The organism is Streptomyces sp. NPDC005820, assembly GCF_040630255.1.
Taxonomy (GTDB): Bacteria; Actinomycetota; Actinomycetes; order Streptomycetales; family Streptomycetaceae; genus Streptomyces.
Genome location: NZ_JBEXXE010000014.1, coordinates 90948 through 148418 on the forward strand (window position 1 = coordinate 90948; position 57471 = coordinate 148418).

Annotated in this window: 48 protein-coding genes, 2 pseudogenes and 1 riboswitch (2 of these 51 running past the window's edge); of the genes and pseudogenes, 20 read left to right on the plus strand and 30 right to left on the minus strand. The window is 72.4% G+C overall.

Translation table 11 applies throughout. The features are described 5' to 3' along the window. Positions 1 to 463, plus strand: a pseudogene (locus ABZ464_RS18915) (transposase); it begins 697 nt to the left of the window's first position. Here ABZ464_RS18915 and gabT read toward each other — a convergent pair. After that, complete coding sequence (gene gabT, locus ABZ464_RS18920) at positions 364 to 1698, minus strand: 4-aminobutyrate--2-oxoglutarate transaminase (RefSeq protein WP_359278186.1); 1335 nt, start codon at positions 1696 to 1698, stop codon at positions 364 to 366. The pseudogene ABZ464_RS18915 and the gene gabT overlap by 100 nt on opposite strands. 267 nt (positions 1699 to 1965) lie before the next feature. Here gabT and ABZ464_RS18925 point away from each other — a divergent pair, with 267 nt between their 5' ends. Both ABZ464_RS18925 and ABZ464_RS18930 read left to right on the plus strand, forming a co-directional pair. Beyond that, positions 1966 to 4305 (plus strand): ATP/GTP-binding protein, encoded by a 2340-nt coding sequence (locus tag ABZ464_RS18925; RefSeq protein WP_359278189.1) that lies wholly within the window; start codon positions 1966 to 1968, stop codon positions 4303 to 4305. Positions 4306 to 4417: 112 nt separating this feature from the next. Continuing rightward, positions 4418 to 6025 (plus strand): PucR family transcriptional regulator, encoded by a 1608-nt coding sequence (locus tag ABZ464_RS18930; protein ID WP_359278190.1) that lies wholly within the window; start codon positions 4418 to 4420, stop codon positions 6023 to 6025. 119 nt (positions 6026 to 6144) lie between these two features. Here ABZ464_RS18930 and ABZ464_RS18935 read toward each other — a convergent pair whose 3' ends face one another. The 7 genes from ABZ464_RS18935 to ABZ464_RS18965 form a co-directional block, all read right to left on the minus strand. Then, entirely contained in the window at positions 6145 to 6585 is a 441-nt protein-coding gene (locus ABZ464_RS18935; protein WP_359278193.1) for a hypothetical protein, read from the minus strand. 123 nt (positions 6586 to 6708) lie between these two features. Next, entirely contained in the window at positions 6709 to 8127 is a 1419-nt protein-coding gene (locus ABZ464_RS18940; protein WP_359278196.1) for an FAD-dependent oxidoreductase, read from the minus strand. Between the two features lie 14 nt (positions 8128 to 8141). Next, positions 8142 to 8942: an ABC transporter permease gene (locus tag ABZ464_RS18945; RefSeq protein WP_359278199.1), complete on the minus strand. Its 801-nt coding sequence runs from the start codon at positions 8940 to 8942 to the stop codon at positions 8142 to 8144. Continuing rightward, positions 8943 to 9872 carry an ABC transporter permease gene (locus ABZ464_RS18950; RefSeq protein WP_359278202.1) on the minus strand — a complete coding sequence of 310 codons (930 nt, stop codon included), beginning with the start codon at positions 9870 to 9872 and terminating at the stop codon, positions 8943 to 8945. A gap of 1 nt (position 9873) precedes the next feature. Further along, complete coding sequence (locus ABZ464_RS18955) at positions 9874 to 11028, minus strand: ABC transporter ATP-binding protein (protein ID WP_359278205.1); 1155 nt, start codon at positions 11026 to 11028, stop codon at positions 9874 to 9876. Continuing rightward, positions 11025 to 12260 (minus strand): spermidine/putrescine ABC transporter substrate-binding protein, encoded by a 1236-nt coding sequence (locus tag ABZ464_RS18960; protein ID WP_359278208.1) that lies wholly within the window; start codon positions 12258 to 12260, stop codon positions 11025 to 11027. Before ABZ464_RS18960 ends, ABZ464_RS18955 begins: the two co-directional genes overlap by 4 nt. A gap of 52 nt (positions 12261 to 12312) precedes the next feature. Next, positions 12313 to 13854 (minus strand): gamma-aminobutyraldehyde dehydrogenase, encoded by a 1542-nt coding sequence (locus tag ABZ464_RS18965; protein WP_359278211.1) that lies wholly within the window; start codon positions 13852 to 13854, stop codon positions 12313 to 12315. Positions 13855 to 14065: 211 nt separating this feature from the next. On the opposite strand from ABZ464_RS18965, the gene ABZ464_RS18970 reads away from it, so the two are divergent. Continuing rightward, complete coding sequence (locus ABZ464_RS18970) at positions 14066 to 14623, plus strand: NADAR family protein (protein WP_359278214.1); 558 nt, start codon at positions 14066 to 14068, stop codon at positions 14621 to 14623. Positions 14624 to 14888: 265 nt separating this feature from the next. Here the strand turns inward: ABZ464_RS18970 and ABZ464_RS18975 are convergent, their stop codons facing one another. After that, positions 14889 to 15809 (minus strand): hypothetical protein, encoded by a 921-nt coding sequence (locus ABZ464_RS18975; protein WP_359278217.1) that lies wholly within the window; start codon positions 15807 to 15809, stop codon positions 14889 to 14891. A gap of 355 nt (positions 15810 to 16164) precedes the next feature. Between ABZ464_RS18975 and ABZ464_RS18980 the strand changes: the two genes are divergently transcribed. Together ABZ464_RS18980 and ABZ464_RS18985 are read left to right on the plus strand one after the other, a co-directional pair. Then, on the plus strand, positions 16165 to 17340 hold the full coding sequence (locus tag ABZ464_RS18980; protein WP_359278519.1) for an adenosine deaminase: 1176 nt from the start codon (positions 16165 to 16167) through the stop codon (positions 17338 to 17340). 18 nt (positions 17341 to 17358) lie between these two features. After that, a complete protein-coding gene (locus tag ABZ464_RS18985; protein ID WP_359278220.1) occupies positions 17359 to 18090 on the plus strand; it encodes a glycerophosphodiester phosphodiesterase in 732 nt (243 codons plus the stop codon). Here the strand turns inward: ABZ464_RS18985 and ABZ464_RS18990 are convergent. Beyond that, entirely contained in the window at positions 18072 to 19778 is a 1707-nt protein-coding gene (locus ABZ464_RS18990; protein ID WP_359278223.1) for a sigma-70 family RNA polymerase sigma factor, read from the minus strand. The genes ABZ464_RS18985 and ABZ464_RS18990 overlap by 19 nt on opposite strands. A 295-nt stretch (positions 19779 to 20073) precedes the next feature. Between ABZ464_RS18990 and ABZ464_RS18995 the strand changes: the two genes are divergently transcribed. Then, positions 20074 to 21222 (plus strand): serine hydrolase domain-containing protein, encoded by a 1149-nt coding sequence (locus tag ABZ464_RS18995; RefSeq protein WP_359278226.1) that lies wholly within the window; start codon positions 20074 to 20076, stop codon positions 21220 to 21222. A 102-nt stretch (positions 21223 to 21324) separates the two neighbouring features. Continuing rightward, the gene (locus ABZ464_RS19000) at positions 21325 to 22200 is read left to right on the plus strand and encodes a hypothetical protein (protein ID WP_359278229.1); all 876 of its coding nucleotides are present in this window, start codon (positions 21325 to 21327) and stop codon (positions 22198 to 22200) included. 3 nt (positions 22201 to 22203) lie between these two features. On the opposite strand, the gene ABZ464_RS19005 is transcribed toward ABZ464_RS19000, so the two are convergent. The 8 genes from ABZ464_RS19005 to ABZ464_RS19040 form a co-directional block, all read right to left on the minus strand. Next, on the minus strand, positions 22204 to 28002 hold the full coding sequence (locus tag ABZ464_RS19005; protein ID WP_359278232.1) for a TIR domain-containing protein: 5799 nt from the start codon (positions 28000 to 28002) through the stop codon (positions 22204 to 22206). 35 nt (positions 28003 to 28037) lie between these two features. Beyond that, positions 28038 to 28703, minus strand: a complete 666-nt coding sequence (locus ABZ464_RS19010; RefSeq protein WP_359278234.1) for a hypothetical protein — start codon at positions 28701 to 28703, stop codon at positions 28038 to 28040. Next, a complete protein-coding gene (locus tag ABZ464_RS19015; RefSeq protein ID WP_359278237.1) occupies positions 28681 to 29685 on the minus strand; it encodes a hypothetical protein in 1005 nt (334 codons plus the stop codon). Before ABZ464_RS19015 ends, ABZ464_RS19010 begins: the two co-directional genes overlap by 23 nt. Positions 29686 to 29807: 122 nt before the next feature. Continuing rightward, entirely contained in the window at positions 29808 to 30524 is a 717-nt protein-coding gene (locus ABZ464_RS19020; RefSeq protein ID WP_359278239.1) for a hypothetical protein, read from the minus strand. Between the two features lie 74 nt (positions 30525 to 30598). Continuing rightward, positions 30599 to 31129, minus strand: coding sequence for a hypothetical protein (locus ABZ464_RS19025; protein WP_359278241.1), 531 nt, complete (start codon positions 31127 to 31129; stop codon positions 30599 to 30601). Continuing rightward, on the minus strand, positions 31113 to 31619 hold the full coding sequence (locus tag ABZ464_RS19030) for an RNA polymerase sigma factor (RefSeq protein WP_359278244.1): 507 nt from the start codon (positions 31617 to 31619) through the stop codon (positions 31113 to 31115). The genes ABZ464_RS19025 and ABZ464_RS19030 overlap by 17 nt, the downstream gene beginning before the upstream one ends. Beyond that, a complete protein-coding gene (locus tag ABZ464_RS19035; RefSeq protein WP_359278247.1) occupies positions 31616 to 32260 on the minus strand; it encodes a class F sortase in 645 nt (214 codons plus the stop codon). Before ABZ464_RS19035 ends, ABZ464_RS19030 begins: the two co-directional genes overlap by 4 nt. Next, positions 32257 to 32619: a sortase-dependent protein gene (locus tag ABZ464_RS19040; protein WP_359278250.1), complete on the minus strand. Its 363-nt coding sequence runs from the start codon at positions 32617 to 32619 to the stop codon at positions 32257 to 32259. Before ABZ464_RS19040 ends, ABZ464_RS19035 begins: the two co-directional genes overlap by 4 nt. 136 nt (positions 32620 to 32755) lie before the next feature. Here ABZ464_RS19040 and ABZ464_RS19045 point away from each other — a divergent pair, with 136 nt between their 5' ends. Together ABZ464_RS19045 and ABZ464_RS19050 are read left to right on the plus strand one after the other, a co-directional pair. Next, entirely contained in the window at positions 32756 to 33829 is a 1074-nt protein-coding gene (locus ABZ464_RS19045) for a substrate-binding domain-containing protein (protein WP_359278253.1), read from the plus strand. A gap of 107 nt (positions 33830 to 33936) precedes the next feature. After that, entirely contained in the window at positions 33937 to 34602 is a 666-nt protein-coding gene (locus tag ABZ464_RS19050) for a YceI family protein (RefSeq protein ID WP_359278256.1), read from the plus strand. A 16-nt stretch (positions 34603 to 34618) separates the two neighbouring features. On the opposite strand, the gene ABZ464_RS19055 is transcribed toward ABZ464_RS19050, so the two are convergent. Continuing rightward, positions 34619 to 35419 (minus strand): IclR family transcriptional regulator C-terminal domain-containing protein, encoded by an 801-nt coding sequence (locus ABZ464_RS19055; RefSeq protein WP_359278259.1) that lies wholly within the window; start codon positions 35417 to 35419, stop codon positions 34619 to 34621. Between the two features lie 170 nt (positions 35420 to 35589). Between ABZ464_RS19055 and ABZ464_RS19060 the strand changes: the two genes are divergently transcribed. Genes ABZ464_RS19060 through ABZ464_RS19070 form a run of 3 tightly spaced genes read left to right on the plus strand, consistent with a single transcriptional unit; the run spans position 35590 to position 39462 of the window. Then, positions 35590 to 36669: a homoserine dehydrogenase gene (locus ABZ464_RS19060; protein ID WP_359278262.1), complete on the plus strand. Its 1080-nt coding sequence runs from the start codon at positions 35590 to 35592 to the stop codon at positions 36667 to 36669. After that, on the plus strand, positions 36662 to 38086 hold the full coding sequence (locus tag ABZ464_RS19065) for an aldehyde dehydrogenase family protein (protein WP_359278265.1): 1425 nt from the start codon (positions 36662 to 36664) through the stop codon (positions 38084 to 38086). The genes ABZ464_RS19060 and ABZ464_RS19065 overlap by 8 nt, the downstream gene beginning before the upstream one ends. After that, positions 38083 to 39462, plus strand: a complete 1380-nt coding sequence (locus ABZ464_RS19070; protein WP_359278268.1) for an aspartate ammonia-lyase — start codon at positions 38083 to 38085, stop codon at positions 39460 to 39462. Before ABZ464_RS19065 ends, ABZ464_RS19070 begins: the two co-directional genes overlap by 4 nt. Here the strand turns inward: ABZ464_RS19070 and ABZ464_RS19075 are convergent. From ABZ464_RS19075 to ABZ464_RS19095, 5 genes are all read right to left on the minus strand, one after another. Next, positions 39443 to 39883: an Lrp/AsnC family transcriptional regulator gene (locus tag ABZ464_RS19075; protein WP_359278271.1), complete on the minus strand. Its 441-nt coding sequence runs from the start codon at positions 39881 to 39883 to the stop codon at positions 39443 to 39445. The two genes, ABZ464_RS19070 and ABZ464_RS19075, sit on opposite strands and share 20 nt — an antisense overlap. 93 nt (positions 39884 to 39976) lie before the next feature. Next, positions 39977 to 40741, minus strand: a complete 765-nt coding sequence (locus ABZ464_RS19080; RefSeq protein ID WP_359278274.1) for a cyclase family protein — start codon at positions 40739 to 40741, stop codon at positions 39977 to 39979. Further along, positions 40738 to 41427, minus strand: a complete 690-nt coding sequence (locus ABZ464_RS19085; protein ID WP_359278277.1) for an HAD hydrolase-like protein — start codon at positions 41425 to 41427, stop codon at positions 40738 to 40740. Before ABZ464_RS19085 ends, ABZ464_RS19080 begins: the two co-directional genes overlap by 4 nt. Beyond that, positions 41424 to 42872 (minus strand): amino acid permease, encoded by a 1449-nt coding sequence (locus ABZ464_RS19090; RefSeq protein ID WP_359278280.1) that lies wholly within the window; start codon positions 42870 to 42872, stop codon positions 41424 to 41426. The genes ABZ464_RS19085 and ABZ464_RS19090 overlap by 4 nt, the downstream gene beginning before the upstream one ends. Before the next feature lie 321 nt (positions 42873 to 43193). Next, a complete protein-coding gene (locus tag ABZ464_RS19095) occupies positions 43194 to 43676 on the minus strand; it encodes a hypothetical protein (RefSeq protein WP_359278283.1) in 483 nt (160 codons plus the stop codon). Positions 43677 to 43802: 126 nt separating this feature from the next. Here ABZ464_RS19095 and ABZ464_RS19100 point away from each other — a divergent pair, with 126 nt between their 5' ends. Continuing rightward, positions 43803 to 44567, plus strand: a complete 765-nt coding sequence (locus tag ABZ464_RS19100; RefSeq protein WP_359278286.1) for an IclR family transcriptional regulator — start codon at positions 43803 to 43805, stop codon at positions 44565 to 44567. Between the two features lie 18 nt (positions 44568 to 44585). Here ABZ464_RS19100 and ABZ464_RS19105 read toward each other — a convergent pair whose 3' ends face one another. Further along, positions 44586 to 45794: a spermidine/putrescine ABC transporter substrate-binding protein gene (locus ABZ464_RS19105; protein WP_359278289.1), complete on the minus strand. Its 1209-nt coding sequence runs from the start codon at positions 45792 to 45794 to the stop codon at positions 44586 to 44588. Further along, entirely contained in the window at positions 45795 to 47234 is a 1440-nt protein-coding gene (locus ABZ464_RS19110; RefSeq protein ID WP_359278293.1) for a gamma-aminobutyraldehyde dehydrogenase, read from the minus strand. 165 nt (positions 47235 to 47399) lie between these two features. On the opposite strand from ABZ464_RS19110, the gene ABZ464_RS19115 reads away from it, so the two are divergent. The 6 genes and pseudogenes from ABZ464_RS19115 to ABZ464_RS19140 all read left to right on the plus strand — a co-directional run bounded on the left by ABZ464_RS19115 (position 47400) and on the right by ABZ464_RS19140 (position 53286). Next, positions 47400 to 47924, plus strand: coding sequence for an Lrp/AsnC family transcriptional regulator (locus ABZ464_RS19115; RefSeq protein WP_359278296.1), 525 nt, complete (start codon positions 47400 to 47402; stop codon positions 47922 to 47924). Next, the gene (locus ABZ464_RS19120) at positions 47909 to 49291 is read left to right on the plus strand and encodes an aspartate aminotransferase family protein (protein WP_359278299.1); all 1383 of its coding nucleotides are present in this window, start codon (positions 47909 to 47911) and stop codon (positions 49289 to 49291) included. Before ABZ464_RS19115 ends, ABZ464_RS19120 begins: the two co-directional genes overlap by 16 nt. A gap of 200 nt (positions 49292 to 49491) precedes the next feature. After that, positions 49492 to 50187 (plus strand): annotated as a pseudogene (locus ABZ464_RS19125) (ATP-binding cassette domain-containing protein); the annotation flags it as partial. Positions 50188 to 50480: 293 nt separating this feature from the next. Then, positions 50481 to 51788 carry a hypothetical protein gene (locus tag ABZ464_RS19130; RefSeq protein ID WP_359278302.1) on the plus strand — a complete coding sequence of 436 codons (1308 nt, stop codon included), beginning with the start codon at positions 50481 to 50483 and terminating at the stop codon, positions 51786 to 51788. A 110-nt stretch (positions 51789 to 51898) separates the two neighbouring features. Next, positions 51899 to 52318, plus strand: coding sequence for a VOC family protein (locus ABZ464_RS19135; RefSeq protein ID WP_359278305.1), 420 nt, complete (start codon positions 51899 to 51901; stop codon positions 52316 to 52318). 251 nt (positions 52319 to 52569) lie between these two features. After that, complete coding sequence (locus ABZ464_RS19140; RefSeq protein WP_359278308.1) at positions 52570 to 53286, plus strand: LAETG motif-containing sortase-dependent surface protein; 717 nt, start codon at positions 52570 to 52572, stop codon at positions 53284 to 53286. Positions 53287 to 53335: 49 nt separating this feature from the next. Here ABZ464_RS19140 and ABZ464_RS19145 read toward each other — a convergent pair whose 3' ends face one another. From ABZ464_RS19145 to rlmN, 4 genes are all read right to left on the minus strand, one after another. Then, positions 53336 to 54355: an ABC transporter ATP-binding protein gene (locus tag ABZ464_RS19145; protein ID WP_359278311.1), complete on the minus strand. Its 1020-nt coding sequence runs from the start codon at positions 54353 to 54355 to the stop codon at positions 53336 to 53338. After that, complete coding sequence (locus tag ABZ464_RS19150) at positions 54355 to 56028, minus strand: iron ABC transporter permease (RefSeq protein WP_359278314.1); 1674 nt, start codon at positions 56026 to 56028, stop codon at positions 54355 to 54357. Before ABZ464_RS19150 ends, ABZ464_RS19145 begins: the two co-directional genes overlap by 1 nt. Next, a complete protein-coding gene (locus ABZ464_RS19155) occupies positions 56004 to 57086 on the minus strand; it encodes a thiamine ABC transporter substrate-binding protein (protein WP_359278316.1) in 1083 nt (360 codons plus the stop codon). The genes ABZ464_RS19150 and ABZ464_RS19155 overlap by 25 nt, the downstream gene beginning before the upstream one ends. Positions 57087 to 57157: 71 nt before the next feature. Beyond that, a riboswitch (TPP riboswitch) is annotated at positions 57158 to 57265 on the minus strand. A gap of 22 nt (positions 57266 to 57287) precedes the next feature. Further along, on the minus strand, positions 57288 to 57471 hold the end of the coding sequence (rlmN, locus tag ABZ464_RS19160) for a 23S rRNA (adenine(2503)-C(2))-methyltransferase RlmN (protein WP_359278319.1). Its footprint extends 923 nt past the window's final position; 184 of the gene's 1107 nt are visible here — the last part of the coding sequence; its start codon lies off the right edge, out of view; its stop codon occupies positions 57288 to 57290.

The following is a 57471-nucleotide window of genomic DNA, read 5'->3' on the forward strand; positions in this document are numbered from 1 at the left end:
CGACGCCATCGCTGTCGAGGACTTCCGTCCGAAGTTCCTGGCCAGGACCACCATGGCCCGTAAGGCCGCGGACGCCGCCATCGGCGCCACCAAGCAGGCCCTGATCGAGATGGGCTGCGAGCACGGGCGGGACAGCCGCCTCGTCCATCCCGCGCACACCACGATGGACTGCGCGCACTGCGATGCGAGAGCCAAGCATCGCCTGCCGCTGGGTGAGCGCACCTACACCTGCACCGCATGCGGAACCGTGTCCCCACGAGACAAGAATTCCGCACGCGTGATGCTCGTCCGGGCTGGTCTCAACCCGGCTGCAGGGAAGGGAGGATTCAAACCGCCTGCCGTCCCTGGGGAAACGGCTGTGCGTCAGAGGCCGGCCAGGGCCTGCTCGATGATGTCGAGACCTTCGTTCAGCAGGGCCTCGCCGATCACCAGCGGGGGCAGGAAGCGCAGCACGTTGCCGTAGGTGCCACAGGTCAGGACCAGCAGGCCCTCCTGGTGGCAGGCCTTGGCCAGGGCGCCGGTGGCCTCCGGGTTGGGCTCCTTCGTCGTCCGGTCCTTGACGAGCTCGATGGCGATCATCGCGCCGCGACCCCGGACGTCCCCGATGACCTCGTACTTCTCGGCCATGGCCGTCAGCCGTGCCTTCATCGTCGACTCGATCGCCTTGGCCCGCGCGTTGAGGTCGAGCTCCTTCATCGTCTCGATCGAGCCGAGCGCGCCCGCACAGGCGACCGGGTTGCCGCCGTAGGTGCCGCCCAGGCCGCCCGCGTGCGCGGCGTCCATGATCTCGGCGCGGCCGGTGACGGCGGCGAGCGGCAGACCGCCCGCGATGCCCTTGGCGGTGGTGATCAGGTCCGGGACGATGCCCTCGTCCTCGCAGGCGAACCACTGGCCGGTGCGGCAGAAGCCGGACTGGATCTCGTCGGCGACGAAGACGATGCCGTTGTCCGCGGCGAACTTGCTCAGCGCGGGCAGGAAGCCCTTCGCCGGCTCGATGAAGCCGCCCTCGCCGAGGACCGGCTCGATGATGATCGCGGCCACGTTGTCCGGGCCGACCTGCTTGGTGATCTGGTCGATGGCCTGCGCGGCGGCCTCGGGGCCGGCGTTCTCCGGGCCGGTCGGCCAGCGGTAGCCGTAGGCGACGGGGACGCGGTAGACCTCGGGGGCGAAGGGGCCGAAGCCGTGCTTGTACGGCATGTTCTTCGCCGTCAGCGCCATCGTGAGGTTGGTGCGGCCGTGGTAGCCGTGGTCGAACACGACGACCGCCTGGCGCTTGGTGTAGGCGCGGGCGATCTTGACGGCGTTCTCGACGGCCTCGGCGCCGCTGTTGAACAGGGCCGACTTCTTGGCGTGGTCGCCCGGGGTCAGCTCGGCGAGGGCCTCGGCGACCTCCACATAGCCCTCGTACGGGGTGACCATGAAACAGGTGTGGGTGAAGTCGGCGAGCTGCGCGGAGGCACGGCGTACGACGGCCTCGGCGGAGGCTCCGACGCTGGTCACGGCGATGCCGGAGCCGAAGTCGATCAGCCGGTTGCCGTCGACGTCCTCGATGATGCCGCCGCCCGCGCGCGCGGTGAAGACCGGCAGCACCGAGCCGACGCCCCGAGCGACCGCGGCGACACGGCGGGACTGCAGCTCCTGCGACTTCGGGCCGGGGATGGCGGTGACGATCCGGCGCTCCTGCGGAAGGGCGGTCATGAGGGGCTCCTGGGGGTTTTCACGCACGCGGTGCGCGGACGCTGTCGCTGTCCTTCTTTTTCTTTCCTTTCTCGCAGGCTAGGACCGGGAACGGGAGGTCGGCATGCTCCATGTGGGCGTTGTCGGCGGGGCCGGTTGTCCGCCGTGGACAGTGACGGGTGGGCGGCGATCCGTGCGGCCCGGCCCCGTATGCGGTGAACTCCCCTTGCGGGGGCGTTAGATTGACGGCTGATGGTGGACGGAGCGGCTGGTCAGGGGGCAAGGGCGATGGACAGCGACGGGATGCGGGACGCGCGCGGCACGCATGCGAATCCTGTGCCGCGCCCGGCGGGACCGCCGGCGGTGCCGCCGCGGCCCGCGGACCCGCCGCCCACGTCGGCCGCGGCGAGCTGGCTCGACGAGCCCCGCCCGGCCGCGAAGCCCGGCATCTGGCGGTTCGGGTACCGGCCGCCGAAGGGCGACCGCACGGTGGAGCGGCTCGCGCCGGTGACGGTGATCGGGATGCTGGTGCCGCTGGTGGTGGCGCTGGTGCTGTGGTCGCTGTGGCGGCGCGGCAGCCTGCCGTACCAGTTCACGCTGCTGCGGCTGTTCACGCCGGGCGACTGGTGGTGGGGCGGCACGATCGCCTCGCCGAAGACCAATGAGGGCGCCGAGGCCCGGGTGGTCTACGACGGCGTCTTCTTCGCGGTCCTCCTCTTCACCATGGGCCGGCTGGGCAGCTGGCCGGAGGCGCTGCGGCACTTCGTGGGCCGCCGTCCGCAGCCCGTCCGCGCCCTGCTCGCCCTGCTCTGTGCGCTGGCCGCCCTGAGCTTCGTGTTCCCCGGCGCCTTCGGGGTCGGCTGGGACGCGCTGCCGGTCGTCGACCCGCTGTTCTCGCTGATCGTCCTGATCAGCGGGAGCTACGAGCTGTTCGCCTCCGTCGTGTTCACGGACGCCCTGTACGCGGTCGTCACGGCGCTCGTGGTGTGGCCGTTCGCCCTGGCCGGCGGCTGGTGGCCGTATCTGAAGGAACGACTCGCCGCCCGGGGGAACCCGAAGACCGCCCCGCCCGCCGTCGCGCGGCCCCCCGCCCAGTGGCCCGAGCTGCGGGACGCCGGGCAGGTCGAGGCCGCCGAGTTGCTGACCGGTGAGGTGGCCGCCGGGCGGATGAACGACGTGGACTGTGCGCGTGTGCGGCGGGCGTGGACGGTGGGGCTGCCGGAGTTCCGGGAGACCGTGCTGCGCCAGGGCGGGGCCGCCTGGGCCCACCCCTCCGGCGCCCGTGACCTGCCCCGCCGCGCCGCCCGGCACGATCTGCTCGCCGGGCAGGTGCGCATCGGCCGCTGGGTGGCCGCCGAGCGCGCCCCGGCCGTCTACCGCGACGCGGGCGCCGCGCTCGGCCCGGACGTGCTGGGCACCTCGCTGCTCGCGATCGGCCCGTCCGGCTCGGGCAAGACCCGCACGCTCGTCGAGCCGCTCACGGAGGCCCTGGCGCTCCAGGCGCTGACCGGCGGCTGCGCGGTCGTCGCGGTCTCCGCCCCCGGCGGCGGCCCGCTCGGCGCCGACTCCTCCTACGACGTGATCGTCCGGATCGGCGACCCGTCCTCGGTGCACGACCTGGACCCGTACGCCGGGTCCGAGGACCCCGACGAGGCGGCCGGGATCCTCGCCGAGGCGCTGGTCGGCGACCTGGACACGGTGGGCGGACAGAGCGCGGCGACCGCGCTCGCCCAGCTCCTCGGCCCCCACCGGGCCGCGCACGGCCGCTTCCCGGCCCTGGCCGACCTGCGGGAACTCCTCGAGGGCGAGCCGGGTGCGCTGGGCGCGCTGCGGGAGGCGGTGGCCGGGGACGAGGTGATGCGCCGGGAGCTGGAGGCACGGATCCGGCAGACGGGGACACCGGGCGACCCGGGCCGCGCCCTGGCCGACCGGCTCGCGCTGCTGAACCGGCCGGTGTTCGCCGGGTTCTTCGGCGGGGGCGACGACGCCCACCGCGCCTTCTCGCTCCGCGCCGTCGCCCACCACCCGCTGCGGGTCCGCGTCGACCTGCCCGAGCGGGGCCACGAGGAGGCCGGCCGGCTGATCACCCGGCTGGTCCTCGCCCAGTTCCACGCCGTGGTGCGGGAGGGACGGCGGGCGCACTTCGCCTGTCTGGTCCTGGACGACGCCACGGGCACGGTGACCGCCGACTCGGTGCGCCGGCTCCAGCGGCTGCGCTCGCAGAACGCGGGCGTGGTCCTCGCCCTGCGCTCGGTGGCGGACGTGCCGGAGGCGCTGCACGGGCCGCTGTACGGGGCGGTGGGCTGCCGGATGGCGTTCTCCGGGATCACCACCTGGGACGGCGGCCGGTTCGCGCAGACCTGGGGCACCGAGTGGGTGGAGACCACCGAGGTCGCCAAGCACACCGTCTTCGCCGACCAGCCGATGACCCGGGCCATCCACGCGCTGCGCAAACTGGTGACCGGCAAGGCGGTGACCACGGACGCGGTGACCGTGCGCCAGGTCGAGCGGGAGCGATGGTCGGCGTCCCAGCTGGCGCACGAGGTGCCGCCGGGCCACGCGGTGCTGTCGCTGACGAGCGTCGGGGGCGAGCACACGCCGCCGTTGCTGGTGGACCTGAGGGGCTGAAGGGGCGTACGGGGGACCGTACAGTGAGGCAGAATCGGCACAGGCCCTTCATACGAAGCGGCCAAAGATCACCCCGCCGGTCGCCGACCGGTCCCTCCCGTCTGAAGGCCCCATGCCTCCCACGCTCGCCTCGCTCGTCCACCATTCCGCGCTGAAGCTGACCGTGCGGGCGGGCGAGGACCGCCTGGACGTGCCGGTGTGCTGGGCGCATGTCAGCGAGCTCGCGGACCCGGTGCCGTACATGGAGGGCGGGGAGCTGCTGCTGATCACCGCGCTGAAGCTGGACGCGGAGGACCCCGAGGCCATGCGGCGCTATGTGAAGCGCCTGGCCGGGGCCGGGGTGGTCGGGCTCGGCTTCGCGGTCGGCGTCAACTACGACGAGGTCCCGAAGGCCCTCGTCGACGCGGCCGAGCAGGAGGGCCTGCCCCTGCTGGAGGTGCCGCGCCGCACGCCGTTCCTCGCGATCAGCAAGGCGGTGTCGGCGGCGATCGCGGCCGATCAGTACCGGGCGGTGACGGCCGGGTTCGCGGCCCAGCGGGAGCTGACGAAGCAGGCGCTGACGGACGGCCCGGAGGGGCTGCTGACCGCGCTCGCCGCACAGGTCGACGGCTGGGCGGCGCTCTACGACGCCTCGGGCGCCGTCGTCGCCACCGCACCGGAGTGGGCGGGCCGGCGGGCCGCGCGGCTCACGGCGGACGTGGAGCGGCTGCGCGAGCGCCCGGCGCCCGCCTCGGCGGTGGTCGGCGGGGCGGGCCCGGCCGAAGGGGGCGAGAGCGCCGAGAACACCGACCGGGTCGAGCTGCACACCCTGGGCACGGTCCGCCGTCCGCGCGCCGCGCTCGCCGTCGGCACGGCCGCGGCCCTCGGCACGGCCGAGCGGTACGCCGTCCACTCGGCGATCGCCCTGCTCACCCTCACGACGGCACGCTCCCGCTCCCTCCAGGCGGCCGAGCAGCGGATCGGCACGGCGGTGCTGCGGATGCTCCTGGCGGGCGAGCCGGACCACGCCCGGGCGGTCGCCGGCGAGCTGTACGGCGCGCTGCTGGACGCCCCGTTCCGGGTGATCGTGGCGGAACCCGCGCCGGTCGGGGCCGAGGCCGACGGGGATCCCCTCGGCGGCCTCACCGAAGTGGTCGAGTCCGCCGCCGCCCGGTCCGGCGAGGCCGTGCTGGTGGTGCCCGAGGGCGAGCGTCTGGTGGTGCTGGCGGCGGACGGGGGCGCGGCCGTCGCGGCGGTCGCCCGGTGCACGGCGGCGCTGGAGGCGGCCCGCGCGAACGGCGAGGAACGCGCGGACGGGGAACTGGTCGTCGGCCTGTCGGCGCCCGCCGGTCCGATCGCGGCGGCCGCGGCCTACCGGCAGGCCGAACAGGCGCTGTCGGTGGCCCGGCGCAGGGGCCGGATCCTCGTCGAGCACGAGCAGCTGGCGGCGGGTTCGGTGCTGCCGCTGCTCGCGGACGACGCGGTGAAGGCGTTCGCGGACGGTCTGCTGCGGGCGCTCCACGAGCACGACGCGACCGGCCGCGGCGACCTCGTGGCCTCGCTCCGGGCCTGGCTGTCCCGGCACGGCCAGTGGGACGCGGCGGCGGCCGACCTGGGCGTCCACCGGCATACGCTGCGCTACCGGATGCGGCGGGTCGAGGAGATCCTGGGCCGCTCCCTGGACGACCCGGACGTACGGATGGAGCTGTGGCTGGCGCTGAAGGCGACGGCTCCGGACTGAGAAGCGGCTCTGCAGCGCAGCCAAGGGGCGCGGGGCTGTATTGATCTGCGGCTCCGCCGCGTGGGCGCGACGAGCCACAGCGGCGCAGCAGCCGACCGACGACGGATCGCCGCACACGTCTAGTCGGCCAAGCCGGCGGCCGCCTCATGCATGGCGAGTTCCAGCAAGGCCGGGTCCGTAAGCGTCCCCGTGCCGTCCGGGGGGATCAGCCAGCGGACCGTGCCGGTGGAGTGGCCCGGGTACGGGACGACGATCCAGGTGCCCGCGCCCGCCGTGCGGATACCGGTGCCGAGCCAGTTGGCGGCCGTGCCGGGCGGTACGAAGAAGCCCATGCGGTCGTCCCCGAAGTCGACCAGCACGGGTCCCGGCTGGTCGAGGATGCGGGTGAGCACATCGAGCGTGGGGTAGCCGAGTGCGCCCGGCAGGATGAGTACGTCCCAGGCCCTGCCCGCCGGCAGCAGCGCGACCCCGAGGGGGCCCCGCTCCCACTCCCAGCGGCAGGCCTCGGGATCCGGTGCGACGGATGCCAGCCACTCGGCCGCCGACTTCGCCCCAGCCATGAGAAGACCTCCCTCTCTCGTCGACGCGGTCGCGTCACGAGGGAGAGGGAGGTCCTGGCCTGGCATTACGCGGGTTTTCACCACCCTTTCGAGTGAACCGGGTCACAGCCCCGCAGAACGGTGTCAGCTGTCGAAGCCGAGGCCGAGCCGGTCCATGGTCCGCAGCCACAGGTTGCGCCGCCCGCCCTGCGCGTCCGCCCGGGCCAGCGACCACTTGGTGAGGGCGATACCGGTCCAGGCGAACGGTTCGGGCGGGAAGGGCAGCGGCTTCTTGCGGACCATCTCCAGTCGGGTCCGCTCGGTGTCCTCCCCCGACAACAGGTCCAGCATCACCTCGGCGCCGAACCGGGTGGCCCCGACGCCCAGGCCCGTGTACCCGGCGGCGTAGGCGACCTTGCCGTGGTGGGCCGTACCGAAGAACGCGGAGAAACGGGAGCAGGTGTCGATCGCGCCGCCCCAGGCATGGGTGAAGCGGACGCCCTCCAGCTGCGGGAAGCAGGTGAAGAAGTGCCCGGCGAGCTTGGCGTAGGTCTCCGGCCGGTCGTCGTACTCGGCGCGGACCCGGCCGCCATACGGGTAGATCGCGTCGTACCCGCCCCACAGGATCCGGTTGTCGGCGGACAGCCGGAAGTAGTGGAACTGGTTGGCGGAGTCGCCGAGGCCCTGGCGGTTCTTCCAGCCGATCGCGCCGAGCTGCTCGGCGGTGAGCGGTTCGGTCATCAGGGCGTAGTCGTAGACGGGGACGGTGTACGCCCGCACCCGCTTGACCAGGCTGGGGAAGATGTTGGTGCCGAGGGCCACCTGCCGGGCCCGGATCCGGCCGTACGGCGTGCGGACGGTCATCCCGGCGCCGTACGGCTTCAGGTCCAGCGCGGGGGTGTGCTCGTGGACGCGGACGCCGAGCCGGACGCACGCCTGCTTCAGGCCCCAGGCCAGCTTGGCGGGGTGGAGCATGGCCACGCCCCGCCGGTCGTACAGGCCCGCCTCGAAGGTGGGCGAGGCGACCTGTTCGCGGACCTGGTCGGCGTCGAGGAACTCGATGCCGTCGGCGAGGCCCTTGGCTTCGAGCTCCTCGTACCAGTCGCGCAGTTCCCACGCCTGGTACGTCTCGGTGGCCACGTCGATCTCACCGGAGCGTTCGAAGTCGCAGTCGATGCCGTGCCGGGCGATCGCCGCCTCGATCTCGTCGAGGTTGCGGGCGCCCAGCTCCTGGAGGGTGTGGATCTCGTCGGGCCAGCGGGCGAGCCCGTTGGGCAGCCCGTGGGTGAGGGAGGCCGCGCAGAAGCCTCCGTTGCGGCCCGAGGCGGCCCAGCCCACCTCGCGGCCCTCCAGCAGCACCACGTCCCGCCGTGGATCGCGCTCCTTGGCTACGAGGGCGGTCCACAGTCCGCTGTAGCCGCCGCCGACGACCAGCAGGTCGCAGCTGTCGGCGCCGGTGAGCGCGGGCTCGGGGTGGGGCTTGCCGGGGTCTTCCAGCCAGTACGGCGACGGCTGGGCGTCGGAAAGAGAAGTGATCCACCGGTTCATGGCGCTCGGGGCCATGATTTCAACTCCCTCTATGCCTTCTGTTTGTTGCGGCGGTTGCCGATGACCATGGAGGTCAGCACGAGCAGTACGGCGATCAGGAACATGGCCGTACCGATGACGTTGATCTGGACGGGCGTGCCGCGCTGTGCCGAACCCCAGACGAACATGGGGAAGGTGACGGTCGAGCCCGCGTTGAAATTGGTGATGATGAAATCGTCGAAGGAGAGCGCGAAGGCGAGCAGCGCGCCGGCGGCGATTCCGGGGGCCGCGATGGGCAGGGTGACGCGCAGGAAGGTCTGCACCGGTCCGGCGTAGAGGTCCTGGGCGGCCTGTTCGAGGCGCGGGTCCATGGACAGGACGCGTGCCTTGACGGCGACCACGACGAAGCTGAGGCAGAACATGATGTGCGCGATCAGGATCGTGTAGAAGCCCAGCTGCGCGCCCAGGTTGAGGAACAGGGTGAGCAGCGAGGCGGCCATGACGACCTCGGGCATCGCCATCGGCAGGAAGATCAGCGAGTTGACGGAGCCCCGGGCGCGGAAGCGGTAGCGGACCAGCGCGAAGGCGATCATCGTGCCGAGCAGGGTGGCGCCGATGGTCGCCCAGATCGCGATCTGGAGGCTGATCGACAGCGAGTCGCACATTCCGGCGACGCCGCACGGGTTCTTCCAGGCGTCGGTGGAGAACTGCTGCCATTCGTAGTTGAAGCGTCCCTTCGGTTTGTTGAAGGAGAACACCGTGACGACGACGTTGGGCAGCAGGAGATAACCGAGGGTCAGCAGTCCCGCGATGACGACGAGATGGCGCTTGAACCAGTTGACGACAGGCATTTAGACCAGATCCTCCGTCCCGGCCCGGCGGATGTAGACGGTCACCATGAGGAGAATGGCCGCCATCAGGATGAACGACAGGGCGGCCGCCGTCGGATAGTCCAGCACGCGCAGGAACTGCGTCTGGATGACGTTTCCGATCATGCGGGTGTCGGTGGAGCCGAGGAGTTCGGCGTTGACGTAGTCGCCGGCCGCCGGGATGAAGGTCAGCAGCGTGCCGGAGACGACTCCGGGCATCGACAGCGGGAAGGTCACCTTGCGGAAGGTGGTGAGCGGGGTGGCGTACAGGTCGCCGGCCGCCTGGTGCAGCCGTACGTCGATGCGCTCCAGCGAGGTGTAGAGCGGCAGGATCATGAACGGCAGGAAGTTGTACGTCAGTCCGCAGACCACCGCGAGCGGGGTGGCGAGGACTCGCTCGCCGGAGGTCCAGCCGAGCCAGTCGGTGACGTCCAGGACGTGCACGGTGTTGAGGAACGACACGACCGGGCCGCTGTCCGCGAGGATCGTCTTCCAGGCCAGGGTGCGGATCAGGAAGCTGGTGAAGAACGGCGCGATCACCAGGATCATGATCAGGTTCCGCCAGCGTCCCGCGCGGAAGGCGATGAGGTAGGCGAGCGGGTAGCCGAGGATCAGGCACAGGACGGTCGCGGCGGTCGCGTAGAGGACCGAGCGGAGGAACTGCGGCCAGTACTCGCTCAGCGCGTCCCAGTAGGTCGCGAGGTGCCAGGTGACCTTGTAGCCCTCCTCCAGGGAGCCCGTCTGCACGGACGTGGAGGCCTGGTAGATCATCGGCAGCGCGAAGAACACGACCAGCCAGAGCAGGCCGGGCAGGAGCAGCCAGTACGGCGTCATCCGGCCCCGCTTGCGCGGCGGCTTCTTGGCGGGTTCCGCCGGGGAGAGCGGCGGGGGCGCCTCGGTCAGTGTGGCCATCTCAGACCGCCACCTGTTCGTCGATGCCGGCGTCGATGTCCTGGGCCGCGTCCAGACCGAAGGTGTGGGCGGGGCTCCAGTGCAGGACGACGTCGGCGCCGGGGGCCAGACGGGCGTCGCGGTCGATGTTCTGGGCGTAGACCTCGAACTCGGGGCAGACCGTGCTGTCGATGACGTACTGGGTGGAGACGCCGATGAACGAGGAGTGGGCGATCTTCCCGGTGATGCGGTTGCGGCCCTCGGGGATCTCGCCGGCGTCGTCGGCGTGGGTGAGGGAGATCTTCTCCGGGCGGACGCCGACCAGGACCTTGCCGCCGGCCGTGGTCGGCGCGGAGCAGCGGGCCTCGGGCAGGACGAGCTTGCCGCCGCCCGCCCGCAGCACGATGTCGTCGCCGCTCTTGGTGTCGACCTCGGCCTCGATGAGGTTGGAGGTGCCGAGGAAGTTGGCGACGAACGTGGTCTGCGGGTTCTCGTAGAGGTCGGTGGGCGAGCCGAGCTGCTCGACGCGGCCCGCGTTCATCACGGCGACCGTGTCGGCCATGGTCATGGCCTCCTCCTGGTCGTGTGTGACGTGCACGAAGGTGATGCCGACCTCGGTCTGGATGCGCTTGAGCTCCAGCTGCATCTGGCGGCGCAGCTTGAGGTCGAGGGCGCCGAGGGGCTCGTCGAGGAGGAGCACCTTGGGGTGGTTGATGAGGGCGCGGGCGACGGCGACGCGCTGCTGCTGGCCGCCGGAGAGCTGGTGGGGCTTCTTGCGGGCCTGCTCGCCGAGCTGGACCAGTTCCAGCATGTCCTCGACCTGCTTCTTCACGGACTTGATGCCGCGTCGGCGCAGCCCGAAGGCGACGTTCTCGAAGATGTCGAGGTGCGGGAAGAGGGCGTAGGACTGGAAGACGGTGTTCACCGGGCGCTTGTACGGCGGCAGGGCGGTGACGTCCTGGTCGCCGAGGTGGACGGTGCCGGAGGAAGGTTCCTCCAGCCCGGCGATCATGCGCAGGGTGGTGGTCTTGCCGCAGCCGGAGGCGCCGAGCAGGGCGAAGAACGAGCCCTGGGGGACGGTCAGGTCGAGCGGGTGCACGGCGGTGAAGGAGCCGTAGGTCTTGCCGATGCCGGAAAGGCGGACGTCGCCGCTGCTGTCCTTTGTCATGGTCGTCACGCCCCTGTGAGCTTCGCGAACTGCTGCTGGTAGGCCGTCTCTTCCTTCGAGCTGAGGGAGCGGAAGGCATGGGACTTGGCCTGCATGGCCTTGTCGGGAACGATCAGCGGGTTGTCCGCCGCCGACTCGTCGATCTTGGCGAGGTACGGCTTCACGTCCGCGACCGGACTCACGTAGTTGATGTAGGCGGCGAGTTCGGCGGCCGGCCCGGGCTCGTAGTAGTAGTCGATGAGCCGCTCGGCGTTCGTCTTGTGGCGCGCCTTGTTGGGGATCAGCATGTTGTCGGTGGAGGTCATGTATCCGCTGTCAGGGATGACATAGGCGACGTCCGGGTTGTCGGCCTGGAGCTGCACGATGTCACCGGCCCAGGCGACACAGGCGGCCAGGTCGCCCTTGCTGAGGTCGGACGTGTAGTCGTTGCCGGTGAAGCGGCGGATCTGCCCCTTGTCGACGGCCTTCTGCAGCCGGGCGATCACGGCGTCGTAGTCGTCGTCGGTGAACTTCGCCGGGTCCTTGTCCATGTCGAGCATGGTCATGCCGACGGTGTCGCGCATCTCCGTCAGCAGACCGACCCGGCCCTTGAGCGCCGGGTTGTCGAGCAGGTCGGACATCGACTTCACCTCGACGCCGTCGAGCGCCTTCTTGTTGAAGGCGATGACCGTCGAGATGCCCTGCCAGGGGTACGAGTAGGCGCGCCCCGGGTCCCAGTCGGGGCTGCGGAACTGGTCCGACAGGTTGGCGAAGGCGTGCGGCAGGTTGGAGGCGTCCAGCTTCTGCACATAGCCCAGCCGGATCATGCGGGCGGCCAGCCAGTCGGTGAGGACGATGAGGTCGCGGCCGGTGTCCTGGCCGGCGGCGAGCTGCGGCTGGATCTTGCCGAAGAACTCGTCGTTGTCGTTGATGTCCTCGGTGTACGTGACCTTGATGCCGGTCCGTTTGCGGAACGCGTCCAGCGTCGGATGGTGCTGCTCGCTGTCGTCCACGTCGATGTACTCGGGCCAGTTGGAGAAGTTGACGACCTTCTCCTTCTCCGAGTGGTCGTCGGCGGAGACGCCGCCCTGGGACTTGCCGGCCGCGGGGATGCCGCAGGCGCTCAGTGCCCCGATGCCGCCCACCGCGAGCGCGCCGCCCATCAGCGACCGGCGGGTCATGGCGGCCCTGCCACTGCGGAGACTGCGCCGCACGGCGGCCAGTTCGACCGGGGTCGGGCGGTCGGGCTCGTACTGCCTCATGCGCTTGATGCCCTTTCGGGAAGCCGGCCGTGGTGGACGGCCGGAGCTGTGACTATCGGTCCCCGAAGATCGTGCGGTGCCAGGACTTCCGGGCCACCGCCGTGTTATCGAACATAACGTGCTTGATCTGGGTGTACTCGTCGAACGAATACGCTGACATGTCCTTGCCGAAGCCGGAGGCCTTGTAGCCGCCGTGCGGCATCTCGCTGATGATCGGGATGTGGTCGTTGATCCACACGCATCCGGCCTTGATCTCGCGTGTCGCGCGGTTGGCCCGGAAGACGTCCCGGGTCCACGCCGAGGCGGCGAGTCCGTACGGGGTGTCGTTGGCGAGCCGGATGCCCTCGTCGTCGGTGTCGAACGGCAGGACGACCAGCACCGGCCCGAAGATCTCGGACTGGACGACCTCGCTGTCCTGGGCGGCGTCCGCGATCAGGGTGGGCCGGTAGTAGGCGCCCTTCGCCAGGTCGCCCTCGGTGGCCTCGCCGCCGGTCACCACGCGCGCGTAGGCACGCGCCCGGTCGACGAAGGCGGCGACGCGGTCGCGCTGGGCGTGGGAGACGAGCGGGCCGATGTCGGTGCCGGCCGCGAACGGGTCGCCGACCCGGACGTCCGCCATGAGAGCGGCGGTCGCCTCGACGAACGCCTCGTAGAGGGGCCGCTGCACGTACGCGCGCGTGGCGGCCGTGCAGTCCTGGCCGGTGTTGATGAGCGCGCCGGCGACCGCGCCGTGGACGGCGGCCTCCAGGTCGGCGTCGTCGAACACGACGAAGGGGGCCTTGCCGCCGAGCTCCAGGTGGAGGCGTTTGACGGTGGCGGTGGCGATCTCGGCGACGCGCCTGCCTACCGCGGTGGAGCCGGTGAAGGAGGTCATGGCCACGTCGGGGTGGCCCACGAGGTGCTCGCCGGCCTCCTTCCCCGTCCCCGTGACGATGTTGACGACACCGTCGGGGATGCCGGCGTCGGTCACCGCCTGCGCGAAGAGCAGCGAGGTCAGCGGGGTCAGCTCGGCGGGCTTCAGGACGATCGTGTTGCCCGCGGCGATCGCCGGGAGGATCTTCCAGGCGGCCATCTGGAGGGGGTAGTTCCAGGGGGCGATGGAGCCGACGACGCCGATGGACTCGCGGCGGACGTACGAGGTGTGGTCGCCGGAGTACTCCCCCGCGGCCTGCCCCTGGAGATGCCGGGCGGCGCCCGCGAAGAAGGCGGTGTTGTCGATCGTCCCCGGGACGTCGAACTCACGCGTCAGCTTCAGCGGCTTGCCGCACTGGAGGGACTCGGCGCGGGCGAAATCCTCGGCGCGGTCGGCGAGGACGGCGGCGAGGCGGTGCAGGGCGTCCGAGCGCTCGCCGGGCGTGGCGCCCGACCAGCCGGGGAAGGCGGCGCGGGCGGCGGCGACGGCCGCGTCCACGTCGGCGGAGGCCAGCTCGTAGGTGAGCACCTCCTCGCCGGTGGCCGGGTCGATCACGGCGTGGGTGCGGCCCGAGGTGCCCCGGGCGAAGCGGCCCGCGATGTACTGAGCGCCGTCCGCGAAACGTTCCCGCGCGGGGAACCTGTCGGTGGTGTCCGGGGTGGCGGTGCCCGGGTTCTGCATGTCGCTCTCCTCCGCCTTCGCCCCGCCTTGCGCGGGGGCCGGTGGCGTAGCTCCAGCCTGATTTGAGTGCCGATCCTGACAGAGCAATGGCACTCCAACAAGTGATTCCGTTGTTGCCTTTTGGTTACGCGACGGAATCTGTCGACCAGGTGTCGAGTAGGGGCGGAAAAGGCGGGACGCAGTGTCAGTGGTGCCTGCCATGCTGGCGTGCATGGAGACGATCGATGGCTTGGACACCCTGGTCAGGGAGGTCCGAGCGGGGGCCAGGATCAAGTACCTGCACTTCTGGGGGCACCGGCCGCGGCCGGACGGCCGACTGGGTTCGAGCTGTCTGAGTCAGTGGTGGCCGTCACCGTTCGTGGTGGACGGGGTGTCCTATGCGACGGCCGAGCACTGGATGATGGCGGAAAAGGCCCGTCTGTTCGGTGACGCGGAGGCGGAGCGGCGGGCGCTGGCCGCCGCGCACCCGTCCCAGGCGAAGAAGGCGGGCCGGCTGGTGAAGGGCTTCGACGAGGCGACCTGGGAGCGGGAGCGGTTCCGGATCGTCGTCGAGGGCAGCGTCCACAAGTTCCGCTCGGCCCCGGAGCTGACCGGCTTCCTCCTCGGCACCGGCGACCGCGTCCTGGTCGAGGCGAGCCCCGTGGACCGCGTCTGGGGCATCGGCCTGGCGGCGGACGACGAGGCGGCGGGCGATCCGGAGCGCTGGCGGGGTCCGAACCTGCTGGGCTTCGCGCTGATGGAGGCGCGGAAGCGGCTGCGGGGGGACTGAGAGCGCGGGCCGTCGGGCGAGGGGAGATCGGGGGGCGGGGGGCTAGGGCCTGTCCGGCGGATCAGGTCGCAGGAAGGCAATGGTGACCGATCAGCGCAGGTGAGCGGGGTCTGGTGGGCCCACCTGCAAGGCGGAGGAGGGCGTCGACGCGATGGGGGTCCCCCCGCTCGAGCGCAGCCGAGAGTGGGGGAGTCGGCAACCGACGACAACGCGGCAGATGGGCCCACCAGACCCCGCGTCTGCGGCATGATCCGCCGGACAGGCCCTAGGCCGGGATCATGAAGGTCAGGGTGCCCAGGCCCACTCCGAGGGCGATGCCCGCGATGCCGCAGATGATGCCGGCCAGGGCCTGGCCCGGGTTGGTGGCCTCGCCCCGGCTCGCCTTTCTGCGGCCGATCGCGCCGAAGATCACGCCCAGGACGCCCACGACGATCGCCACCGGCCACATGCAGAAGATCACGGCCGAGGCGATCCCGAGCACCATCCCCGTGACGCCGATCCCGTTGCTCTCGACGGGGGGCATGCCGGGCCAGTAGTAGCCGCCCGGGGCCGGGGAGGGGTAGCCGTAGCCCCCGGGATAGCCGTACGGCACCTGGCCGGGGCCGTCCGGGGAGATCGGCGGCGGAGGCACCGCACCGGTGGGGGCGAGGGGCGGCGCGAAGGGGTTGGGCGGCGGACCGCCCGCCAACGTGGCCGGGTCGGGCGGCGGGAAGGAGGCGAAGGGGCCGTTCGGCTGAGGGGCGACGGGGGCGGCCCAGAGCTGTGGGGCAGCGCCGTTCACCGAGGTGAAGGTGCTGTCGGTGGCCTGGGGTGTCGCCTCGGCCGTGGCGGGCCGGGACGTCGGCGGCTCGTGCGAGACGGCCGTGTGGCCGGGGCCCGTCCGGGCGTCGCCCGTGGGGAGGGTGGGGACGGCAGGGAGAGCGGGAAGGGGCGAGGGGTCGGGGGCGGAACCCTCCGCCAGGGGCACCTCGTCCGACCGCACCTCGCCCGACCGCGTCCCGTCCGACGGCACCTCGCCCGACCGCGTCCCGCCCGACGGCATCGCGTCCGCCCGGATCCCCTCCGCTCCCTTGTCCAGCGGTACCCCGGGCGTCGCGTCCTCGGGACCGGCCGACTCGGCGGAGGCGGGTGCGGGCCATGTTTCGCGACCGGCGTCACCGGCCGGAGTCGGCGCGTCGTCGGACATGCACGGGATCCCCTCTGTCGAACGTTCCGTCATGCTACGGCCCAAGCCACAGCCCCGAGGGCCCCGGCCGGAAAGCCACCAGGCCACGCACACCCCCGCCCACCGCCCCGGCCCGGCCAGGCCGCCCCCTCCGCGCCCTTCCCCGCCTTCCCGCCCTCTTCCGGGTCCCCCGCCCTCCCCGGCCCTTCCATCCCCTTCGCCGCCCTCCCCGGCCCTTCCATCCCCTTCGCCGCCCTCCCCGGCCCTTCCATCCCCTTCCCCGCCCTCCCCGGCCCTTCCACCCCCTCCCCCGCCCTCCCCCGCCCTCGTTCACCCTCCTCGCGCACGGCCCGCCTACGATGATCCTGACTCACCGATCAGCCGATCACCCGCGTCCCGTCCGGCCCCTCTTGCTGGCCGGGGACGCCGTCCCGGGGAGGACCCCTTGACCGACCGCCTCGACGCCACCGCCGCAGCCGCCGCGCCCGCCACCCCCACCGGCCCCACCACGAACGCCGGGGCCCGTGATCTGCACGCGTTCATCGCCGGGCTGCCCAAGGCCGAACTGCACGTCCATCACGTCGGCTCCGCCTCCCCCCGTATCGTCGCCGAGCTCGCCGCCCGGCACCCCGACTCCCGGGTGCCCAGCGACCCCGAGGCCCTGGCCGACTACTTCACCTTCACGGACTTCGCCCACTTCATCGACGTGTACCTGTCCGTCGTGGACGTCATCCGCACCCCGGAGGACGTCCGGCTGCTGACGTACGAGGTGGCCCGGGACCTGGCCCGCCAGCAGGTGCGGTACGCCGAGTTGACCATCACGCCGTACTCCTCGACCCGGCGCGGCATCGACGAGCGGGCCTTCATGGACGCGATCGAGGACGCCCGCAAGGCGGCCGAGGCGGAGTTCGGGACCGTGCTGCGGTGGTGCTTCGACATCCCCGGCGAGGCGGGGCTCGAGTCCGCCGAGGTGACCGCGCGGCTGGCCACCGACGACCGGGTGAGGCCGGAGGGGCTGATCTCCTTCGGCCTCGGCGGGCCCGAGATCGGCGTACCGCGCCCGCAGTTCAAGCCCTACTTCGACCGGGCGATCGCCGCGGGCCTCAGGTCCGTGCCGCACGCCGGTGAGACGACCGGCCCGGAGACCGTGTGGGACGCGCTCACCCATCTGCGCGCCGAGCGCATCGGGCACGGCACCAGTGCGGCGCGGGACGAGAAGCTCCTCGCCCATCTCGCCGAGCACCGCATCGCGCTGGAGGTGTGCCCCACCTCCAACATCGCCACGCGCGCGGTCCGCACCCTCGACGAGCACCCGATCAAGGAGTTCGTGCGGGCCGGCGTCCTGGTCACGATCAACTCCGACGACCCGCCGATGTTCGGCACCGATCTGAACAACGAGTACGCGGTCGCCGCCCGGCTCCTCGACCTCGACGAGCGGGGTACGGCGGACCTCGCGAAGAACGCGGTCGAGGCGTCCTTCCTGGACGGACCCGGAAAGGCGAGGATCACCGCGGAGATCGACACGTACACCGCCGCATGGCTCGCCGACTGACCTGGACACAATGGGCCCATGCAGACGCTGACTGCCGTGGCCCATCGCGGCGCCCCCTACCGCTTCCGTGAGAACACGCTCGACTCGCTGCGTACCGCGCTCGCCCTGGGCGCGGACGCAGTCGAGTTCGACGTCCGCCTCACCAAGGACGGTGTGCCCGTGCTGCTGCACGACGAGACGCTGAAGCGGCTGTGGGAGCTGGACCGGCCGCTGCGGTCGCTGTCGGCCGCCGAGGTGCGCGGGCTGACGGCGGGCGGGGTGCCGACCCTCGCGGAGGCGCTCGCGGCGACCGGGGACAGCCGGGTGATGATCGACCTGCCGGGGACCCGGGACGTACGGCAGGCGCGGCGGGTGGTGGACGCCGTGCGCGAGGCGGGGGCGGCCGACCGCGCCTACTACTGTGCGGGCGCCGAGGAGATGCTCGCCGTCCGCCGGGCCGACCCGTCCGCCGAGATCGCCCTGACCCGCACCAGCCTGGCGCCCCCGCGCCCGGTCCTGCTCGACACGGTCAAGCCGCGCTGGCTGAACTACCGTTTCTCCCTGGTCGACCGGGCCCTGGCCGAGCGTGTCCACCGCGGCGGCCACCTGCTCTCCGTGTGGACCCCGGACACCCGCCGCTCGATGCGCCGGCTGATCGCCGTGGGCGTCGACTCGATCACCACCAATCGCATCGACGTCCTGACCGCCCTCAGGGACGCCCGTAAGCCCCTCGCGGCTGACGCGCAGGACCGCTACACCCGGGAGGTCTGAGGGACCGTCGCCGGGTCGGCCGGGGTCTCGCGGGTGACGTACTGCGGGACGGGGGTGTCGTCGCCGCCGGTGTCACGGACCAGGCCGTAGCGGACGGCGCCCTCGGGCGGGCCGGTGACGATGTCCTTCTCCGCGGCGTCCCAGGTGCTCGGGAAGACGCTCAGGCCGTAGTCGGCGCCGCGTTCGTTCACGGTGAGGGTGACGCTGCCGTCGACGTAGAAGTACTCGTTCTGCCACATCTGCTGGGTGCCGGCCGGCAGGACGTCGTATCCGGTGGCGGCGCTGCCCATGCCGGTGGCGGTGGTGTCGGTGGTGCTGACGGGGTCGTCCATGCGGCGGCCGCCGCCCGAGGCCACATGGAACAGCTTGCCCTTCAGGCCGGTCCAGGCCGGCGGGACCAGGCTGCCGGCCCGGGACTGCGGCGAGATCTGCCAGCGCACGAGGACATAGCCCCGGCCGCTGAGGGTCACCGCGTCCCCTCGGTGGTTCATGACGGCGTGGGCGCCGCCGGTGCTGGTGACGCCGGACTCGGCCCGGTGCGGCAGGGCACCGGGCGGGGTGTCGGGGTCCGGTGCCTTGTCCACGGCGTCGACGACACCGCCGTACACCGCCTTCCTCGTCGCCGACGGGGACGGAGAGGGGGAGGCGGACGCCGACGGTGCGGTGGTTGGGGGCGGGGCCGATGCGTGGGGTGGCTCGATGGTGGTGCTTGCCGCCGTGGGGGCGGTGGCGGTGCGCGGGGGCGGGTCGTCGGGGGTGTGTACGGCGACGTAGGCGCCGCCCGCCGCGAGGGTGGCGCCGGCCGTCACCGCGACGGCGGGCTTGGTCAGCGCACCCAGCACCTTCGCGGACCAGCCGACGGAGGCGGAGCCCGCCGCGGCCGCCGCGGTCTTGCCGCCGAGGGCGAGGGAGAGCGTGAAGCCGACCGGGACGGGGACCAGCGCGATGCCGACGAGCAGCCGTTCCGCCGGGACGACGCTCTCGCGGGTGTCCCCGCAGTAGCCGCAGCCCCGGATGTGCCGGGCGAGCCGTTTGCGCCACACGGAGTCGGGACGGCCGTCCCAGCGGGCGGTCGTCTCGCGCAGGTCGGGGCAGGCGCCGTCGAGGGCGCGCACGATGCCCCGGGAGACCTCGAGGCGTTCCTTGACCCGCTGGACGCGCACGGCGGCGTGCTGCCGACTGATGCCGACGGCGGCGGCGAGTTCACGGCGGGTGAGCTCACCGCCGACCTCCAGCCACCACAGGGACAGCAGGTGGCGGTCCTCGTCGTCCAGCCAGCGCACCGCCTCCGCGACCTCGCGCCGCTGGCCCTCCAACTGGAGCCTGAGCACGGTGAGTTCGGCGAAGTCGGCGGCTCCCTCGGGTGCCGTGCTCTCGTCGAGGCGGGTGGCGGTCCTACGGCGCGCCCGGTCGCGGATCTGGCGCACGGCGATGGCCACCAGCCAGGAGCGGAAGCTGTCGGGGTCGCGCAGCGAGCCGAGGTTGTCGACGGCGCGCAGCATGGTCTCCTGGACGACGTCGTCGACGTCGGCGTGGCCGTTCAGGGCCCGGCCGACGATGTTGTAGACCAGCGGCAGCCAGCCCGCGACCAGTTCGTCCAGCGCCTGCCGGTCTCCGGCCTGCGCGGCGGCGATGGTGGCCCGCCAGTGCCGCCCGGCCTCGGCACCGGCGTCGGCGTACGTCCTCATGTCCGCACCCTCTCAGCCGGGACCCCGTTGTCGGCAATGTCGGAGATCACACCCGAGGGGACGGCCGGACCGGCCACGGGATAACACTTTTTCGGCACCCGTAGGGGGAGACCCCCACAACTCCCCTACCTTGCAGGTGAGTTGGGCCGGGGTCCGGTCAGGGGCGGGTGCCCTCCCCGGTGAGGATCCGCCGGCGCGCGGCCTGCCCGAAGCTCATCTCGAAACTCTTTCGCCCCCCGAATCACCCCGCGAATCGCCCCGACTCGCCCCCGACTCACCCCAAGGGAGTTCCCGTATGCGCGCTCGTCGCCGCACGACCGTCCTCGCCGCCGCGCTCGTCCTGGCCCTCGCGGCGGCCGGACCGCTGGCCGCGGCACCCGCCTTCGCCGCACCCGTGAGCCGGCAGGCGGGCACGCTCGACGAGCAGGCGCTCGCCGCCGCGATCTCCGGCCTCCCCGACGCCGCCGCGACGGCCGCCCTCGTCCGGGTCGGCGGCACGGACGGCACCTGGCGCGGCAGCGCGGGCGTGCACGACCTGGAGAGCGGCAGGGCGGCGGACCCGGACGCCCGGTTCCGGGCCGGTTCGACGACGAAGGTGGTGACGGCGGCGGCCGTGCTGCGGCTGGCGGCCGAGGGGAGGGTGGACCTGGACCGGCCGATCCAGCGCTATCTGCCGGGCCTGCTCGGCGCGCAGTTCCGGCCGATCACGGTACGACAGCTGCTCAACCACACCAGTGGCATCCCGGCCGGGGACGGACTCGGCGAGACCTTCGAGGAGGTGTACGCCCATCGCTTCGACACGCTCACCCCGCAGCGCGTGGCGGCGTCGGCGGGGGCGAAGCAGCCCGAGTTCTGCCCGGGGAAGAAGCAGCACTACCTCAACATCAACTACACGTTCCTGGGGCTGCTGATCGAGAAGGTGACCGGGGGCTCGTACGCCTCCGAGGCGACGCGGCTGGTGCTGGCGCCGGCCGGGATGCGGGACACGTACTTCCCCGGCACCGACCCGCGCATCCTCGGCCCGCACAACCTCGGCTACCAGAAGGTGGAGCGGGCCGACGGGACGACGGAGTTCCTGGACGTCACCGAGTGGAACCAGGCGGACCGGTTCGCGGCCGGGGACATGATCTCCACCACCGCCGATCTGGAGCGGCTGCTCACCGCCCTCTTCAAGGGCCGGATCGTGCCGGAGCCGCAGCTCCAGGAGATGTTCACGGTCCCGGCGGGCATCCCCGGCGCCGCCTACAGCGCCGGACTCACCCGGTACGAACTCGGCGGGCGGGTCTACTGGTTCAAGTCGGGCGGCCGCTACGGCTACAACGCGGCGATCGCCGCCACCCGCGACCTCGGCCGGACCCTCGTCTACTCGGTCAACTCGACGGACGCGAAGAGCGAGGACGCGAACCCGGTCGTCGGCCGGATCATCGCGGCCGCACTCTCCTAGTACCGCCGATGCCGCAAGGTACCCCCTAGGGGTATAGTCTGGGTTCCCGCATACCCCCTAGAGGTATCCGCTCTGTCATCCGGCGACGAACAGGAGCCCGCCATGAAACCCTTCCAGACGATCGGCGCGTTCTCCGCCGCGCTCGCCGTGGTCTTCGGCGCCGCCTACGGCATCGGAGCGGCGGTCGGGCCGGGAACCTCCGCGGCCACGCCCGCCGCCGGCCACGGGGAGGCGCACGCGCAGACGGCGGAGTCCCCCGACCTCACCCCGGCCGGGCTCCAGGTCTCCGAGAGCGGCTACACCCTCGACCTGGAGACCCGGAGCCTGTCCGCCGGCCGCCCCGGCACCCTGCGTTTCGCCGTCCGGGACGCGCACGGGGAGCCGCTCACCGCCTACGCGACCGAGCACACCAAGCAGCTGCACCTGATCGTCGCCTCGCGCGAGCTCACCGCCTTCCGCCATCTCCACCCCACCCGGGACGCGGACGGCACCTGGAGCACCCCGGTGGATCTCCCGACGGCGGGCTCCTACCGCGTCTTCGCCGACTTCCGCCCGGCCGGGGCGAAGGAGGGCCTCACCCTGGGCGCCGACCTGACCGTCACCGGGCGGTACGAGGCGACCGCGCCGCCCGCGCCCTCCGCCACGACCACCGTCGACGGCTACACCGTGACCCTCGCCGGCGGTCTGCGGGCCGGGGCGGAGAGCGACCTCACCTTCACCGTCGAGCGCGGCGGCCGGCCGGTCACCGCCCTCCAGCCCTACCTCGGCGCCTACGGCCACCTGGTCGCCCTGCGCTCGGGCGACCTCGCCTATCTCCATGTGCACCCGCACGACGAGGCGAAGGACGGCCGTACGTCGGGCCCCGACGTCGCCTTCGCCGCGACCACGCCCAGCGCGGGCGCCTACCGCCTCTTCCTGGACTTCAAGGCGGGCAACACCGTGCACACGGCGGCCTTCACCGTGCGCACGGACCACTGAGCCTCACCGCAGCGGGTCCTCCAGCGGCACGTTCCGCACCCCGGCCAGATGCCCGTCGAGCTCCCCCGGCTCGAACCGGCACATGCCGATCACGTGCCAGAACTCGCCGGTGACGTCCCCCTCGTGCTTGTAGCCGCCGGAGGGCGCCAGCGCCGCCCAGCCGCCGGGCAGACCGACCAGGGTGGCGCGCAGGGCCGCCGGACCGTCGGCCGGGACGTCCCACAGCCGGACCGTGCCGTCCTCGCCGCCGCTGGCCAGCAGGGAGCCGTCGGGGCTGAAGGCGACCGCCAGGACCCGCCCGGTGTGAGCCCTCAGCGCGGCCTTCTCCCGGCCGGTGTGCGCGTCCCACAGCCGGACCGCGCGGTCGTCGCCGGCCGTCGCCAGCAGCGGGCGCAGCGGATGCGCGGCGGCCGTCCACAGCCTGCCGGTGTGGGCGGACAGCCGGTGCGCGGCCACCCCGTCCCGCCAGATCACGGCGTCCCCGTCCCACGAGGCGCTGGCGAGCCAGGAGCCGTCGGCGGCGAACGCCACCGCGTACACCCGGTCGGTGTGACCGTCGAGAACGGCGGTGATCCGGCGCTCGTCCAGATCCCAGACGCGCACCCGGCGGTCGTCGCAGCCGGTGGCGAGGACCCGCCCGTCGGGCCGGAAGGCGAGGGAGCGGACCCGCCCGAAGTGCTCGCCGATGGTGCCGACATGGGCGCCGGTGGCCCGGTACCAGAGGCGGACGGTGTCGTCGTCGTTGGCGGTGGCGAGGAGTTCGCCGTCCGGGCTGAAGGCCTCGGCCCAGACGTGGTCGGTCTCCACGTCCGTCTCGCGCTGGTACTCGCCCGTCGAGGCGTTCCACAGATACACGGCGCCGTCGCTGCTCGGGGTGGCGAGGAGGCTGCCGCCGGGGCTGAACACCGCCGAGACCAGCCGGTCGCTCTGCCCGGCCAGCTCCCGCAGCCGCCGCCCGGTGGCGGAGTCCCACAGCCGGATCACGCCGTCGTTGCCGCCCGCCGCGAGTATCGAGCCGTCGGAGCTGAAGGAGAGCGTGCCGATCCGCCGCCCGTGGCCGCGCAGGATGCTCCGGCCCTGGCCGGTGGCGGGGTCGTGGAGCCGTACGACCCCGTCGTTGCCGCCCGTCACGAGGAGGGCACCGGCATCCGGGGCGGGGGCGTCGCCGTGCGGGCGGAACGTGCACATCCAGACCGAACCGCGGTGTTCGGCGGGCTGCCGGGTGAGCGGCACCGCCACCGGGTCGGCGCCCGGCTCGATCCGCCAGAGCCGGACCGCGCCCTGACTGTCCCCGGCGGCGAGCAGCGCGCCGTCCGGGTCGAACAGCACCTGGTGGACGGCGCCCCGGCAGCCGCCGAGCAGTCCGGCGCCGGTCCCCTCGGCCAGGTCCCACAGCCGCACCTCCCCCTCGGTGTCGCCGCTGACGAGATACCGGCCGCCGGGGTGGAAGTCGAGGGTGTGGACCCCGCCGGTGTGCCCGGTGAACTCGTGCCGCAGGCCGCGGTCGGCGGCGTTCCAGACCCGCACCGTGCCGCCCTGCCGCTCGTCGCCGCGGTCGCCGGTGGCCAGCAGGGTGCCGTCCGGACTGAACCGCGCCCGGTGCACCGCGCTCCGATGGCCCGGCAGCTCACCGACCCACCGCCCGGTCGCGAGGTCCCACAGCCGTACGGAGGTGGAGGCGTCCCCGGTGACCAGGGTGGCGCCGCCCGGGTCGAAGGCCACGGTGCGGACGGGCGCGGAGTGACCGGGCAGCCGGTGCAGCGGGGTGCCCGAGGCGGTGTCCCAGACGGTGACCACGCCCTCGGCGTCCCCGGTGGCCAGCAGGGAGCCGTCGGCGCCCAGCGCGACGGGCCACACCCCGCGCGGATGGATGTCCAGCACGTGCAGACAGCGCCCGGAGACCGGGTCCCACAGGCGTACGGTCCCGTCGGCGCTGCCGGTGGCGAGGACCCGCTCGCGGAACTCGACGGCGTAGACGCGGTCGGTGTGGCCCGCCAGGGTACGCAGGGCGGTGCCGGTGGCGGCGTCGCAGACCAGCACCCCGCCGTCCTCGGCGCCGACGGCGAGGAGTTCGCCGTCGGGGCTGCAGGAGAGGGGTTCGGGCAGCCGGCTGGTGCGCATGTCGAAGCCGTACGGCACGCCCACCGCGGAGGGCCGGAAGCCGAAGCCGACCTCCATGCCGGGGGCGAGGGCGGCGGCGGCCAGCTCGGGCGCGCGCGGCAGCCCCGGGTCGGTGGTGGCGCCGACCAGGGCGGCGCGCTGCCAGCGGCCGCCCTCGACGCGGGCGCCGGTCAGGTCGGTGCGGATCAGCCGGGCCCGGCGCAGATCGGCGCCGCGCAGATCGGCGTCGGAGAGGTCGGCGCCGTCGAGCCGGGCGCCGGTCAGCCGGGCGCCGCGCAGGACTGCGCCGGCGAGGTCGGCGCCGACCAGCCGGGCGTCGGTGAGGTCGGCGCGGGTGAGGTCGACGCCGGAGAAGTCGCGGTGGGAGAGATCCTCCCCGGCGAGCGCGGCCCCGCGCAGATCGGTGTGGGCGGGCACCCGCAGCCGGGAGAGGATCTTCACGGCGTTGGCGCGGGCCACGTCGTCCGCAGCGCCCTCCAGCGTCCGTTCGACCCACTCCTGGCAGGCGCGGTGGTCGGCGAGGTCGCACAGGAACTCCACGGCGAGCCGGCTGAGCCGGTGCCGGGCGAGCAGCGCGCCGTCCCCGCCGGTCAGCCGGTTCGCGCACGCGCGGGCGATGAGCCACTCCACCACCGAGCCGTGGATGAACCGGAACACCCCGTCCTCGCTGCGCACCAGCAGACTGCCGGAGCCGACGGCGTGCGCGGCCTGCCCCGGGGAGAGCCGGCCGGCGGCGAGCCCGGTGAGGGTCTCGGCCACATCGGTCAGCTCGTCGAGGCGCAGGGAGTCCTGTCCGGTCTGCCACAGGCGCAGGGCGAGCGCGGTGACCGCGTTCCACAGCTGGTCGAGGCCGAGTCCGGGGGCCCGTCCGGGGCCGCCCGTGGCGCGCTGCTCCTCGAAGGTGAGCCAGGCGGTGAGGACCTCCTGGTAGAGCCCGGCGGGGCTGAGGGCGCGGGCGGCCCCCGCGACCGCGCGCAGCCGGTCGTCGTCGAGGTCGGCGACGAAGCCGAGGAGTCGGGGGTTGCGGCACAGGGCGAGCAGATCGGGGACGGCGTCGAGCAGCCGCGCCCGGCGGTCGGCGGCGCGTTCGTCGCCGTCGTAACGGTTGACCAGGTAGGTGCGGATCTGCTGCGGGGGGAACTCCTGGACGGCGAGCACCCGGCGGTGCGGGAGCATGCCGACGCGTTCACCGAGGGCGGTGAGCACCTGGCCCTGGGAGCGGAAGTGCTGGGTGCGGCTGCTGACGACGATCTTGGCGCTGTCCACGGCGGAGTCGAGCAGCACCTGGAGCCGCTCGGCGGCACGGTCGTACGTGACCTGGGTGACGAGTTCGTCGAAGCCGTCGAGGAGGAGCACGATCCGGCCTTGCCGGAGCATGTGCCGGAAGGCCCGTAGGTCGATGTCGTCGACGCCGTGCGCGGCGAGGTGGGCGGCGACCAGGCCGTCGAGGGAGTACGACCGGTCGAGCGCGTTCAGCTCCACCAGCAGCGGCACGATGTGCGGGAGTTCAGCCGGAATCCGGCGGGCCAGCTCGCGCAGCGCGAACGTCTTGCCGTGGCCGAAGTCGCCGAGCAGCAGCAGGAAGCGGCCCTGGTCGGAGTCGAGCAGGCGGAGCATGGCGTCGACCAGCCCGTCGCGGTCCTCGGCGTCGGGCCGTTCGATCTCGCGGTAGCGCTGCCGGAGGTACGTGCCCGGGGGGTAGCGGGGGTCGGTGCGCAGCCGTTCGCTCTGGGCGACGACGTGGGCGCGCAGGTCGAGCAGGCCCTGGAACTCGGTGAAGCTGCGCACCCGGACGCCTCGGCGGCGGGCCAGGTCCCTGAGCTCGCGGGCGGGCGGGGGTCCGTCGTGGACGAGCTCGGCCTCGGTCTCGGAGTCGGCGGCGTGCACCAGGGCGACGACGCGGTCGACGTCCTGGGCGGTGGGCGTGCCGGTGTGCACGGCGACACGCTGCTGGCGGACGAAGCCCGACTGAGTCCAGGTGACGAGGAGTTGGGGCACGGGTCCGTCGACCGGGCGGATCTGGGCGCCCTCGTGCCGGGTGCGGCAGACCTCGGCGACCCGGGCGAGCAGCACCTCGGCCGGGGACTGCGCGGCGCGCGGCTCGGGGTCGGGGGTGCGGTCCGCCTCCGGGGCGGCGGCGGTGGGGTCGGCGGGGCCGAAGGCGTGGTGGGCGCGGCGCCATTCGACCCGGTGCTGCCGTGGCTCGCCGGGTCCCGGCCAGGTGGCGAGTCCGTCGCGGCCGACGCGCAGCAGCTGGTGCCGGGCGGGTCCGGCGGTGCCGAGCAGGGGCAGTTCGCCGGTGCTGGTGGTCAGCAGCGGGCGGGCGCCGGGTCCGGCCGGGCCGTGCAGCAGCAGATGGAGGCGGGGTGCGGTGAGGCGGGCCAGGACGTCGGTGTCGCGCAGGGGCGCCGAGCCGTTCTGGGCGGCGGTGCGCAGGACGCCCCGCGGGGTGGTGCCGGGGGCGTGGCGCAGGGCGCCGATCCGCAGCCAGCCCTCCTGTTCGTACGGCCGCAGGGCGTGGGCGAACCAGGCGGCCTGCTCGCGGCCGACCAGGCCGTACTGGTCGTCGAGTCGGTGGCTGTACGCCATGGAGGAGTTGAGGCCGGCGACGACGGTGTGCAGTTCGGGCACCGGGAACAGGGTCCAGGGCTGGTCGCTGTCGAAGACGACGTCGAGCCCCTGGTAGAGCTCCTGGAAGACGCGGGTGAAGTGGCGCCACTTGGGCCAGTAGGGCGGCCGGGGCGGCATCTCGTCGGCCTCGCAGGTGCTGAAGTAGGCGCGGCAGGCGGCCTGGTTGACGTCGTGGCCGCCGGGGACGAGGGCGACGCGGTGCGGTTCGAGGCCGAGCAGGGCGCGTAGTCCGGTGAGGAAGGCGAGCGCCTGGTCGAACTCGCGGGGGCTGCCGGAGGCGGTGAGGTCGCCGGTGACGACCAGCAGGTCCGGGGAGGGCGCCCCCGCGGCGGTGAGCTCGACGAGGTCGCCCCAGATCGCCGCCTGGAGTTCGGCCGGGTCCTGGCCGCGTCCGAAGACGGGTCCGGCGAGGTGCAGCACGGTGACCGTCTCACGGACCGCCGGGTCCCGGTCGGTGCGCGGGTAGGCGGGCGGGGCCGGTGGCCTGCGCCGACCGGCCCGGCCGGGTCCGCCGAGCGGCCGGCCCGCCCGGGGCGCGACCGGCACGACCGGCACGACCGGCGTGACCGGCGTGACCGGCGTGACCGGCGTGACCGGCGCGGAACCTCCGTCGCCGGGATAGGCGGGGCGCAGGCTGGGCCTGGCGCGTCCGTCGAGGGCCTGGCGGACCCGCGTGAGCAGCAGGTCGCGGGCGGCGGCCGGATCGGTCACCGGGACGAGGTCGACGTAGGTGAGGGTGGCGAGCAGCCCCTCCACGGGGATGTCCTCGACGCGGACGGTGATCAGCCGCCGCTCGGGCATGTCCGGGTCGGCGCGCAGGGCGGCCTGCCACTCCATCCGGCCGTACCGGGACCGCTCGTAGTTCCTGGACAGTACGGCGATGACGGCCGCGGACTCGCTCACCCCCCGGTCCGTGAAGTCCACGAAGTTCGTGCCGGGCACGAAGTCCCAGGCCTGGAGGACGGTCCGGTACCCGGCCTCCTCCAGGGTCCAGGCGATCCAGGACGCCCAGCGTTCGTCGGCGGGTGAGTAGCTGACGAAGAAACTCACCGGACATGCGTCGCCCGGGGCGGTCCCCTCCGCCATCACCTGTCCATGCCGGACTCGCGTCGGCGCTCGGTGTCGATGCGGGTCATCAGGTGCCGTACCTCGTCGGGGGCGCATCTCTCGCGAGGCCGTGGGGGCGACGGGTGGCCGCCCGGCGGGGCGAGGACCAGGCTGTCGAGACCTTCGCGATGTTCGCCGAGGACGAGCGTGGCCGTGAAACCCCGGTGACCGCTGCGGTGAAACCGGCCGGAGGCGAGCCGGTACACCTGTCCGGCCGCGATCTCCTGACGCTCACTCGGCTCACAGGTGACCAGGCGGCCCGTCGCCCGGAACTCGTCGCCGCGGCTGGTGCTGGTGACCGCGAAGAGGCCGAACTCCGGGGCCGCGCTGTCGTCCCGGACGTGCATGACGTCGTTGAACACCGTGCCGCACAGGACATAGCTCCACAGGTCCCAGCTGTGGGCGTGGACGACGGGAGACGAATCCTCCTCGTCCTGCGGCCACACGTGCATGCACAGGCCCAGCTCTCCGTCCCGCCGCAGCGGAACGCAGACGAATTCGAGCGGATGCCGGACCACCGGTGCCGGAAGTTCCCCGGTGACGACGGTCGGCAGCACGGTCCGGATCCAGTTCTCGACGGCCTCCACATCACCGTCGCGGAGAGCTCGGACGACATCCTGTTCATGCGTACGGGTTCTGAGCATTGATGGCTTTCTTGACGATGAGGTCGACGTCGTCGTCGGTGAAATGATCCGGAAGTTCCAGCTGCAGTGCGGCAAAGAATTCCCGCGTCTCGACCGGCTCGGGCTGCTCACTCAGTGTCGGCGCGTCCTTGAGGGGAACCTTGTAGGACTGGTCGAAATGTTCGTCCAGCTCATTGCGCCAGTAATCGTAGTAGAAGCGCCCCTCCCGGATCACCATCGCCGGAAAGCGGGGACCGCGTTCGGTGATGAACAGGGAGTTCTGGGTCATGTCCCAGCGGAAAAGGGTCACCATGGACGACAGTGCCACCTCGACCTTGAGCGGCGGATAGTGCTGCTTCCACCAGCAGGCGGAGAAGATCGTGGCGTACAGCTCGAGTTGTGTGCCCTTTCCGGTCCACGTCTGCTCGTCCTCGTTGGGGTCGTCCATGCCGTGGCGGAAGAAGTTGGCGTACCGGTCGCAGAGGGGCAGATCGCGCGGATCGAGGATCTCCAGACGGACATTCAGCGATCGGCGGGCCCGGCGGGCCCGCTGGACGCATTCGGGAAGGACCACGGCCCGGACGTACGTCGCGGTGCCGCCACGGAATATCCACTCCCGGGCGTCGGCTCGCGCCTCCTTCAATGCCTGGGTGATCTCGGTGCCCCGGAGGATCCTGATGGCCGACTCCTCGTCCAGAGTCGCCCGGAAATCCGTCACCATCTCCTCTATCAGGCTGAGCCGCCCGATATGACGCGGCAGTTCCTCCAACGACTGCTGGGCGGACCGTAATCTCGCACGCGCGTCCGGCTCGGCGCCGAAGTCCCATCTGTTGCGCAGCACCGAGAGCGCCAGAGCGGCGAGGGTCGCCAGAATGGCGCTGTTGACCACCGAGGTCGACACGGAATTGGTGAGTCCCAGAATGGCCACGATCACTGCTGTGACCAGCGCGAGGAGCGCCTCGGAGTTCGCGCCCAGCCAACGGAAAACGGTCCGCGTCCGCACGGATGGTCCCCCTCCCCCTCGAGCACACCGACTGCGCACCGACTGCACACCGCGGCAACGGCACTGGGCGCTCTGGCGGCATGGCTACCCACGCACGAACGGGGCAAACGGCAGAACAAGGATCAAAAAGGATCAACCTGGATCCTCTGGAGGGCGGTGCGGGCGATCCGTGCGGTCTGGGCCGCGTCGCACGTCCTGCGGACCACCTGGTGACCGGGGGCCCGTACGGGGCCGAGGAAGAGTGCCGCCCGGCCGGGCGGTGTCCGTCCCAGTACCAGGGTGGCGGTCGGACGGCCGTCCGGTACCACGGTGGTGTGGAACTCCCCCGCCGGAAGGGTGTAGGTCTGGCCCCGGGAGCTGGTCCGGCCGGGGCCCGGCACACAGCGCACCAGCCGTCTGGTGGGCCGCAGTTCGTCCACGCCGGTGGGGCGGCCGAGCACCTCGAAGACCCGGTGGGTGGGTTCCGCGGCCTCCTCGGCCACCCCCATCCGCCGGTTGTCCAGCCGGCCGTACAGCACGGTGCTGATCAGGTCCCCGCTGTGCGAGTGCACTTGGTGATCGGACAGGATCGGGTCCGTCGGCCCGAAGACATGGACACAGACATGGACGCGGACGCCGTCGGTTCCGTCCCGCAGGACGGGCAGACAGACGAACCCCAGTGGATGGCGGACCGCGCGCAGCACCCGGCGGCCGGTCACGACCTGCTGCAGTTCCGCCGCGGCGTGCCGCACCAGCTCGGCGGACTCACCCCGCCGGGCGGCCCGTTCCAGGTCGCGGACCGCCCGGGCGGTCGAGTCCTCCAGTCGGCGTCCCGGCGGCTGCGGTTGGCTGCGCGACACGTCCCCCACCCCCCGACGGCGGCTTCCAGGGTAGGAGCTTCGACGGGCCCGGGGCTACGGCGTGTGAATCGGCCTCAACGGCGCGTACTCGACACCGAGGGCGCGCTCGACGGCGCCTGGGTGGTGGACGCACGGGTTTCCCCGGGGACGGCGCTGGGGGCGTCGGCGCTGGGGGACTTCTCGGCTGCGGTGGGGGACTCGTCGGCGGGGGTGGGGGTGCCCGGCCGGCTGGTCGCCGAACCGTCCGGTACGACGGTGGGGACCGCGCTGGCGGACGGGTCCGGGCCGGTGGACGGGTCCGGGCCGGTGGACGGGCTGCTCGCCGGGGGCGGGGCGAGCGGGACCGTGGGGCGGGCGGGCGCGTCGTGCGGGCCCGGCCGCAGCGGCAGCAGCACGGCGAGCGCGGCGACGGCGCAGGTCGCGCCGACCCCGGCGGCCGTGCGCAGCAGCCGGCGGCGGGAGGCGCCCCGGCGGATGGCCTCGTAGTGGCCGGGCGGCGGCGCGAGACGGCCGGTGGCGGGGCGCAGGATGACGGTGAGCGGGTCGTCGGGGTCGGGGCGGTCGAGGTCCGGGCCGTCGTCGAAGTCGTCAGCGGGTGTGATCAAGGCTTCTCCTCAAGTGGGCGCGGAGCAGTTCGCGGGCCGCGTGCAGGTCGGCCTTGACGGTTCCTTCCTTGCGCCCGGTCAGCACGGACACCTCCCGGATCGGCATGTCAGCGTAGTAGTGCAGCATGATCGGCACGCGCAGCCGGTCCGGCAGCGACTGCACGAGCAGCCGGATCGAGGGGTCGTCCGGTTCGGCGGGCGGGATCGCGGCGGCCTCGGCGGTCGCCCGGCGCACGGCCCGGCGTTCCCGCTCCAGCTTGCGCCAGTGGTCGCGGACCAGGTTGGCGGCGGTGACGTAGAGGAAGCCCTGGGGTTCCGCGACGGACGTCCAGCGGGCCCAGAGCCGGGTGAAGGCCTCCGAGGCGATCTCGTGGGCGGTCCCGTCGTCGTCGACGAGCCGGCGGCACCAGCCGGCGAGCCGTGGGTAGAGGGCGGCGAACAGGTCGGACGCCGCCCTCTCGCGCTCCCGGGAGCGGGCGGGGCGTTTCAACGTTCTCCCGCGGAGGTGGGGGTGGAGTGCGAGGTCAGCGCGGCGAAGACGATCACGTTGTCGCGGTAGCCGTCCCCGCTGCGGGGACCGCCGCACGTGATGAGACGCAACTCCGGCCGGTCCACGTTCCCGTAGACGTCCTCGGTCGGGAAGTCCGCCTTGTCGACGGTGCGTACCTCGGTGACGGTGAACTCCGCCGTCGTGCCGTTCCCCAGGCGCGCCGCGATCCGGTCGCCCCGGTGCAGCCGGTCGAGGTGCCGGAAGACGCCGTCGCCGTACTCGCCGACGGTGACATGGCCGAGGATCACCGACGGCCCGGTCTGCCCCGGCGTCGGCGAGCGCCCGTACCAGCCCGCCCGGTCGTGCGCCTGGACCGGCGGCACCTCCACGGTGCCGTCGGCCCGCAGTCCCAGCCGCATCAGCGGGGTGTCGACCCCGATGGCCGGGATCCGCAGCGCGACCGGCACCGATCGCGCGAGGGGACGCGCGGCCTGCGCGGTGCGGCTCGGGGTGGCCGAGGGCGTGCCGGGGGCGGCGGAGGCGCCGGCCCCGTCCGTGGTGCGGGGGGCCGGACCGCCGCAGCCCGTCAGCAGGACGGTGAGGGCCGCGGCGGCCAGGGCACGCCTGGAGAGCGGGCTCATGCGCCGGTCGCCCTCCGGCGCCGTACGACGAGGAAGCCCGCGCCGGCCGCGGCGAACGCGGCGGCCGCCGCACCGCCGCCGATCAGCATGCCATGGCTCTCGGAGTCCTCCCCGACACCGGTGTCGGCGGCGCCCCGCGGCACGACGCCGACCTGGCTGGGCACGGCGGAGGGGGCCTTGGTGGCGTCCCGGGGGGTGTCGGCGGCCCCGGTGTCCTCGGTCGCCGAGGGGACGGCGCTGACCTTGCTCGCCGCGGAGGTGCTGGGGACCGCGGACGGCGCCGTGTCGGCGAGCGCCGGGGCGGCGCCCGCCAGGAGGGCGGTGCCGACGGCCAGGGCGGCGAGGCCCGTTCGGGACATGAGTCGCATCTGTCGCTCTCTTTCGTCAGTGCGTGGACGGAACATGCGCAGAGACGACGCGGCCCGGACCCGGGTTGTAAAGAACTGGCAAAGCGAGAAATGCTGTGTTCCTTCCGAGGATTGAGAGGCAAGTTCGATGAACGCACGTTCGGTACGCGGTGCGGTGGCGGTCGCCGCCTCCCTGTGCGCGCTGGTCGCGCTCTCCGCGTGCACCGTCCGGCCCGACACCGGCGCCGGGGACGTGAGCGCCTCGCCCGCACGGGCGAGGAACCTGAAGGTCGGCTGGTCGACGACCTCGCTGACGACCGCGTGGATGCGGCAGACGCTGACGACGCTTCAGGGGGACGTCGAGCGGCTGCGATCGGCAGGCAAGGTGGGCTCGTTCCGGGCCTTCGACGCGGACAACGACACCGCGCGCCAGATCGCGCAGATCCGCACCATGACCCGGGAGACGTACGACGTGATCCTGGTCGACGCCGGTTCGCCGACCGCGCTCGACCCGGCCCTGGAGGAGGCCGTCGCCTCCGGGATCACCGTGGTCGCCTTCGACTCGCTGCCGACCAGCCCCGCGGTCGTCAAGGTCGGCACCGACCAGTGGGCCTGGGGCTCGATGCTGGCCGGCTGGCTGGTCGACGCGCTCGGCGGCGAGGGCGACATCATCGCCATGACCGGACCGGCCGGGAGCGCGGGCCGTGACGACCGCTGGTCGGGGGCCGCCGCCGTCTTCGCGCGGTATCCCGGCATCAGGGTCGTCGAGACCGTGCACAGCCCGAACTCCGTGGCCCCCGCCACCAAGGCCTTCGCCTCGGCGTACGCCGAACACCCGGGTATCCGGGGCGTCCTCACCCTGGGCGGGACGCTGTCGACGGCGGCGCTGCGGACGCTGGTCGCGGAGAACGGCAGGCTCGTCCCGGTCGCCGGCGAGAACTACAACGGCTTCCTGAAGCTGTGGCAGAGCAAGCGGGCGGAAGGATTCTCCGGCCTGGCCACGGCCCAGCCCGACTATCTCTCGGTGATCGCCCTGGAGGCGGCCGTCGCCCAGCGCGAGGGGGTCAAGGTGCCCGCGGCCATCGACGTCCCGCTCCCGGAGATCACCGACGGCAGCCTCGCCCGGTACGCCGACCCCGGCGCGCCCGACGACATCTACCCGGTCGAGACCCTCCCGCAGTCCCGGATCGACGAGCTGATCGGCAGAGGAGCGGACTCGTGAGGGAGGTGTAAGCGTTTTCTGGAGCTGCCCCGAGTGTTGCGGAGCAATGAGGGAGCAATGGCGGAGCACCTTGCGACGCCCTGCCCCGTGCCGTAAGCACGTGCATCATGAACCTGTTCACCCGTGCTGCGTCCCGGCGCCGCCCGGCACCCCCCACAGTCCCCCAACTCCCGTACCAGCCACCGCCCTTCACCCCGGACGGCGGACCCGCGCCCGACCCCCGGCTGGCCGCGCTGACCGGCGAGTGGATGATCGACCCGGCGCACAGCCGGATCGGTTTCTCCGTCCGCCACGCCCTGGTGACGACCGTGCGCGGCGCGTTCACCGAGTACCGCAGCCGCCTCTGGTTCGACGGCCGCGACCCGGCCCGCTCCCGGGCGGAGATCGTGCTGTCCACGGCGTCCGTCGCCACCGGCGTGGACCAGCGCGACGCCCATCTGACCGGGCGTGACTTCCTGGACGCCACGGCCCATCCGCGGATGCGCTTCGTCAGTACGGCGGTACGGCTGACGGACTCCGACGTCTACCGCATGACCGGCGACCTCACCATCAAGGGCACCACCGGCCCCGTCGACCTGGAGCTCACCTACCTCGGCCATGTCGTGGACGCCTTCGGCGACGAGCGGGTCGGCTTCGACGGCACGACCACCATCAACCGCTCCGAGTGGGGTCTGACGTACAACCAGCGACTGGCCGAGGGCGGCGCGATGGTGAGCGAGAAGGTGCGGCTGCAGTTCGACATCGCCGCCCTCCGCACGATCCCCGGCGACTGAGGAGCCGAACGAGAGCTCAGGAACCGTCGACGGACCGTGCCAGCGCGTCGGCCGCCGCCATGAGCTCCGCGTGGATCGCGCGTTCCTGCGGCAGCAGGTCCTGCTCCCTGCCGACCACCGACACCGCGGCCCGGATGTGTCCGCCGGCGTCCCGCACGGGCACGGCGTACTCGGTGACGCCGTGCTCGAACTCGCCGTGGGCCGCGACGACCCCCCGCTGCCGGTCACGGTCGCCCGCGGCGACGAGTTCGGCGACCGAGCGGGCGGCGTTGGGGCCGCCGACGCCGATCAGCTCGTAGTCGTCGAGGAGCGCGGTGAGCTCCTCGGCGGTGTGGTCGAGGAGGAGTGCGCGGCCCGCGCCGGTGCACCAGCAGGGGGTGACGAGACTCGCGCGGCCGAGCCAGTCCGGGGTGGCGCCCGCGGCGGACTCGGACCGCAGCAGCCGCACCTGCACCCCGTCGCGGACCGAGAGCCGCGCGCCGGCCCCGTGCGCGACCGCGATCCGGCGCAGGACGGGACGGCTGCGGCGGAGCAGCCCGGGGTGCAGGGACGCGGCCACCGCGAAGAAGGACTCGCCGGCCCGGAGCGTGGCGTCCTCGCGGCGTTCGAGGAAGCCCTTGTCGCAGAGGTCCTGGGTGGTGCGGGACGCCTTGCTGCGTTCGACGCCGACCTCGTCGGCGAGCCGGCTGACGTTGAAGCCGCCGCGGCCGGACGTCTCCCGGTCCAGCACCGTGCTCACCATCCGCAGGGCCATACGCAGGGAGGAGGCCGTGGTCGGGCCCGCGGGCCGACCGGGCGCGGGGCCGTTCGTCGTCACCTCGGCACTATAAGCGCCCCCCTCAGGACGAACGCCCGGCACCCGAGCGCATCGACAGCCCTCGCCGCCGGATCGACAGGGCCCGACCGACCTGCCGCGGCCCGACGCTGAGCGTGTTCCCGCCGACCGGTCCGACGTCGGCGGTCACCCGAAGGAGAGGGAGGCTCTCGATGACCCGCTACGACATCGCGCTCATCGGATTCGGCGGGGTGAACCGCGCGCTCGCCGAGCTGATCGCCGCACGCGGAGACGCCCTGGAGGCCGAACTCGGTTTCGCCCTGCGGGTGGTGGCCATCACCGACCTCAGGGCCGGCTCGCTGGTACGGACCGACGGCGACGGCATCGCGCTCGCCCCGCTGCTCGCGGTCGCCCCGGGCGAGCTGGACTTCTCCGGCCTGGCGGGAGGCAGCCCGGAGCCGCGCAACGAGTGGGTGATCCGCGAGGTGCCCGCCGACATCGTGGCCGAGGCCACCTTCACCAACCCCACGGACGGCGAGCCCGCCCTGTCCCATGTGCGCTGGGCGATCGAGGCCGGCAAACACGTGTGCACCACCAACAAGGGACCCGTCGCCCTGCACGGTCCGGCCCTGAAGGAGCTGGCGCGGCAGGCCGGCGTGTCCTTCGAGTTCGAGGGGACGGTGATGTCGGGGACGCCGGTCCTGCGCACCGCGCGCCGGATGTTCGGCGGCCTGGCCGTGAACGGCTTCGAGGGCATCATGAACGGCACCTCCAACTACGTCCTCGGCCGTCTGGAGTCAGGCCTGTCCTTCGCGGACGCCGTCGCCGAGGCCCAGACCCTGGGATACGCCGAGGCCGACCCGACGGCCGACGTCGAGGGGTACGACGTCCAGCTGAAGGTCATGATCCTCGCGAACGAGGTGCTCGGCGCCGATCTGACGCGCGCGGACGTGCCCTGCACCGGCATCTCCGCCCTCACCGCCGAGGACGTCCGGCGGGCCGCCGCCGAGGGGCTGCGCTGGAAGCTGGTCGGTTCCGCCGAGCGGCACGCCGACGGCACCGTCAGCGCCCGGGTCGCGCCGGTCGCGCTGCCCGACGGGCACCCGCTGGCCGGGGTCTCCGGCCCCACCAACGCCCTCGCCCTCCACACCGACCTGCTGGGCACCGTCACGCTCGGCGGGCCCGGCGCCGGCCGCACCGAGACGGCGTACGCCCTGCTCTCGGACGTCATCGGCATCCATGACCGGGCCGTCTCCGGCGCCGCGATCCTCGAGGAGGCCCACCGTGGCTGAGACCACCCTGAGCACCGTGCCGCTGCCGGTCGGCGAGGGCATGTCCCCCGTGCGCAGCCCCTACACCGGCGAGACCATCGGCTCGGTCTGCCTGACCGCCGCCGACGCCGTCGACGAGGTCCTGCGGCGGGCCCGTACCGGCCGGACGACGGCCCGCGCGCTGTCCCGGGCCGCCCGGGCCGCCGTGCTCGACGGGGCGGCCCGGCTGATCGAGGAGCGTGCCGAGTCGTTCGCGCGGCTGATCGTCTCCGAGGCCGGCAAGACGATCGTCCAGGCCCGCAAGGAGACCGGGCGCGCGGTGAACACCCTGCGGCTGTCTGCGGCCGAGGCGCGGCGCAACGCCGGTGAGGTCGTGCCGTTCGACGCATACGCGGGGTCGGAGAACCGCTCGGGCTGGTTCACCCGGGAGCCGCTCGGCATCATCGCGGCCGTCACGCCGTACAACGACCCGCTGAACCTGGTCGCGCACAAGCTCGGGCCGGCGATCGCGGGCGGCAACGCGGTGGTGCTGAAACCGTCCCTGCTCACCCCGCTGTCCGCTCTGCGGCTGGTCGACACCCTGGTGGAGGCCGGGCTGCCGGAGGAGGTGGTGACCGTGGTCAACGGCGGCGCCGAACTGGGGGCGGCCCTGGTCGCCGCGCCGGACGTGCGCATGGTGTCCTTCACCGGCGGTTTCCGCACCGGCGAGGCCATCGCCCGCTCGGCCGGGCTGAAGAAGCTCGCCATGGACCTGGGCGGCAACGCGCCGGTCCTCGTGCTGGCCGACGCGGACCTGGACGCGGCCGTGGCGGCCTGTGTGTCCGGGGCGTTCTGGGCGGCCGGGCAGAACTGCATCGGCACCCAGCGGATCCTGATCGAGCGGGGCGTGTACGAGGCCTTCCGGGACGCCTTCGTCGCGCGGACCCGGCTGCTGCGCACCGGTGACCCGGCGGACGAGCGCACCGATGTCGGCCCCCTGATCAGCGAGCGCGCGGCGGCCGCCGCCGAGGCCACGGTCGCCGCGGCGCTGGACGACGGGGCACGGCTGCTGTGCGGGCACGAGCGGGACGGCGCCCTGTACACGCCGACCGTGCTGGAGCAGGTGCCGGGCACGGCGGCCGTGTGGCGGGAGGAGGCGTTCGCGCCCGTCGTCGTGCTCCAGGCCGTCGACTCCTTCGAGGAGGCGATCGAGCGGGCCAACGAGATCGACTTCAGTCTGCACGCGGGCATCTTCACCTCCTCGCTGGACCGGGCCATGGCGGCGGCGCGCCGGCTGGAGGCGGGCGGCGTGATGGTCAACGACTCCTCCGACTACCGCTTCGACGCGATGCCGTTCGGCGGCTTCAAGTACGGCAGCATGGGCCGCGAGGGCGTGCGGTTCGCCTACGAGGAGATGACCCAGCCGAAGGTCGTCTGCCTCAACGGGGCCGGGAGTTGAGCGGGTTCCGGGTCGAGCGGGACGCGCTCGGGGAGGTGCGCGTGCCCGCCGGGGCGTACTGGGGCGCGCACACCGCCCGCGCCCTGGAGAACTTCCGGGTCAGCGGGGTGCCCGTCGCCGCCCACCCGCACCTCGTCCGCGCCCTGGCCCTGGTGAAGCACGCGGCGGCCCTGGCCAACGGCGAGCTCGGCGTCCTCGCGCCGCACACGGTGGAGGCCATCTCCGCGGCCTGCCGGGCGATCGCGGCCGGCCGCCACCACGAGCAGTTCCCGGTGGACGTCGTCCAGGGCGGCGCGGGCACCAGCACCAACATGAACGCCAACGAGGTGATCGCGAACCTCGCGCTGGAGCACCTCGGCCGGGCGCGCGGGCAGTACGAGCACCTCGACCCGCTCGACGACGTCAACCGCTGTCAGTCCACCAACGACACCTACCCGACGGCCCTGCGGATCGCGGTCGCCTCGGCGCTGGAGGAACTGCGGGCCGAACTCACCCTCCTCTCCCGGGCGTTCGCCGCGAAGGGCGAGGAGTTCGCGGCCGTCGTCAAGGTCGGGCGCACCCAGTTGCAGGACGCGGTGCCGATGACACTCGGCCGGGAGTTCGCCGCGTTCGGCGTGACCCTCGCCGAGGACGTCGAGCGGATCGGCGAGACGCTGCCACTGCTGGCCGAGACCAGCCTCGGCGCGACCGCGATCGGCACCGGCATCGCCGCCGAACCGGGCTACGCGCAGGCCGTCGTACGGCATCTGCGGGAGCTGACCGGCATGGCGCTCACGCCCGCCGCCGACCTGGTGGAGGCCACCTCGGACACCGGGGTGTTCCTGCTGGTGTCGGGGGTGCTGAAGCGTACGGCGGTGAAGCTGTCCAAGGTGTGCAGCGATCTGCGGCTGCTCGCCAGCGGACCGCGTGCGGGGCTCGCGGAGATCAACCTGCCCGCGCGGCAGGCCGGTTCGTCGGTCATGCCGGGCAAGGTGAACCCGGTGATCCCGGAGATGGTCAACCAGATCGCGTTCGCCACGGCCGGCGCGGACGTCGCGATCACCATGGCCGCCGACAACGGTCAGCTCCAGCTCAACGCCTTCGAGCCGCTGATCGGGCATCTGCTGCTCCAGCACATCGCGTGGCTGGCCCGCGGCTGCGCGGCGCTGCGCACGCTGTGCGTGGCGGGGATCACCGCCAACGAGGACCGGCTGGCGCGCACGGCGGACGCGGCGGTCGGCGCGGTGACCGCGCTGGCCCCGCGCATCGGGCACGAGGCCGCCTCGGCGGTGGCTCGGGAGGCGCTCGCGACCGGGGCCGGTGTGCTGGAGGTCGTCACCCGGCGCGGGCTGCTCGACCCCGAGACCGCGCGGGCGCTCATGGCCGCCGCCGGCTGACCACCCGGGACAGCGCCAGCGCTGTCACCGTGTCCCGTACACCGGGCATCTGGGCGATCTGCTCCCAGATGCCCTGTACGCGTTCCAGGGAGGCGGCCTCCACGCTGACCAGCAGGTCGAACTGACCGCTGAGGACGTCGCAGGAGACCACCTCGGGGATGCGCCGGAGCGCGGCGAGGACGTCTCCGCCGCGCATCCGGTCCTGGCGGTAGACCAGGACGTGCGCGGCCACCGTCGCCCCGTCCGGCCCGTCGCCGGGGCGGACGATCGTGTAGCCGCAGATGTGCCCCTGCCGTTCGAGGCGCTCGACGCGCTGCCGCACGGCGTTGCGGGAGAGGCTCACCCGCTGGCCCAGTTCGGCGTGGGAGATACGGGCGTTGCGGGTGAGTTCGCTGATGATCTGCTCGTCGATGGTGTCCATGGCGATGTCTCCTGACGGGATGTCTCCTGACGGACGGGAAGCCCCGGCGGCCGAGGTGGCCGCCGGGGCTGCGGTGTTCCGGTCCGGGGCGGTTCAGTCCTGCTGGTGCAGGGCGAAGACGCGGGCCGGGAAGCCCGAACCGCCCTGCGGCTTGGGCCAGGTGGCGACGATCAGCGCGCCGGCCTCGGGCACCCGGTCGAGGTTGGCCATCAGCTCGATCTGCCAGCGGTCCCGCTGCAGGACATAGCTCTCCAGGCTGAAGTCACCGGCGGAGGTGGCGAGGCCCGGGTCGGTGTCGGTCTGCTCATGGCCGATCGCGGTGACCCCGGCCTCCTCGAAGAGGTACCGCAGGACCTCGGCCGACCAGCCGGGGTAGTGGCTGACGCCGTCCTCGTCCTTGTTGGCCATCGCGGCCGGGTCGGGCCAGCGCCGGCCCCAGCCGGTGCGCAGCGCCACGAACGCCCCTTCCGGGATGCGCCCGTTGCGCGCCTCCCAGGCCGCCACGTCGTCCAGGGTCGGTACGGCGTCCGGGTCGGCGGCGACGCGCTCGGTGATGTCGAGGACGACCAGGGGCAGGATCATCTCGTCGACGGGTATCTCGTCGAGCGGGCGGGCCCCCGCCACGAAGTGCACGGGCGGGTCCACGTGGGTGCCCCACTGGCCGACGATCGTGTACAGGTGCACGTTGAAGCCGTCACCGCGGGACATGTCGAAGGGCATCTCGCGCTTCTCGTCCGGGAAGGCGGGGAAGTGCGGCTGGCCCGGGTGGAAGGCGTGGGTGAGGTCGGTGCGGACCGTGTTCGCGATCAGGTCCCGGTGCAGGGCCCAGAGCGGGGGCTCGGTGGTGGTGAAGGTCATGGCAGTACGTCTTCTCTCTCGGCTTCTTCTTCTGCGGTGTCCAGGAGGTCGATCAGATGGGCCGGTGCGGTGATGGAGGCGATCGCTCCGGCCGACTCGGCCGGGCCGCCGTACCCCCACCGCACATGCACGGCGGGGATCCCCTCGGCGGCGGCGCTCTCGATGTCGTAGGCGCGGTCGCCGACCATGAGCGGCCTGCGGACGTCCGCGCCGCGCGCCCGCAGCCGGGACAGGCACTCGCGGATCACCCGCCGTTTCGTCGTACGGCCGGCCGCGTCGGAGACCCCGCAGACGGCCTGCAGCCGGGGCGCGAGGCCGAAGCGGCGGGTCATCAGCTCGGCCTGGTCCTCGACCTTGGAGGTCGCGACGCCCAGCGGAAGTCCGCGCCGGACCAGGGCGTCGAGCAGATCGGGGATCCCGGCGTACGGCGTGGCGGCCGACGCTCCGTTACGGGCGTACTCGGCGCGGTAGGCGGCGAGGGCGGCCCGTGCGGTGGGCTCGTCGAGGCCGACCACGTTCCGGAAGCCGTCGTACATCGGCGGGCCGACGAGGGCGCGCAGGGCGGTCGCGTCGGGGACCGGGGCCCCGACGGACCGCAGGGCGTGGGCCGCGCCGGCGATGACGCCGGGGGCGGAGTCGAGCAGGGTGCCGTCGAGGTCGAGGAGCAGACAGGTGGGCGGCCTCACGCGGTGGCCCCCGAGGTGCGGTGCCGGCCGAAACGCAGCCAGTGGTACAGGTAGCAGCCCGCCACGAACGGGACGCCGAAGTACAGCGCCGTGGCCTGGGCCGGGTCCAGCGCGATGCCGATGAGCGAGGCCAGGCACAGGGTGAGGGCGAGGAGCGGGACGACCGGGTGGAACGGGGTGCGGTAGGCGAGGGTCCGCAGGTCACCGCCGCCGCGCAGGAACGTCCGGCGGTGCATGAGCTGGGAGGCGGCGATGGACATCCACACGCCGACCGCGGCGAACCCGGCGATCGACACCAGGACGAGGTAGACCGTCTCGGGCGCGGTCACGCTGCTCACCAGGGAGGCCAGGCCGCCGAGCATGCTGAGCGACAGCGCGGTCAGCGGGATGCCGCGGCGGCTGAGCCTGCGCAGCGCCTGCGGGGCCTGCTTCTCCTCCGCGAGGGAGAACAGCATGCGGGCGCAGGAGTACAGGCCGCTGTTGCCGGCCGAGAGCAGCGCCGTGATGATCACGAAGTTCATGACGTCGGCGGCGTAGGGGATGCCGACGGAGGAGAAGACGGTGACGAAGGGGCTCTCGTCCAGTCCGACCTTGTCGTACGGGATGGTGGCGGCGATGACCGTGATCGCGCCGACGAAGAAGACCAGCAGCCGGACGACGGTGACGCGCAGCGCCTTGGGGACGGCGGTGGCCGGGTCCTCGGTCTCGCCGGCGGCGACGCCGATCAGTTCGGAGCCGGAGAAGGCGTAGAAGGCGGCGAGGACGGTGACGAGGACGCCGGAGAAGCCGTTGGGGAAGAGGCCGTCCGGGGTGTGGAAGTTCTCCAGCAGGAAGGGGTGGGAGCCGCCGGCCGAGGCCATCGGGTGGAAACCGAACAGGGCCGCGCCGCCGAGCACGATGAGGGCGACCACGGCGACCACCTTCACCAGGGAGAACCAGTACTCGGTCTCGCCGAACACGCGGGCCGAGAAGGCGTTCACCGCGAAGACGACGGCGGCGAAGACCACGCACCACACCCAGACGCCGACGGAGGGGAACCAGCGCTGCATCAGCAGCCCGCACGCGGTGAACTCGGAGCCGAGGGCGACGGCCCAGGTCAGCCAGTACAGCCAGGCGGTGGTGAAGCCGGTGGCGGGGCCGATCGAGCGGGAGGCGTAGATGTGGAAGGCGCCCGAGACGGGGTAGACGACGGCGAGTTCACCGAGACAGGCCATCACCAGCCAGACGACGAAGGCGCCCACCAGGTAGGCGAGGACGGCGCCGAGCGGGCCGGCCTGGGAGACGGTGAATCCGGAACTGAGGAAGAGCCCGGAGCCGATGACACCGCCCATCGCGATCATCACGAGATGCCGGGAACGCATGGTGCGACGCAGCCCGTCGACGGGCGGCGGGGAAGCGGAGCCGGCGGCGGCCGAAGAATTCTCCGGCACGGCTGAGACGGACATGAGGGTCTCCTCTACGGAGCGGGGACGGGGGTGCGGACGCGGGTGTGGGGGGCGATCGGCAGGTCATGGCTGGGGGGTGAGGCCACTTTCGGCGGGTGGGCGCGCGGGGGGTGGATGCGCGCGGGGGGTGGGAGCGGCCGCCGGGTGGGGGCGGGGGCTCGGGGAGGCAGGGGCTGGGGCTGGGGCGAAGCCTCGGGGGGGCGAAGCCTCGGGGGGCGAAGCCTCGGGGGGGCGAAGCCTCGGGGGGGCGGAGCCTCGGGGGGCGGGGGCTCGGGGGAGGGGCGGGGGCTCGGGGGAGGCGGAGCCTCGGGGGGCCGTCGGTCAGGCGGGGGTGATGAGGTCCAGTGGGGCGGACAGTTCGATGACCGGGATTTCCCAGGGGTGGGCGTCGATGAGGCGGGTGAGGGTGTGGGTCAGGTCGTCGTCGTCCGTCGTGGCGTCGACGTACGTGGTCACGGCGAGGGTCGAGGAGAGGAAGCGTCCGCCGACCGCGCCGAGGGCGGGCCGGGCGCCGGGGCGGACGGTGAAGCCCTCCGCGCCGAGGGCGACCTCGAAGACATCGCCGTAGACCCCGAAGTCCCCGAGTTCGGGGGAGGTCTCCAGGACCCGTAGCAGCGCGGCGAAGGACTCGTCCGAGCGCAGGACGTCGAGGTCGCCCCGCGCGCACGCGGCCAGCGTCTCCGCGCCGACCGGCCAGTAGACCTTGACCGTCCGGACCGTACGGCGCCGGACGGCCCCCCGGGCGTCACCCCGATCGGCGCCCCGGTCCGGTCCGGCTCCCGGAGTGATCGTCGTCGTAGCCATGCGTATGCGTCCCTCGATGTTCGGCGGCGGCTGATGCAAGGATGCTAAGCGTGCATTAAATGCACGGCAAGATGCAGATGCTGCACGTTTCATGATCTCGAGGGAGGGTGACGGTACAGTGCGCACGTGGACTCGACCGTGGTGAAGGGCCTGGAGGCGTTGTCGGCGCTCGCCCGGGGAACCGCCGAGGGCCTACGGCACGGCTCCGCCGCGTCCGTCGCCGAACTGGCCCGCCGGATGGGCCGCGACCGCAGCCAGCTCTCCCGGACCGTCACCGCGATGACCGCCGAGGAGTTCGTCGCCCGTGACGACGTCTCGGGGGGCGTCACCCCGCACTGGCGGCTCTACGCCGCGGCCCGCGACCTCACCGCACACCGCCTGCGCACCGACGGGCTCACCGCGCTGGAGGGCATGGCCACCGAGACCGGTGAGAGCTGCTACCTGGGCGTCCTGGTCGGCGACACCACCGTGACCGTCGCCGAACGGGTGCCTCCGGGCAGCCGGCAGCTCGGCTCGTGGATCGGCCGCCCCTACCCGGCCTACTGCAGCGACTGCGGACAGGCGCTGCTCAGCGACGCCGACGACGACGAGGTCGCCGCGGTCTTCGCCCGCACCGCGTTCACGCCCCACGGCCCCCGCACACCCACCGGACTGGACGACTTCCTGCGCCGGCTGGCCGTGACCCGGGAGCGCGGCTACTCGATCGTCGACGAGGAGGCCGAACCGGGCCTCTACTCGGTCGCCGTACCGGTCCGCGACTTCACCGACGAGATCGTCGCCGCCGTACAGGTCGTCGGCCCGCGCCACCGCCTGGAACCCAGGACGCAGGAATGCGTGGCGGCCGCCCTGCGCTGGGGCCACCGCCTGGAGACAGCACTGCGCGGCGCCTGAGCGGATGCCCGGGCGCCGTCACAGGCCGACGATCGCGTTCCACCGCCGGGTGAACTCCAGCCGTTCCGTGGAGGTGATGTCGCGGGCGACGGCGAGGCGGGTGCGCATCTCCTGGTCGGGGAAGATCAGGGGGTTGTCGGCGAGGGCGGCCGTGTCCTCGTCGGAGGAGTCGGCGAGCACCGCCTGGGCGGCGGGGACGGGGCAGACGTAGTTGACCCAGGCCGCGAGTTCGGCGGCGGCCTCGGGCTCGTAGTAGTAGTCGACGAGCCGCTCGGCGTTGCTCTTGTGGCGGGCGAGGTCGGGGATCATCAGGGAGTCCGACCACAGCTCGCCGCCCTCCTCGGGGACGACGAAGCGGATGTCGGGATTGTCCGCCTGGAGCTGGATGACGTCGCCGGAGTACGCCTGGCAGGCCAGGACGTCACCGCTGACCAGGTCCTTGGTGTAGTCGTTGCCGGTGAAGCGGCGGATCTGGCCGTTCGCGACCTGCTTCTCCACCTGCTCGCACACGGTGCGGAAGTCGTCGGACGTCCACCGCGTGATGTCGACGCCGTTGCCCTGCATCAGCAGCGCGAAGGCCTCGTCCAGCCCGGAGAGCAGGGTGATCCGGCCCTTGAGGTCGCTCGCCCACAGGTCGGCGACACCGCGTATCCCACGGCCCAGCTTCCGCCGGTTGTAGGCGATGCCGGTGATGCCCGACTGATAGGGCACGGTGTATCTGCGGCCCGGGTCGAAGGCGGGTGAGCGCAGCAGCGGGTCCAGGTACTCGGCCACGTTCGGCTGGCGGTCGCGGTCCATCTCCTGGACCCAGCCCAGCCGTACGAACCGCGCGCACATCCAGTCGCTGATGACGATCAGGTCCCGGCCGGTCTCCTGATGGTTCATCAGCGAGGGGCTGATCTTCCCGAAGAACTCGTCGTTGTCGTTGATCTCCTCGACGTAGTCGACGGATATCCCGGTGCGTTCGGTGAACGCCTCCAGCGTGGGCCGCTTCGTCGGATCGTCGTCGTCCGTGTCGATGTACAACGGCCAGTTGGCCCAGGTCAGTCGCCTGTCGTCGGCGGAGACATCGACACCGGCCCGGTCCCCGGGCTGCACATAGGCGGCCCGCACACCGCACCCGGCGAGGGCGCCGAGGGCGGCGGTGGAGCCGAGGGAGCGCAGGAGGGAGCGGCGGGACGGGAGGGGCGTGCGCGGGACACGCCCCTCCCTGCGGTGGCCCGCCAACTACGCGTCCAGAGACGTCATCACGTGCTTGATGCGCGTGTAGTCGTCGAAGCCGTACCCCGAGAGGTCCTTGCCGTAGCCGGACTTCTTGAAGCCGCCGTGCGGCATCTCCGCCACCAGCGGGATGTGCGTGTTGATCCACACACAGCCGAAGTCGAGCTTCTTGGACATGCGCATCGCGCGACCGTGGTCCTTGGTCCACACCGAGGAGGCGAGGGCGTACTCGACGCCGTTGGCCCACTGCACCGCCTGCTCCTCGTCCGAGAAGGACTGGACGGTGATGACCGGGCCGAAGACCTCCTTCTGGATGATCTCGTCGTCCTGCTTCAGCCCGGAGACGACCGTCGGCGCGTAGAAGTAGCCCTTGTCGCCGACCTGGTGGCCGCCGGCCTCGACCTTGGCGTGCGCGGGCAGCCGCTCGATGAACCCGGTGACCTGCTTGAGCTGGTTGGGGTTGTTCAGGGGGCCGTACAGGACGTCCTCGTCGTCGGGCTGCCCGGTCTTCGTCTCGGCCGCGGCCTTGGCGAGCGCGGCGACGAACTCGTCGTGGATCGACTCCTGGACGAGGACGCGGGTGGCCGCCGTACAGTCCTGGCCGGCGTTGAAGAAGCCCGCCACGGAGATGTCCTCGACGGCCTTGGGGATGTCGGTGTCCTCGAAGACGACGACCGGCGCCTTGCCGCCCAGCTCCAGGTGGACGCGCTTGACGTCCTTGGCCGCCGACTCGGCGACCGACATGCCGGCGCGCACCGAGCCGGTGATGGAGGCCATCGCCGGGGTGGGGTGCTCGACCATCAGCCGGCCGGTGTCACGGTCGCCGGTGACGACGTTGAAGACGCCCTTGGGCAGGATCGAGCCGAGGATCTCGGCGATCAGCACCGTGGAGGCGGGCGTGGTGTCGGAGGGCTTCAGGACGACCGTGTTGCCGGCCGCGATCGCCGGGGCGAACTTCCACACGGCCATCATCATCGGGTAGTTCCACGGCGCGACCTGCGCGCAGACGCCGACCGGCTCACGGCGGACGATGGAGGTCATGCCGTCCATGTACTCGCCCGCGCTGCGGCCCTCCAGCATCCGGGCCGCGCCCGCGAAGAAGCGGATCTGGTCGACCATCGGCGGGATCTCCTCGGAGCGGGTGAGCCCGATGGGCTTGCCCGTGTTCTCCACCTCGGCCGCGATCAGTTCCTCGGCGCGCTCCTCGAAGGCGTCCGCGATCTTCAGCAGGGCCTTCTGCCGCTCGGACGGGGTGGTGTCCCGCCAGCCCGGGAAGGCCGCGGCGGCGGCGGCCATCGCGGCGTCCACGTCCGCGGCACCGGACAGCGGCGCGGTCGCGTACGCCTCGCCCGTCGCCGGGTTGACCACCTCGGTGGTCCGTCCGTCGGCGGCGTCCCGGAACTCACCGTCGATGTAGTTGCGCAGACGACGCAGCTCGGTGCTCACTGACCGGCCCTCCAGTTCAGGTGTCCATTGACTGAGACACCCACAGTAATCCGCGCGCCCACGTTTTCAACACCCCCGATCGCGCAATGACTACGGAATCCGCAGATCTCGGTAGCGTAAACAACGAATTTCATCGCCATGGCCTTGCGGAACTGTCGAGACGTCGTGCACAGTGAGGCCGTGGCCAGTCGAAGCGCAGAGCACAGGGACGGCGGGAGCTCCCGCGAGTCCAGGAACGGCACCCCGCACCTGGATGCCGTCAGTCTCGGCATCATCGAGCAGCTCCAGGAGGACGGCCGCCGGCCGTACGCCGCGATCGGCAAGGCCGTCGGCCTGTCCGAGGCGGCCGTGCGCCAGCGCGTGCAGAAGCTGCTCGACCAGGGCGTGATGCAGATCGTCGCCGTCACGGACCCGCTCACCGTGGGCTTCAGGCGGCAGGCGATGGTCGGGCTGCACGTCGAGGGCGACGTCGAGTCCATAGCCGAGGCGCTCACCGACATGGCCGAGGTCGAGTACGTGGTGATGACCGCGGGCTCGTTCGACGTCCTCGCCGAGATCGTCTGCGAGGACGACGACCACCTGCTGGACGTCATCAACAAACGCATCCGTGCCCTGCCCGGCGTGCGCTCCACCGAGAGCTTCGTCTACCTGAAGCTGAAGAAGCAGACCTACATGTGGGGAACCCGATAACCGTGACCGAGAAGGACCTCAGCCGCACCGCGTACGACCACCTGTGGATGCACTTCACCCGCATGTCCTCGTACGAGAACTCGCCCGTCCCGACCATCGTCCGGGGCGAGGGCACCCACATCTACGACGACAAGGGCAAGCGCTACCTGGACGGTCTCGCCGGTCTGTTCGTCGTCCAGGCCGGCCACGGCCGCACGGAGCTGGCGGAGACCGCCTTCAAGCAGGCGCAGGAACTGGCGTTCTTCCCGGTCTGGTCCTACGCCCACCCGAAGGCCGTCGAGCTGGCGGAGCGCCTCGCCCACCACGCGCCGGGCGACCTCAACAAGGTCTTCTTCACCACGGGCGGCGGCGAGGCCGTCGAGACCGCGTGGAAGCTGGCCAAGCAGTACTTCAAGCTCACGGGCAAGCCGACCAAGCACAAGGTCATCTCCCGCGCGGTCGCCTACCACGGCACCCCGCAGGGCGCCCTGTCCATCACCGGCCTGCCGGCCCTGAAGGCCCCCTTCGAGCCTCTCGTGCCCGGCGCCCACAAGGTGCCGAACACCAACATCTACCGCGCCCCGATCTTCGGCGACGACCCCGAGGCCTTCGGCCGCTGGGCCGCCGACCAGATCGAGCAGCAGATCCTCTTCGAGGGCCCGGACACCGTCGCCGCGGTCTTCCTGGAGCCGGTCCAGAACGCGGGCGGCTGCTTCCCGCCCCCGCCCGGCTACTTCCAGCGGGTCCGCGAGATCTGCGACCAGTACGACGTGCTGCTCGTCTCCGACGAGGTCATCTGCGCCTTCGGCCGCCTCGGCACGATGTTCGCCTGCGACAAGTTCGGCTACGTACCGGACATGATCACCTGCGCCAAGGGCATGACCTCCGGGTACTCCCCCATCGGCGCGTGCATCATCTCCGACCGGCTCGCCGAGCCCTTCTACAAGGGTGACAACACCTTCCTGCACGGCTACACCTTCGGCGGCCACCCGGTGTCGGCGGCGGTGGGCCTCGCGAACCTGGACCTGTTCGAGCGCGAGGGGCTGAACCAGCACGTCCTCGACAACGAGTCCGCGTTCCGCGCCACGCTGGAGAAGCTGCACGACCTGCCGATCGTCGGCGACGTCCGCGGCAACGGCTTCTTCTACGGCATCGAGCTCGTCAAGGACAAGGCGACCAAGGAGTCCTTCGACGCGGACGAGACCGAGCGCGTGCTGTACGGCTTCCTCTCCAAGGCCCTCTTCGAGAACGGCCTGTACTGCCGTGCCGACGACCGCGGCGACCCGGTCGTCCAGCTCGCCCCGCCGCTGATCTCCAACCAGGAGACCTTCGACGAGATCGAGCAGATCCTGCGGGCCACGCTGACGGAGGCGTGGACGAAGCTGTGATCTTCCGCTGAGGTGATCAGCACCGGCCCCGGTGCCTGCCGTTCGAGTGAGAAACGGCGGCCCGGGGCCGTGTGCTGTGCTGATGCCCGCCGCCGCCTCCTTAGCGTGCTCGTGACCGATCGGCCCTGCCTTCGTTCCCCCTTCGTTCCCCCGGACGGGGGACAGGCACGGAATACGGATCTGAACCGAGGTGTACGCCCATGGAGGCCCCGCCGGACAACGACGTGCTCTGGGCACGCTCGCTGCACTTCACGCACCGCGACGGATCACCGGCGCTCGGCGGTGTCTCGCTGGGCGTCCGGGAGGGCGAGATCCTCGCCGTCAGCGGGCCGCGCGGCAGCGGCAAGACGACCCTGCTGCACTGTCTGTCCGGTCTGGTGCCCGCCCAGCGCGGCGAGGTCTGGTTCAACAGCGTCCCGGTGCACACCCTGGGCCCGATGGCCCGCGAACGACTGCGCCGCGACCGCTTCGGCTGGATCGACCCGGCGCCGGTCCTCGTCCCCGAGCTGAACGTCTGGGAGAACGCGGCCCTCCCCCTGATGCTGCGCGGCACCAGCCGCCGCCGTGCCAAGGCCGCCGCGCTGGAGTGGCTGGACCGCCTGGACGTCGGCGACCGCGCCCGCGCCCGCCCGCACGAACTGACCCAGGCGGAACGCCAGCGCGTCTGCATCACCCGCGCGCTCGCCCCCGCCCCCTCGATCCTCTTCGCGGACGAGCCGACGGCCCCGCTCCACCGCTCCGACCGCGCCCACGTCCTGCGCACCCTCACCACCGCGGCCCGCTCCCACGGCATCACGGTCGTCCTCGCCACCCACGACCCGGAAACCGCGTCCCTGGCCGACCGCCGGGTAACCCTCCTGGACGGCCGCCGAGTGAACACCCTCCACCTCCCCCCGGAGAGTGATCGGAACACGGGCGGCCGGCGGGAGGCCGGCCGGAGGGAGCCGGAAAGCCGGGACAAGCCCGCGAGCCGGGCTGAAGCCGTGGGCCGAGCCGAGGCCGAGGGGCCGGGCGGGCCGGCACCTGGGACGAGGTCGGACGGCCGGAGGACGGCACAGGACGGTCAGGCCGAACCGGGACCCGGAACGAAACCGGACGGCCCGGGTGCGCCGGAGCGTCCAGGTGCCCCGGAGCCTTCGGTGGGTGGGGGGTCGGGTGGTCGGGGTGAGGCGGAAGGGCGGGGGGCCGCGTGCTCGCTCTCCGTCTGACCCGCAGCGCGCATCCCGCCGTACAGGCCCGCCGCCTCCTGGTGACGGCGGCCTCCGCGGCCACCGGCTTCCTCCTCCTCTCCACCCTCGGCCACGCCCTGACCCACCCCGAGGCCTCCCCCGGCTCCCTGCTCCGGCTCGCCTGGTGCACGGTCCCCCTCGCCACCACGGTCCACCTCGCCCTCGCGGTCGCCCGCACCGACCCCGGCACCCGCCCCCGCCCCGGTCTCGCCGCGATCGGCCTGGGCCCGGCCCGCCTGATGGCCGTCTCGGCGACCACGACGGCCCTGTCGACCCTGCTCGGCTCGATGCTGGCCCTCCTCGTCTTCCTCCACCTCCGCGGCGACCTCACCGGCATGCCCTTCGACGGAGCGGCCACCGACTTCCTGGCCGCGGACCACCCGCTGCCCCTCCCGGCGGCCCTCACCCTGCTCTCCCTGGTCCCGGCCACGGCATCCGTCGGCGTGGCCCTGATGCTCTGCCCACGGGACACCCTCCTGGCAGCCCGGTCGACGTCCGGAATCCTCACCCGCCGATCGCAGCCCGCGGGCAGTCGTGCCACGGCGGCGGCGCCGGCGGGCGCAGCGGGCACCCCGCGAGCGCAGGCAGGCGAACCCAGCCCCCCGACCCCGCCCGACGGCACCGAACAGACCCCGGACCCCCTGCCCGACCCCGCCACCCCCCTCAACCCCACCGCCCTCCCTTGGGGCGCCGCCCTCCTGGCCACCGGTCTCGCCGTGGAGGGCTACGCCAGCCGTACCTCCACCGCCACCGCCCTCCCCCTCCCCACCGGCCTCCCCACCGCCCCCACCGCGGTCCTCCTCGGCTGGACCCTCACCGCGATCGGCCTGGCCCTCGCCGGCCCCGGCCTCACCCACCTCTGCGGCCGCCTCCTCCAGACCGCCCGCCCCGGCGCCCTGCGCCTCCTCGCGGGCCGCGGTCTCATGCAGGAGGCCGCCCGTATCGGCCGCCCCCTGGGCCTGGTCTGCGCGGTGGCCTCGGGCGCGTACGCGGCGGCCGCCCTGTACGACCCCGCCGACCCCTCCTCCGGCCCCCTCACCACCCTCGGCGCCACGGTCGTGGCCTGCTGCACGGTCGCCACGCTCCTGATGGCCGGCGTCGAGGCGAGGCAGGCCCGCGCCGACACCACCGCCGCCCTGCTCCGCCTCGGCGCCCCCAGCAAGACCCTGCGCACCGCCGCCGCCCTGCGCACCGGCGCGCTCCTGAGCCTCTTCGTCCCGCTGACCCTGGTGGTGGCGGAGCTCGCCTCCCTCCCGCTGGCCCACTGAGAACCCCGTACACGACGCGCACGAAAAAAGATCGCGCCACCGATGAGTTCCGCGCGAACCCCCGGTCTACCCCCACGAACAGCACACGACGCCCTCGACGGGAGAGACCGATGACCGCCCCCGCGTACCAGCAGATGATCTTCATCAACCTGCCCGTGAACGACCTCGACGCCTCCAAGAAGTTCTTCACCGAGCTGGGCTACTCGATCAACCCCCAGTTCAGCGACGCCAACGCGGCCTCCGTGGTGATCAGCGACACGATCGTCGCGATGCTGCTCACCAAGCCGTTCTACGCGACCTTCACCAAGAAGGAGATCGCGGACGCCACGAAGACCAGCGAGGTCCTCGTCGCGCTGAGCTCCGAGAGCCGCGAGAAGGTCGACGAGCTGGTCGACCGCGCGCTCGCCCTCGGCGCCACCACCAGCGGGCAGACGCAGGACATGGGCTTCATGTACGGCCGTTCCTTCGACGACCTCGACGGCCACACCTGGGAAATCGTCTGGATGGACCCGTCGGCCGTCGAGAGCTGACCCACCCAGCCGTCCGGCGGGTCCCGTATCGCCCTCCTTGACCGGATCGAGCAGGCCGTAACGGCGTTGAAACATCCCGCTGGTTAATAAGCGGGCAAAGCCAACCGCTGGGAGCGTTCCCCGCATTGACACTTCTTATGGAACGCTTATAGACCTGTGAGTCTGCTGGGGATGGTGACGCACTCGGCATCACCGGGGGCGCCATCTCCCCCTCCACCCCCCGCAGTTGCGCTTCCCCGTAAAGGACAAACGTGTCCCTTTCCCGCCGTACCGCCGCTCGTTCGGTGCGTTTCCTCGGTGTCACCGCCGCTTCCGCCGCCCTCGCGCTCAGCGCCGCCGGCAATGCGCTGGCCTGCGAGATAGGTGAGTTCTCCGCCGCTGCCGGCTGTGACGGCACGAAGGGTGTCATCACCGTCACCGACAAGGACCCGTCGGGCACCCCGGCCGTCGTCACCGTCTTCCTGGAGAACAACGGCGCCGACCTCCGCCAGGTCGGCGAGCAGACGGTCGAGGGCTCCAAGAAGGGCGTCACCATCACCTTCGACGAGGACTGGGCGCCGGGCGCGGTGTACCGGATCCACGTCAAGGCCATCAAGAACAAGAAGGTCCTCGTCGACGAGGACATCGAGGGCAACCTGACCACTCCGGCCGAGGCCTGCAAGACGGACGACGACACCACCTCGCCGTCCCCGAGCGCCTCCGAGTCGGAGTCCGGGACGCCGTCGAGCACCCCGTCCACCCCGGCCGACACGGCCTCCCCGAGCCCCTCGGACTCGTCGGACTCGTCGGACGACAACACGGTGCCCTCCGCGAGCAACGCCCCCTCGCCCGCGGCCCAGGAGTCCAACCTCGCCGAGACCGGCGCCTCCAACACCGGCCTCATCGCCGGCGTCGCCGCCGTGCTCGTCGTCATCGGCGGCGGCGCGGTCTTCTTCGGCATGCGCCGCCGGGGCTCCGGCAACCGCTGACACCCGCACCACCACGGCCCGTCCCTCCCCGGGGCGGGCCGTACCCTTCTCAGTCCAGCACCACCGTTTCCGCCGCGTCGAACGTCACCCCGGCCGTGTCCCCCGCCTCCGGCGCGTCCCGCAGCGCGCACGCCGCCTCGAGCCGTGGCGCGCCCTCCGGCTGGAGATGTACGGCGACATGCGTGCCCTTGAAGGTGCGGGCGGCGACCGTGCAGGGCAGGCCCTCGTCGGCGGGGACGAGGCGGACACCGGCGGGGCGGACGAGCAGCGTGCGCGGGCCCTGCGGGGAGCCCCCCGGCACCGGCACCTTGCCCCAGGGCGTGACCGCGACCTCGCCGGTGACGTTCGCCTCCACGACGTTCTCGAAGCCGAGGAACCGCGCGACGAACGCGTCCGCCGGCCGCTGCCACACCTCAAGGGGCGTACCGGACTGGGCGATCCGCCCGTCCCGCATCACCACCACCCGGTCGGCGAGCGCGAACGCCTCGCCCTGGTCGTGGGTGACCGCGAGGACCGTGGTGCCCAAACGATCGAAGAGTTCCCGGAGTTCCACCACCAGCCGCTCCCGCAGCGAGCGGTCCAGCTGGCCGAGCGGCTCGTCCAGCATCAGCAGCCGGGGGCGGGGCGCGAGGGCCCGGGCGAGCGCGACGCGCTGCTGTTCGCCGCCGGAGAGCGCGGCGACCGCCCGGCCGGCGGCACCCGGGAGTCCGACGAGGTCCAGCAACTCCCTTACCCGCTCGCCCTGTTCCTTCTTGGACGCGCCCCGCATGCGCAGCCCGAACGCCACATTGCCGCCGACGTCGCGCTGCGGGAACAGCTGATGGTCCTGGAACATCAGCCCCAGCTCCCGCTTGTGCGCGGGCACCCCCGTCTGGTCGCGCCCGTCGAGCAGCACCCGGCCGGAGTCGAGGGGCTGGAGCCCGGCGACCGCCCGCAGCAGCGTCGACTTGCCGCTCCCGCTCGGCCCGAGCACACACACCACCTCGTGCTCGCCGACCTCCAGATCCACGCCGTCGAGCACCGCCCTCCCGCCGAACCGCACGGTGGCGGCCTCAAGCCCCAGCAGCATCAGAACTCCCCCGTCCGGTCGGTCCGCAGCCGCTCCAGCACCAGCAGGGCCACCGCGCACACCAGCATCAGAATCGTCGACAGGGCCATCGCCTGCCCGTAGTTGAGCTCACCGGCCCGCCCCAGCAGCCGCGCCACCGCCACCGGCAGCGTCGGGTTGTCGGGCCGCGCGATGAACACGGTCGCCCCGAACTCCCCCAGCGACACCGCGAAGGCGAACCCGGCCGCCACCAGCAGCGCCCGCCGCACCATCGGCAGATCCACCTCCCGCCACACCCGCCACGGCGACGCCCCCAGCACCGACGCCGCCTCCCGCAGCCGCTGGTCCACCGCCCGCAGCACGGGCAGCATGGTCCGTACGACGAAGGGGACCCCGACCAGCGCCTGGGCGAGCGGGACCAGGATCCAACTGGCGCGCAGATCCAGCGGAGGCTCGTCCAGCGTGATCAGGAACCCGAAGCCGACGGTCACCGCCGACACGCCCAGCGGCAGCATCAGCAGCGCGTCGAAGCCCCGCACCAGGCGGCCCGCATCGCGCCGGGTGAGCGCCGCCGCGGCGAGCCCGCCGATCACCACCGCGATCGCGGTCGCGGCGACGGCGTACTCCAGCGAGTTGCCGATCGCCTCGATCGGCGGCACCAGGAAGACATTGCCGTCCTCACTGGTCAGCGCCCGGTAGTAGGCGAAGTCCGGTGCGTCGAGGGACCGTTGCACCAGCACGGCCAGCGGCAGCACGAGCAGCAGCGCGATGCTCACGAGCACCCCGCCCAGCAGCGCCCACTGCCCGGCCCCGCGCGGCCGTCGCGCGGTGAGGTTCGCGTCCACCAGCCGCAGCGCGGTCTCCCGCCGCCGTACGGTCCACGCGTGTACGGCGAGAATCGCGCCCACGGCTCCGAACTGCACGATCGTCAGGACGGCCGCCGTGGACAGGTCGAAGATCTCGGAGGTCTGCCGGTAGATCTCCACCTCCAGGGTGGAGAAGGTGGGCCCGCCGAGGATCTGGACCACCCCGAAGGAGGTGAAGGTGAAGAGGAAGACCATCAGCGCGGCGGCGGCCACGGCCGGTCCGAGGGCGGGCAGGGTCACCGTGCGCCAGGCCCGCAGCCGGGACGCGCCCAGCATCCGCGCGGCCTCCTCCTGCCGGGGGTCGAGCTGCGCCCAGAGCCCGCCGACGGTCCGTACGACGACGGCGTAGTTGAAGAAGACGTGCGCGAGCAGGATCGCCCACACGGTCGTGTCCAGCCGTACGCCCCACAGGTCGTCCAGCAGACCGCCGCGCCCGACGAGTGCGAGGAACGCGCTGCCGACGACGACCGTCGGCAGCACGAACGGCACCGTCACAACGGCCCGCAGCACCTGCTTGCCCGGGAAGTCCAGACGCGCGAAGACATACGCGCCCGGCAGCGCCACCAGCAGCGTGAGCACGGTGGAGGCGACGGCCTGCCAGGTGGTGAACCACAGGACGTGCCGGATGTCGGACTGGCCCAGGACGTCGACGACCCGCCCGAGCTGCCACGCCCCGTCGACCTTGAGCCCACGGGCGACGATCGCGGCGACGGGATAGGCGAAGAAGAGCCCGAAGAACGCGACGGGCAGGGCCATCAGGCCGAGCCGCGCCGCGCTCCCGGAAGGCCGTCCGGCCGCCTTGGTCACTTCAGTACGAGCGAGGTCCACGACTTGACCCACTGGTCGCGGTTCTCGGCGATCTTCGCCGGGTCCATGGTCTCGGGGTCCTTGGCGGCGGGCCCGTACTTCGTGAACTCGGCGGGCACGCTCGCGCCCTCGACCACCGGGTAGACGAACATGTTGAGCGGCATGTCCTCCTGGAACTCCTTGGAGATCAGGAAGTCGATGAGCGCCTTGCCGCCCGCGCTGTTCCTCGCGTTGCTCAGCAGCCCCGCGAACTCGATCTGCCGGAAGCAGGTCCCGTTCGCGACGCCGGTCGGGGCGGTGCTGGGCTTGGGGTCGCCGTAGATCACCTCGGCGGGCGGGGAGGAGGCGTACGACACGACGAGCGGCCGGTCGGCCCCCGCCTTCTTGCCGCCGGCGGAACCGGAGAACTCCTCGTTGTAGGCCTGCTCCCAGCCGTCGACCACCTTCACCCCGTTGGCCTTGAGCTTCTTCCAGTAGCCCGCCCACCCGTCGTCGCCGTACTGCGCGGCCGTGCCGAGCAGGAAGCCGAGGCCCGGGGAGGAGGTGGAGGCGTTCTCGGTGACGAGGAGGTTCTTGTACGCGGGCTTGATCAGATCGTCGTACGACGTCGGCAGAGCGAGCTTGTGGTCGGCGAAGTACTTCTTGTCGTAGTTGACGCAGATGTCGCCGTAGTCGATGGGCGTGACCCGGTGCTTACCGGCGTCCAGCTGGTACGCGCTGCCGACCTGGTCGAGCCCCTTGGCCTCGTACGACTGGAAGAGACCGTTGTCGAGGGCACGCGACAGCAGGGTGTTGTCGACGCCGAAGAAGACATCGCCCTGCGGGTTGTCCTTGGTCAGGATGGCCTTGTTGACGGCCTGGCCCGCGTCGCCGTCCGTGAGGACCTTGACCTTGTACCCGGACTGCTTCTCGAAGTCGGCGAGCACGCTCTTGGAGGCGGCCCATGAGTCATGGCTGACGAGGGTGACGGTCTTGGAGTCCGACGAACTCGACGAGCTCTTGGCGTCGGACGACCCGCATGCGGACAGCGTGACGAGGCCGAGGCCGACCGTCGCCGCCACGAAGGTCTTGATGTGCACTGGATGTCCTCCTGGGGTTGGCCAGGAAGAACGCGGCCCTGCCCGGGGGACGCCCGGACAGGGCACAACAGCTTGAGCGATGACCGAACTTCCTACCCAGAATGACCTGGGCGAGGTTCAGAGGGTCTGCGGCCCGATTGCCGCACTCTCAGCGCTGTGGCGCTCCCCTGTCGGAATATGAAGATATGACGTGGCCAGATTTTACCGCTCGGTGGCCGCAAGCTGACCACAGGCTCCGTCGATCTCCTGGCCACGGGTGTCCCGGACGGTGACGGGCACCCCGTGCGCCGCGATGGCCTCGACGAACGCCTTCTCGTCCTCGGGCCGGGAGGCCGTCCACTTCGAGCCCGGGGTCGGGTTCAGCGGGATGAGGTTGACATGCACG

Bases quoted from the DNA above. Each gene is read 5' to 3' on its own strand.
- ABZ464_RS19035 (WP_359278247.1), bottom strand. From the start codon at position 32,260: ATGAGCCCGCTCTCCAGGCGTGCCCTGGCCGCCGCGGCCCTCACCGTC.
- ABZ464_RS19010 (WP_359278234.1), bottom strand. From the start codon at position 28,703: ATGCTCAGAACCCGTACGCATGAACAGGATGTCGTCCGAGCTCTCCGC.
- ABZ464_RS18960 (WP_359278208.1), bottom strand. From the start codon at position 12,260: ATGAGGCAGTACGAGCCCGACCGCCCGACCCCGGTCGAACTGGCCGCC.
- ABZ464_RS18975 (WP_359278217.1), bottom strand. From the start codon at position 15,809: ATGTCCGACGACGCGCCGACTCCGGCCGGTGACGCCGGTCGCGAAACA.
- ABZ464_RS19000 (WP_359278229.1), top strand. From the start codon at position 21,325: ATGAAACCCTTCCAGACGATCGGCGCGTTCTCCGCCGCGCTCGCCGTG.
- ABZ464_RS18940 (WP_359278196.1), bottom strand. From the start codon at position 8,127: ATGGCCCCGAGCGCCATGAACCGGTGGATCACTTCTCTTTCCGACGCC.
- ABZ464_RS19060 (WP_359278262.1), top strand. From the start codon at position 35,590: ATGACCCGCTACGACATCGCGCTCATCGGATTCGGCGGGGTGAACCGC.
- ABZ464_RS19145 (WP_359278311.1), bottom strand. From the start codon at position 54,355: ATGCTGCTGGGGCTTGAGGCCGCCACCGTGCGGTTCGGCGGGAGGGCG.
- ABZ464_RS18945 (WP_359278199.1), bottom strand. From the start codon at position 8,942: ATGCCTGTCGTCAACTGGTTCAAGCGCCATCTCGTCGTCATCGCGGGA.
- ABZ464_RS18950 (WP_359278202.1), bottom strand. From the start codon at position 9,872: ATGGCCACACTGACCGAGGCGCCCCCGCCGCTCTCCCCGGCGGAACCC.
- ABZ464_RS19135 (WP_359278305.1), top strand. From the start codon at position 51,899: ATGACCGCCCCCGCGTACCAGCAGATGATCTTCATCAACCTGCCCGTG.
- ABZ464_RS18925 (WP_359278189.1), top strand. From the start codon at position 1,966: ATGGACAGCGACGGGATGCGGGACGCGCGCGGCACGCATGCGAATCCT.
- ABZ464_RS18965 (WP_359278211.1), bottom strand. From the start codon at position 13,854: ATGCAGAACCCGGGCACCGCCACCCCGGACACCACCGACAGGTTCCCC.
- ABZ464_RS18985 (WP_359278220.1), top strand. From the start codon at position 17,359: ATGCAGACGCTGACTGCCGTGGCCCATCGCGGCGCCCCCTACCGCTTC.
- gabT (WP_359278186.1), bottom strand. From the start codon at position 1,698: ATGACCGCCCTTCCGCAGGAGCGCCGGATCGTCACCGCCATCCCCGGC.
- ABZ464_RS19045 (WP_359278253.1), top strand. From the start codon at position 32,756: ATGAACGCACGTTCGGTACGCGGTGCGGTGGCGGTCGCCGCCTCCCTG.
- ABZ464_RS18935 (WP_359278193.1), bottom strand. From the start codon at position 6,585: ATGGCTGGGGCGAAGTCGGCGGCCGAGTGGCTGGCATCCGTCGCACCG.
- ABZ464_RS18970 (WP_359278214.1), top strand. From the start codon at position 14,066: ATGGAGACGATCGATGGCTTGGACACCCTGGTCAGGGAGGTCCGAGCG.
- ABZ464_RS19095 (WP_359278283.1), bottom strand. From the start codon at position 43,676: ATGGCTACGACGACGATCACTCCGGGAGCCGGACCGGACCGGGGCGCC.
- ABZ464_RS19075 (WP_359278271.1), bottom strand. From the start codon at position 39,883: ATGGACACCATCGACGAGCAGATCATCAGCGAACTCACCCGCAACGCC.
- ABZ464_RS18995 (WP_359278226.1), top strand. From the start codon at position 20,074: ATGCGCGCTCGTCGCCGCACGACCGTCCTCGCCGCCGCGCTCGTCCTG.
- ABZ464_RS18930 (WP_359278190.1), top strand. From the start codon at position 4,418: ATGCCTCCCACGCTCGCCTCGCTCGTCCACCATTCCGCGCTGAAGCTG.
- ABZ464_RS19090 (WP_359278280.1), bottom strand. From the start codon at position 42,872: ATGTCCGTCTCAGCCGTGCCGGAGAATTCTTCGGCCGCCGCCGGCTCC.
- ABZ464_RS19050 (WP_359278256.1), top strand. From the start codon at position 33,937: ATGAACCTGTTCACCCGTGCTGCGTCCCGGCGCCGCCCGGCACCCCCC.
- ABZ464_RS19040 (WP_359278250.1), bottom strand. From the start codon at position 32,619: ATGTCCCGAACGGGCCTCGCCGCCCTGGCCGTCGGCACCGCCCTCCTG.
- ABZ464_RS19080 (WP_359278274.1), bottom strand. From the start codon at position 40,741: ATGACCTTCACCACCACCGAGCCCCCGCTCTGGGCCCTGCACCGGGAC.
- ABZ464_RS18990 (WP_359278223.1), bottom strand. From the start codon at position 19,778: ATGAGGACGTACGCCGACGCCGGTGCCGAGGCCGGGCGGCACTGGCGG.